This is a genomic window from Sphingobium sp. LMA1-1-1.1 (assembly GCF_040676365.1).
In the GTDB taxonomy this organism is placed as follows: Bacteria; Pseudomonadota; Alphaproteobacteria; order Sphingomonadales; family Sphingomonadaceae; genus Sphingobium.
This window is the reverse complement of record NZ_JBEGHS010000074.1, coordinates 1-54,407: the sequence shown is the minus strand read 5'-3', so window position 1 is coordinate 54,407 and position 54,407 is coordinate 1. Positions and strand designations below refer to the sequence as shown.

Genomic DNA, 54,407 nt, shown 5'->3' with positions numbered 1-54,407 from the left:
CATCCCGGAATCGCGCCTGGTTGAAGGCGTCGTAGCCGATCTTGTCGGCTCCGGGGAAAAAGGGCGTCACCTTGAACGTCGCGCGGGCCAGACGTTGCGCCCGGGCGACCAGCATGTTCCAGGAAAAGGCCTCTGCCCCGTCCCGCGCCAGCAGGGAGCCGGGAAGCAGCAGCGCCGCACCGGAGGCCGCGATCATCGCGCGCCGCCCGATTCCTGTCGAAATATTCTTGTTCATCGCTGTCATCATGGGTGCGACAACCACCAATGCAAGTGTTTCGATCCCGCATCGATTGGAAAATGGTCGAACCGCAAATGCGATGAAGCCTCCGCCCGGGGGGACGGAGGCTTCGTTTGAGCTGGTCGTTTCATCGAAGTTTCTACCCCCGGCACGGTGGGGACTGTTGATGTGCCGGGGGTGGCATGAACGGCCGGGGTGACCAAAACCCCGGCCGTTCAATCTCAGTATCGCAGCTTAGCTGATCAGCTTCAGCACGCCCTGCTGGCTCTGGTTCGCCTGGGCCAGCATCGCGGTCGAGGCCTGGCTCAGGATCTGCTGCTTGGCGAGGGCGGTCGTTTCGGCCGAGAAGTCGGCGTCCTCGATGCGGCTGCGGGCGTCGGTCAGGTTGGTGACGTTGGCCGTCAGCGTGTTGACCGTCGATTCCAGGCGGCTCTGCGTCGCACCCAGCGTGGCGCGGGCGGTCGAGACCGACTGCAGCGCCGTGTCATAGAGCGCCAGGGTCGCGGTGGTCGCTGCCGAGCCGCTGACGGTGGCGGCGCTGGCGCCGACGACGGCTGAGAGGTCGATGCCGCCGACGGAGAGCGAAACCGAGTCGGCTGCGGTCGAACCGGCCTGGACGGTGATCGTTGCCGCCGTGGTCGGGAACAACGAGATGCCGTTGAACTTGCTGTTGGTCATCACGCTGTTGATCTGGGTCGACAGCTGGTCGAGTTCCGAGGTGATGTTCGCCTTCGAATTGGTGTCGTTGGTGCCGTTCAGCGCCTGGACGGTCAATTCACGCATGCGCTGCAGCATGTTGTTGACTTCGCCCAGCGCACCTTCCGCCGTCTGGGCGAGGGAGATGCCGTCATTGGCGTTGCGGATGCCCTGGGTCATGCCGCGGATCTGCGAGGTCATGGTCGAGGCGATGGCGAGGCCGGCGGCGTCGTCCTTTGCCGAGTTGATGCGCTTGCCGGTCGACAGGCGTTCCATCGCGGTGCTGAGCGCCTTGCCGGCCATGGCCGAGGCATTGGATGCACGCAGCGCCGAGGAGTTGGTTCCGATAACAGTCATTTTGATACCCTTTCGTTCGTTCAGGTCGCTGCCATCAGGCTGCTTGCGGCCTCGAAAGGGGATAACGGCGCCGTGAAAAGAGCTTTTAGGCGGATCGCGATTTTTTTGCTATTTGATTGAAAATAAAGGGTAATATGTCGATCTGGCGGCTGGGGCGTCGCCCATGCATATGCAAAAGCCGAAGAAAAGTTCCGGCCGCGCGGAAAAAAATTGCCGTTATGCGGCAAGGGGTTTGCCGCATTAACCATATGATAACCACAGTCGGGCAGTTTCAGGCCATCGAAGAGGTTCGGGGTGTGCGGGGGCACAAGCCAGCCAAAAACATGGGGACAAGTTCATGTCATCATTGGACGTGAGCCGAGGAGTCTGCGCGCTCGTTCCGGGCCTGCAGCACTGGCTGGAGAATGCGTTCTTTACCGTACGGATCGTGGATGCGCAGAGCCCGCGCGAGCGGGAAGACCGGCGCGTGTTGCTGGCGACGGAAATCGGCCATGCGACCCATCGCGACATATTGATCAATCTGGTCGACGGTGCGCCGTCGCTGGTGCCGGCCGCAAACGGCCTGCCCGCGCGTGTCGCCTTCGGCCTGGAGGACATGGGCTTCGCCTTCGCCCTGATCGCGGAGCTGGCGCGGCCCGCCGCCGTTCCCGCCGTGGGCGACGCCGGCAGCGCCCGCCTCATGACGCTGGCCGGGCGGGTCGCCCGCAGCGATGCCACCGTGCTGATCCAGGGCGATACCGGTACCGGCAAGGAAGGCATGGCCCGCTTCCTCCACGCCCAGTCCGGTCGCGTGACCCGCGACTTCATCGCCGTCAACTGTGCGGCGCTGCCCGAAACCATGATGGAAGCCATGCTCTTCGGCCACAAGAAGGGCAGCTTCACCGGCGCGGCCCAGGCTTCGGAAGGCCTGTTCCTCGCGGCCGACGGCGGCACGCTGTTCCTTGACGAGATCGCCGAACTGCCGCTCAGCCTTCAGGCCAAGCTGTTGCGCGCGCTGCAGGAAGGCGAAGTCCTTCCGGTCGGCGCCACGCATTCGGTGCCGGTCAATGTCCGAATCATCGCGGCCTGCAACCGCAACCTTGCCGCTGAGGTTGCCGCCGGCCGCTTCCGCGAGGATCTCTACTGGCGCCTCAATGTCATGCCGCTGGAACTGCGCCCGCTGGCCGAGCGTCCGGGCGACGTCACCGCCATCGCCGCCGCCATGCTGCTGCGCCAGCAGGACAGCGCCAAGGATGCCTTTGTCTGGCCGACCGTCGCGGCGCTGGAAAAGCTGGCCGCCCATGTCTGGCCCGGCAATGCCCGCGAACTGGGCAATGTGCTTCAGCGTGCCCTGGTGCTGCGCGATGGGGACAGGATCGAGCCTGTCGACCTGCACATCAGCGGCGCGCCGCAACTGCGCATAGTGGAGCAGGTCCTGGCGCCCGCCGAGCCGATCCGGCTGCGCGATGTCGCCCACAACAGCAAGCTGGAGGCTGTCCGCGCCGCATTGCGCGAAACCGACGGTCACCGTGCCGCCGCCGCGCGCAAGCTGGGCATTTCCGAACGCACGTTGCGCTACCGGCTCGCCGAAATGCGCGATCTGGCCGCGGCCTGAGGAGGAATAGGGCATGACCGGAATTTCTCCGACCGACAGCGTGATGGCGATCCGCAACGCCATCCTCCAGAAGAACGCCGCGCTGCGCGATGTTGCCCAGACCGGCAATGTCGGCACGGGCGCGGCAGTCGGCACCAATGGCGCCACGGCGCCGGGCGGCTTCACCGACGCGCTGAAATCGGCGCTGAACCAGGTTAACGGCTTGCAGAACCAGGCGGGTGAAGCGGCCGCCTCGTTCGAACGGGGGGAAACCACCGATATCGCCGGGGTCATGCTGGCCAAGCAGCAGGCGTCGGTCAGCTTCGAAGCCACCCTTCAGGTCCGCAACAAATTGCTGTCCGCCTACAAGGACATCATGAGCATGCCGGTGTAATATGAGCGAGAACGCACTCACCCCCTCCGTTGGCGGCGCTGCCGCTCTTCCCGCCGCCAGCCCCGCTTCCTTTGGCGGCGCCAAGGGCGTCGACGCGCTGAAGGCGCGCTTCACCGGCTTCATGAAGCAGCCGGCGGTGGCGAAAAGCCTGCCGCTGCTGGGCCTGCTGGGCGTTGTCGCCACGGCGGGCGCGGCCTGGCTGGCGCTGCGCGAGCCGCCGCAGCGCGATCTGTTCCGCGCTTTGCCCGATGCCGACAAGTCGGCCGTGGCGCAGGTGCTGGACCAGAACGGCATTCGCTATGACTTCGACAATAGCGGCAGCATGACCGTTGGCGAGGACGATTATTTCAAGGCGAAGATGATGCTCGCCGCGCAGGGCCTGCCCAAGAGCGCGCCCGACGGCAACAGCATGATCGACAGCCTGCCGATGGGCGCCAGCCGCGCCGTGGAAGGCGAAAAGCTGCGTTCCGCCAGGGAAATGGACCTGGCTCGCACCATCGAGGCGATCGACAGTGTCGAGAGCGCCAAGGTCCACCTCGCGGTGGAGCCGCCCAGCGTGTTCCTGCGCGAACGGTCCAAGCCGTCCGCCTCGGTCATGCTGCGTCTTGCCTCTGGTCGCCAATTAACCGACGCCCAGGTCAGCGCCATCGTGCATCTGGTCGCCTCATCCATCCCGGAACTCAATCCGGAGGACATCTCGGTCGTCGACCAGAATGGCCGCCTGCTGAGCAACAATGACAGCAATGCCGCCGACGACCGCCAACTGGCCGTCCAGACCAGGATGGAGGATCGCTATCGCCAGTCGGTGATCGCGCTGCTGACCCCGATCCTGGGCGCCGGCAAATTCTCTACCGAGGTTCATACCGAACTCAACTTCGCGGAGCGTCAGGCGACCCGCGAGACCTATCCGCAGGACGAGGCGCGCCTGCGCACGGAGCAGGGCACCTGGGCTTCCGACCCGCGCGGACAAGGTACCGGTAGCGAGGCGAGCGGCATCCCCGGTGCGCTCAGCAATCAGGCGCCGGTCAACCCGACCGTGACCCAGACCAACCCCAACGGTCAGGCTGTGGCCCAAGGTTCGACCAATCAGGGCGCCACCAGCGCACAGACCGCCGCCCAGCCGGGCACGCCGGCCAATCCGCTGATGAAGACCGAAGAGACCTTCAACCGCAGCTTCGAACTGGGCCGCGAAGTCTCCGTGACCAAGGACGCCATCGGCACGGTCAAGCGCCTGTCGGTCGCCGTCGCGCTGGACAATGGACCGGACGGCAAGCCGCGCAGCGCGCAGGAAATCGCCGCGCTGGAGGCTCTGGTGAAGGGCGCGGTCGGCTTCGACCAGGCGCGGGGCGACGTCGTGGCCCTGTCCTCGCGCAGCTTCGCCAAGGAAGAAGTCGTCCAGGCGCCCTGGTATGAGGCCGGATGGGTATCGCCGCTGGTGCGCAATGTCTCCGCCCTGCTGGTCGCCTTGCTGGTGATCTTCGGCATCGGCCGCCCGCTGCTGAAGCGCCGCGCCGCCGTCCAGGCCGCCGCCGCTGAACAGATCGCCGCGGAGGGCCAGAAGATCGGCCGGGAAATCTCGACCGAACTCAGCCGTCAGGCGACGGTCAATCCCGACGGGTCGATGCCGGTCACGCTCGACATGATCTCCTCCACCTATGACTACGCCCAGCGCGCCGACCTGATCCGCAATTTCGTGAAGCAGGATCCGGATCGCGCCGCCCTGGTCGTCCGCGACCTTCTGAAGGAAGGGAAGAAGGAAAATGCCTGAGGTCGCAACCGCTGCTGCACTGAAGGGCAGCGCCGCCGCCGCCGTCCTGCTGATGCTGTTCGACGAGGATGAGGCCGCGCAGATCCTTTCGCGCCTGGAGCCCGAGGAAGTGCGCCAGCTTGGCTACGCCATGTATGACGTGGCTGACGTGCAGGTCGAGGAAGTCAACGAGGCGCTGGATCATTTCGTCACCAAGGCGAAGAAGCGCACCACCATCGGCTATGGCGCGACCCGCCATATCCGTGGCGCGATGACCAAGGCACTGGGTGAGGAGCGGGCCGAGAACATGCTCGCCCGCATCACGCCGCCGACCCGTTCCACCCAGCTTGAAATGCTGAAATGGATGGACGCGAAGGAAATCGCCGTGCTGATCGAGGCGGAGCATCCGCAGATCATGGCGATCGTGCTTGCCCATCTGGAGGCGCCGATCGCGGCCGACGTGCTGCAATTGCTGCCGACCGAGCATCAGGAAGAGATCGTCTATCGCATCGCCACGCTCGGCCCCGTCTCGAACGAGGCGCTGGACGACCTCGAACAGCTTCTGCTGCGCGGCAACATGGCCAAGAAGCAGGGCGGCGCTTCCCAGCGCGGCGGCACGATCGAGGCGGCGGCGATCATGAACAATGTCCGCAAGGACAATGAGCAGCGCATCATCAAGGCGCTGGCCAAGCGGGACAAGATGGTCGCCCAGACGATCGAGGAGGAGATGTTCGTCTTCGACAACCTGATCGACATGGACGACAAGAATATGGGCACGCTGATGCGCACCGTCGACAGTTCGATCCTGGTGGTCGCGCTGAAGGGCGCGAACGAGATGCTGAAGGCCAAGATCTTCGGTTCCATGTCGGCCCGTGCCGCCCAGGCCATCGCCGACGAGATCGAAGAGCGCGGGCCGATCCGCCTTGCCGAGGTCATCGACGCGCAGAAGCTGATCATCGCCACCGCCCGCCGCATGGCGGACGCGGGCACCATCATGCTGGGCGGCAAGGGGAATGATTTTGTCTAAGCTCTGGGGCAGCGCAGAGGTCGCGAGCATTCCGCTTGGCGGCATGGGAAAGGTGACGAGCGGGGGCTTTCGCAGCCTGTTCACCGAGGCCGCAAGGATGCCCGGTCGCGCCGTCAATGACGTGGTGCCGCAGAGCGAGGAGGATGTCCTGGAACAGGCCCGCGCCGAGGCCTTTGCCATGGGCTTCGACGAGGGTTGCCGGATCGCCACCGAAGCGAGCGGTGCCGAGGCGGAGGCGCGCGAGCGGCTGACCCAGGCGCTCGAACTGCTGGCTCCCGCACCGAGCGGCATGCTTTCCACCATGTTGTCCGCGACGGTGGTGCGGCTGGTCGAGCAGATTGTGGGCGAGGTCGAGATCGACATCGAGCGGCTGGTCGAGCGCTGCGACAGCGTCGCCGCCTTCATCGAAGGTCATGACGACAGGGGTGCGTTGCACATGCATCCCGATGACGTCTCGCTGCTCGAGGGCGAGGTGCTGGGCGTCAAGCTGGTCGCCGATCAGGACATGCATCGCGGCTGCGTGCGGCTGGAAACCGCCGACGGTTGGGTCGAGGACGGGCCGGATGTTCGCCTGTCGCGCCTGCGCGCGCTGCTCGACGATATGGAGGGCAAGGCCTGATGATTCGCGCCGCGCTGGCCCAGGCGGAAACGCTGTTCGATCATATGCAGGTGCAGAACCGCGCACCGCGCCACGTCGGCCGGCTGGTCAGTCATGATGCGGGCATGCTGGAAGTCACCGGCTTTCGCCGTCCCATCGGCGCCGGCGCGCGGCTGATCGCGGCGGACGGGACGATCTGCCGTGCCGAAGTGGTCGGCTTTCGTGGCGACAGGACGCTGCTGGTGCCGCTTGATGCCGACGCGCCGCTGGAAAATGGCGCGCGGGTGGAGCCGGACAGCCAGGCGACCATGGTGCAGGTGGGCGAGGGGCTGATCGGCCGCGTCATCGACGCCATGGGCCAGCCGCTGGACCGCAAGGGGCCGATCATCGCGGGTGGCTCCTGGCCGCTCAACGGGGTCAAGGGCAATGTGCTTGACCGGGGCCGCGTGACCGAGCCGTTCGATCTTGGTGTGCGCGCCGTCAATGCGCTGCTGACCGCCGGCCGCGGCCAGCGTATCGCGATCATCGCGGGTTCCGGCGTCGGCAAATCGGTGCTGATGGGCCAGATGATCCAGGGCGCCGAAGCGGACATCGTCGTCGCGGGCCTTATCGGGGAACGCGGCCGCGAGGTCAGCGACTTTCTGGAAACCAAGCTGAAGGGCGCGATGCACAAGAGCGTCGTCGTCGCCGTGCCAGCCGACCATCCGCCGGTGTTGCGCCTGCGCGCCGCCGCCCGCGCCACCGCCATCGCCGAATATTTCCGGGCGCGCGGCAAGAAGGTGCTGCTGCTGATCGACAGCCTGACCCGCTGCGCCCATGCCCAGCGGGAAATCGGGCTGGCGCTGGGCGAGCCGCCCGCGATGAAGGGCTATCCGCCATCGGCGCTGGCGATGATTCCGCGTCTGGTCGAGCGCGCCGGCGTCGACAGCCGCAGCGGCGGCTCCATCACCGCGCTTTACACAGTGCTGGCCGATGGCGACGACACGGACGATCCCATCGTCGATGCCGCCCGCGCCATCGTGGACGGGCATTTCGTGCTGTCGCGCCATCTGTCGGAGCAGGCGATCTTTCCCGCCATCGACATCGGCAAGTCGCTCTCCCGCGTCATGGCGGACGTGGTGCCGGACGAACATCGTCTTGCCGCCGCCAGCTATCGCCGCCTCTGGGCCGCCTATGAGGAAAATCGCGACCTTATCCTGATGGGCGCCTATCGGCCCGGCAATGATCCGGTGATCGACGAAGCGGTGCAGCGGCGGCAGGAAATACTGGATTTCATCCGGCAGGATCAGAAGAGCTTCATCGACCTTGACAGCAGCGCCGCCGCCCTCATCGCCGAGTTCGGCGCGTGAAGGCAGAGGTCGCCCGTCGCCAGCGCGTGCTGCGCGTCCGCCATGTCCAGCATGCCATGGCCGCGACAGAAACCGCCCGCGCCCGCGACGAGGCGGAGGGCATCGCCCGCAATGTCGAGCGGCTGCGCAATGTGCGAAATGATCTTTTTATGGGGCAGGGCGTCGCAACTGGCGCGAATTTTGCAGCGATGCAGGAACTGGCGGGCCGGCTGGAACAGGCGGGGCGCCAGTTGGATGGTGCGCTCTACGATGCGCGTCGCAAGGTGGAGGTCAAGGAAGGCCTTTCCCTCGCGGCCAATCGGGATCGCGAAATCGCCGTGAAGCTCAAGGATCGCGCCCGCGCGGACCTGGAGGAATGGCGGGAAAACAAACTCGCGGCGTTGCCGCGCTATCGCCGGATGCAGAGGACAGGAGATGTCTGACGTGAACATGCCGACCAGCCTCAAGACGCTGCTCTTTTCCTCGGCGGCGGCGCCCATGCCCGCCGATGGCGCGGCCGCATCGGCCACGCCCGTGGAAGGGGCGCCGAATTTTGCCAGCGTGCTGAGCGGCACGATGGACGCTTCGCAGGAAGCGCAGGAAGCGCAGGAAGGTACCGCGACAGGGGGTCTGCCGCAGGTCGATTCGACCGCAACTCCGGCCAAGGCCGGCAAGGCCGACGAGACGCTCTCGTCCTTGTCCTTCGGCCTGGCCAATGCGCTGAGGGCCGTGCAGAGCCATCGCAAGGATTCGCTGCCGCTACCGCCCGGCCTTGCCGCGAAGATCGACGCGCCGGCGCAGCCTGGCGTTGATCAGGCTAGCGTCGATCAAGTCGGCGTCGGGGGGACGGCGCCTGCGCACATTGAGGGCAGCGTGGAAGAGGTCGCGGCGCAAGAGTCCGAGCCGGTTCCGGTCGCGAGCGAAGAGGGCGAAACTGACGCGCTGGAACTGCCCGTCGTGACGCCCGACAAGCATGCCAAGGCCACGCGTTCCGGCAAGGAAGCCAAGCCGGGGAAGGTAGAGGCTCAGCCGGAAACCGTGGCGGTGGAGCATTCCGACGATTTGGCGCCTGCCGAACAGGGCGACACGGACAAGCCGAACGAACAGGCCGATGCGGCGCCGGCTCCGGCAACGGTCGTCGCCCCTGTCCAGACATTCGCCCCTGTCCAGACATTCGGGCCGCAAGGCGTGCCGGCGCAGGTGCTGCCGACGTCCGCACCCGTGGTCACGGAAACGGCGCCCGTCCGACCGGATGGCGGCAAAAATCTGCCGGCAGCGGCGCCATTGCCGCCCTCATTTGCCGGACAGCCGGTTGAAGCGACGCATGTGGCGAATGGCTCCGCGCCGCCCGCCATGGCTGCGCCTGCGGCATCGGACGAACAGGCTGAAGGCCCCGTACCCGCCGCGCACCCTCAGGGCGCCCCGGTGAAGTCGGAGGCACTTGCCTTGCTCCAGATGGTGCGCGATCAGGTTGCTGCCCGCCAGCCGGGCACGCCCGTCCGCGCTGGAGAAGCGTTGGCCGCCCGCGCCAGGACTGGCCGGTCTGCTGCACCGGTCGAGACCAGCCCGGCCAATGCCGTCCAATCAAATCCGGTCGATGCCGCCCCCCAGATGCCGGTCGTCCAGCCCACCGCTGCGCCCTCCGTCCAGCCGCCGGTTGCGGCTGCGCCGGCCGATTTGTCCGCCAGCCTTGGCGCGCAGGTCGTAGACATGGGCGTTTCCGGCCAGTGGATTGATGGCCTCGCCCGCGAGATTGCGGGGCTGTCCGCAAATGGCGCGCAGGGCCGGTTCCAGATCAACGCCGACCAACTTGGGCCCGTGCAGGTCGATATCCGGCAGGGCAGCGATGGCGCGACGGTCAGCCTGACCGTCGCGAGCGAAGCCGCCGAAATGGCACTGCGCCAGGACAGCGACCGGCTGCGCCTCGACGCGGGTCTTTCGGCCGTGCGCATCGCCGAGGTGAAGATCGATCGCATGCCGCATGTGGCGGAAGCCGCCAGGTCGGACGGCGCCAACCAACAGCAATCGCCCCAGCAACAGGGATCCCAGGGCGCCAATGGCTGGGCGAACAACAGCCAGAATATGGCGCAATCGCAGGGTCAGGCGCAGGGTCAGGGCCGCTGGCGCGCCCAGGAAAATAACGCGCTCGCCCCTAAAAATTCCGGCGATCCGGCCGTTCTTAACCATGACGAGCTGCGCCGCGCCGGCAATTCCGCCGCCCGCGCGCGCTATGCCTGACGACAGGGTTTACGGGGATTTTGACCGATGAGTGACGAGGCCAAGCCGAAGAAGAAAAAGGGCGGGCGGATGAAGCTGATCCTGCTCATCGCCATCGCCATGGTGGTTGGTGGCGCGGGGGCGGCAGGCGGTCTTTATGCCGCCGGTTTCTTCAGCCCTAAGGAAGAAGGTCCGAAGGAGGACCTGAACAAGCCCGTGCTCGTGCTGGCGGGCGAAAGCGCCGAGGACGTGGCGAAGGCCCATGGCTATGCCGGCGGCGGCGGCGGTGGTGAAGGCGGCGGGCATGAGGGCGGCGGTGGCGGCGGACATGCCGTGCCGGGCGCCCATATTCCCGCCAAGGGCATCGACCTGCCCAGCCCGGCGAATCCTGCCGCCTATCAGGCGACCTATTTCCAGCTTCAGACGCCCTTCACCTCCAACATGTCGGATACGGACGCCTTCGCCCAGATTTCCATCGCGGTATCGACCTATTACGACATTCGCGTCGTCGATGCGATCAAGGCCCATGAGATGGCGATTCGCAGCCAGGTTCTGATGATGCTGGCCGAGCAGCCGGTGGAGGCGTTGTCGACGCCGGAGGGCAAAAGGGCGCTCCAGGCGAAGATCAAGACCGTCATTAACGACATTCTGAAGCAAAAGACGGGCTATGGCGGCGTCGATAACGTTTATTTTACCAATTTCGTTATTCAATAGGGCTGCCTGAACGTGCGGGAAGTCCCCCGCCCGGGACGGCTGGGGACTGAAATGACCGATGTTCAAGCCTATGCCTTCGGGCAGGCGGAATCTCAGGCGCCGCTGATGCTGTCAGGGCTGGACCGGCTGGGCGAAAAGCTCGGCCGGCGTTTGCGCGCCCTCATCGAGCCGATCGCCGGGGTTCGCCCGCATGTCGCCGCGCATGATGCGCGCGCGCTGGAATTCGGCGCCTGGGCGCATGAAGTGCCTGGTTCCTCCAGCATCGGGGTCTATCGCCTGTCGCCGCTCAAGGGGCAGGTGCTGCTGCGGCTCGATGCGGCGATGATCTCGACGCTGGTCGACTGTTTCTATGGCGGGATCGGCAATCGGGCATTGCCGCCGCGCGGGGAGTTCACGCCGACCGAAGATCGCCTGATCACGCGCATTTCCGATGCGTTCATGGCCCGGTTGGTCGAATGCTGGAGCGACATGCTGACAATAGAGGCGGGTCTGATCGTCCGGGAAACCGGCATCGGCTTTGCCGCCGCCGCCCAGCCGGGCGAGCAGATGGTGCTGCAGCGCTTCCTCATCAGCGTCAGCCGCGACGCCGAATGGCCGATCGACCTGCTGTTCCCGCTGTCCGCGCTGCGCGCCGTTGAACCGTTGATGGGCAACCGCGTCCCGGTCGATGATGAACGCGCCGACCCGGTGTGGCAGGCCCGCATGGCCCAGCGCATGCGCGACATCCGCCTGCCCGCGCGCACGGTGCTGGCGCGCCCTGACCTGTCCCTGGCCGATTTGATGCGGCTCAAGGCCGGCGACATCATTCCCGTCACCATCAACCGCAGCCTGCCGCTGATCGTGGGCGACCGCATCGTCGCCCATGGCTCGATCGGCGAACAGGATGGCCGCGCCGCATTCCAGATCGAAAAGCTTGCACAGGAAACCGGACAATGAGCGATATGAGCGAAGCCCCCCGCCTAGACAATGTGGGCGAGGACAGCATTTCCCGCATGGTGAACAACCGCCAGTTCCGGTTGCTGGCCGATATTCCCGTCCGCATGTCGGTGGAGGTCGGATCGACCTCGCTCCGGCTGGCGGAGGTCATGGACCTCAGCGAAGGCAGCGTCGTGGAACTCGACCGCCAGGCCGACGACCTGCTCGACATCATGGTCAACGGCGCGCTGATCGCCAAGGGGGAGGTGGTGACGGTGAACGGGCGCTACGGCATCCGCATCGTCGAAATCGCGGCCGCCGAAAGCCGGCTTGCGGGCGTGGAACGGCGCGGCTGAAACGCGGGCGGCTGATTTACCGCTTGCCTTGCGCGCCAATCTTTCGGAACGGATGACGAATTAACCATCTTCGCGGAAAGCCCTCATGATCTGGTATTTCGTCAAGCTGCTGATCTTATTGCCTCTGGTCGGGGGCATGGCCTTCGGCGCGCTCTGGCTGTGGCGCAAATATCAGCCCGGCATGATGGTCGGGCAGAATGATCGATCGCTCAAGCTGCTGGAAGCGTTGCCGATGGGCACGTTCGGCAAGCTCGCCGTCGTGGAGTTCGAGGGGAAGAAGATCCTGCTGTCCGTCACGCGCGGGCGGATCGAGAAGATCGCGGAAGGCGACCCCTATCGTGCCGGGCGCTGACAGCCTGTCCACCGTCATTCCCGCGACCCGAAGGACGGCGACGGCCCATGCGGGAACGATGAAATGGGCGTTGGCCGCGCTGCTGCTTGCGGCCCTGTTCATCGCCATTCCCGCTTTCGCGCAGGCCGCGCCTGCCGCCCCGGCCCCGGTGAACAATGGCGGCGCGCTGAGCCGCGCCATGGGGCAGATCAGCGGCGACGGGCGTTCGCTCTCGCTGTCGCTGCAGATCCTGATCCTGATGAGCCTGCTGACGGTGCTGCCGTCGCTGATCCTCATGATGACCAGCTTCACCCGCATCATCATCGTCCTGTCGCTGCTGCGCCAGGCGCTGGGATTGCAGCAGACGCCGCCCAATCAGGTGCTGGTGGGTCTGTCGCTGTTCCTTTCCCTCTTCGTGATGCGGCCCGCTATCGACCAGATCAACGCCCAGGCCTTCGACCCCTATGGCAAGGGGCAGATTTCGATCGAGGAGGCCGTGGGCCGTTCGGGCAAGGTGCTGCATGGCTTCATGACCAAGCAGACGCGCGAGACCGACCTCAAGCTCTTTTCCAACCTGGCGGAGGCGCCCGCCTTCCGCTCGGCCGCCGACATTCCCTTCTCCATCCTGCTGCCCGCCTTTGTGACGTCGGAACTGAAGACCGCGTTCCAGATCGGCTTCATGATCTTCCTGCCCTTCCTGATCATCGACCTTGTGGTCGCGTCGACGCTGATGGCGCTCGGCATGATGATGTTGTCCCCCACGATTATCTCCATGCCCTTCAAGCTGCTGCTGTTCGTGCTGGTCGACGGTTGGGCGCTGACGATGGGGTCGCTGGCCGGCTCCTTCGCGACATAGGGCCAAGGGGATGGAAAACGCCGATTTCTTCATGGGGCTGGCGCAGCAGGCGCTGTGGATCACGGCGCTGGCGGCGGCGCCGATCCTGATCCCGGCCCTCATCGCGGGCGTCGTCATCGGCATGGTGCAGGCGGCGACCTCCATCAACGAACAGACGCTGGCCTTCATCCCGAAGATTATCGTCGTCGGCGCCATGCTGGTGCTGTTCGGCGGTTCCATCATGGTGCTGATCGCCGATTTCACGCGCGAGATTTTCGAGCGCATTCCGGACCTGCTCCAATGATCGCGCCGGGCTTCGCCAATGTCGAAGTCCAGCTGTGGATCTGGCTCATCGCCATGATCCGCCCCGGTGCCGCGTTCATCGCCGCCCCGGTATTCGGCGCGCCCGCCGTGCCGTTGCAACTGCGCCTGATCCTGTCGCTGGCACTGGGCATGGCGGCGCTCAACAGCGTGCATATCCAGCTTCCCGCCGACGGCGTCGCCAGCTTCCAGGGCGTGATGATGGTCGCGGGCGAGGTGCTTGCCGGACTTGCCATCGGCTTTGCGGTGCAGATCGGCTATGCCGCCGCGCTGGTCGCGGGCGAAGCCATCGGCAACACCATGGGCCTCAATTTCGCGGCGATGGTCGATCCGTCCTCCGGCCAGGCGACTCAGGCGGTGGGCCAGTTCCTCTCCATCCTCTCGACCTTCCTGCTGCTTGCCATGGACGGGCATCTGATGCTGGTGAGCTTCGTCGTGCAAAGCTATCAGGCGCTGCCGCCGGGCGGCGCGATGCTCAGCAACGATGCTGTCTGGCACCTGATCGAATTCGGCGGCGCGCTGCTGGGCGCGGGCGTCACCATCGCCCTGCCGGTCGGGTTCGCGCTGGTGCTGGTGCAGATCGTCATGGGCATGCTGGCCCGCACCGCGCCTGCGCTCAACCTGTTCGCGGTCGGCATGCCGGTGGCGTTGATGACGGGACTCATCCTGCTTGCCGTCACCGCGCCGATCATGGGCGAGGGGATCACCGCCGCGCTCAAGGCCGGGCTGGAGCAGGCCCAGATGATCGCGGAAGGGCGCTGACCATGGCCGAGAGCAATGGCGGCGGCGAAAAGACCGAAAGGCCGACAGCCAAGAAGCTGAAGGACGCGGCGAAGAATGGCGACATTCTCCAGTCCCGCGATCTCGCCACCGCATTGGTGGTGATGGCGGGCATCGGCTGGATGGCGGTCACCGGGCCTTCGATAGTCGAATCCCTGTCCGATATGCTGATAGAGGCGCTGCGTTTCCGGCGCGAGGACATCGTCAATTTCGCTCCGGCCGACCGGGGTTTCGCCTTGCTCTCCGGCATTGCCCTGCCGGTCGCGGGGATATTGCTGGCGACCTTGCTCGCGGCCGTTGCGGGGCCGGCCCTGCTCGGCTCGCTCGGGTTTCGCCCCGGCGCCTTCGCGCCCAAGGCGTCGAAACTCAATCCCGCGGCCGGCCTCAAGCGCATGTTCGGGCTCCAGGGGCTGATCGAACTCGTCAAATCCGTTGCCAAGGTCGCGTTGCTGGGCGCCATCGGCGTCTGGATGATCTGGGACCGGCTGACGGAGATCGTGGGGCTGGGCAGGGCGGGGCTGGCGCCCGCCATGGCGGATCTCGGCAACATGTTCATCCTGACCTGCCTGGTCATGGCGGGCGGCCTGTTCCTGATAGCGGGCATCGACGTCCCCGCCCAGTTGATGCAGCGGTCCAGGCGGCTTTCGATGACCAAGCAGGAAATCAAGGACGAGCACAAGGAGAGCGAAGGTTCGCCTGAACTGAAGGGGCATATCCGCCGCAAGCAATATGAGGTGCTGAGCGGTTCGACCCGCAAGGCCGTGGCGGAGGCGAGCGTCATCGTCACGAACCCCACCCATTTCGCCGTTGCCCTGCGCTACAAGCCCGGGCAGGACGCCGCGCCGGTCGTGGTGGCGCGCGGCTGCGACGCGATAGCCGCGGCGATCCGCGAGCTGGCGGACCAGAATGGCGTCACGGTGCTGCAATATCCCGAACTGGCGCGCGCCATCTACTTCACCTCGCGCGCGGGGCAGGTCGTCAATGAGGGACTGTACATGGCGGTCGCGACCGTGCTCGCCTTCGTCTTCCGGGTCGAGAATCGGATGGCTAGCGAGATGGATCGTCCCTTCATCACCGTGCCGGACGATCTGCGTTTTGATGCGGATGGCAAAAAATCTTCTTGATAATCATGTGCTTGATGAAAACCGGTCGTCCTTAACTTAAGTTTAGGACTTAATATCCGTATAATATTCATGGGGACGCATTAAGATGGTGCGTCATGAACGACTATATTTCGCGGACAGAATTGTCGGTAGATCGCGGCGCGGCCCGCGCACCCTCTGCCGTGTCCGCGATCCAGCCGGTTTCGTCCTCCGCTGCCACGCAGCAGGGTGGACAATCCCCCAGGCGGGCCATGCCCGAGGATCAGCCAGCCGCCGAGGAAAGCATCGCCAGCAGCGCCGAATATGCCAAGGTGCATGCCCGCATAGCCGACATATTGGGTGATCTGCGCAGCCAGGGCGGCACCGCGACGGTCCAGGGCGCGGCCGATGAGATACAGTCGATGTTGCCGGCGCCGCAGGTGCTGGTTCCCCTGCCTCCCGCTTCGAAGGAAGCGGTGGAAAGCACCATCCGCATCGCCAAGCGCATCGCGGAGCAGGCCGCCTATGCCCATGCGGCGCAGGCCAATGTCCGCCGAGGCGCGGTAGACCAGATCCTTTCGCCGGGCACCTGAACAGGGCGCCTGCGAGAGCGCGAAAATCATTCCTAAAGGTCTTCGCGCTACGGCCGTTCTCTCTTCTGAAAGGACGGCCCAATGACTTCGGTGAGCAGCAGCATCTTGACGGCGCTAGGCGCGGGATCGGGCATCGACACCGCGTCGCTCGTCTCCAGCCTGGTAAGCGCCACCAAGGAACCGCGCCAGCAGGCCATCACCAGCCGCCAGACGTTGAATACCGCACGGATTTCTGCCCTGGCATCGGCGTCCAGCTCGCTCGATACCTTTGCCGACGCGATGAACAGCCTGCTGTCGGGCACCAGCTATTCGGGGACGCCCGCTTCCAACGACCCCAGCATCGCAGCGGTCAGCGCGCTGCCCGGCGGCACGCCGAGCGGCCTTCCCGCCCAGCTTGAGGTGCGCAACCTGGCGACCAGCCGGACCCTGGTGTCTGCGGTCAACACCAACAGCGACGCGGCGAGCGGCGCTGCGGCGACCGTCGGCACCGGCACGCTGATGCTGCAAGTGGGTTCGGGCGCTGCCGTTCCCATCACCATCACCTCGTCCAACAACAGCTATGCCGGCCTGGCCGCCGCCATCAACGCGTCGGGCACCGGGGTCACCGCCTCCGTCATCACCGATTCGCAGGGAACGCGCCTGATGATGAAGGGGCCGACCGGCGCGGCCAATGAAATCTCGCTGACGGTTTCCTCCTCCACGCCCGACGCCAGTGGTGCGTCGCTGGACCAGTTCGCCTGGACCAAGACCAGCCTGCCCGCCGGCAGCACCATGGCCAGCGCCGCCGATCCGGGCGACGCTGTGATCCTGCTCGACGGCGTGGAGCAGCATTATGCCAGCAACACCATCGACAGCGCGATCCCCTATCTGCGCATCGACCTCAACAAGGCGGCGCCGGGGACCAGCGTCACGCTCGCCACGACCGAGCCGACCACGTCGATGCGCGACCTGATGGTCGAATTCGTCGATGCCTACAACACGTTGATGAAGGCGCTGAACACGGCGACCTCCACCGGTACCGACTCGTCCAATGCGGGCGTGCTGAACGGGGAATCATCGATCCGCGACATGAAGCGGCAGCTGTCGCAGATGGTGTCGACCGCGCTCAGCAGCACGGGCACCTACAGGACGCTGAACGACCTGGGCGTCAGCACCAATCGCGACGGCACGCTCTCGCTGGACACCAAGGCGCTGGACCAGGCGATCGCCGCGGATCCGAAGGCGATCACGCAATTGTTGAACCCGTCGGTCAAGACAGCCACGAATGTCGGCATTGCCGGGCTGATGGACAGCGTGCGCGACAACATCAAGAAGGATGGCGGGCCGCTCGCCACCACGCAGGACAAATATGAGCAGCTGGCGAAGGAACTGACGGATCAGCTCGACAAGCTCGATACCCAGATGACCAACTATCAGGACCAGCTCACCAAGGTCTATTCGGCCATGGAGACGCGCCTGTCGGCACTGAAGGCGACGCAGAGCTATCTCCAGCAGCAGGTCGCTCTCTGGACCAAGAACGACAACTGATTTCCAGGCGGTCGGACCGATCGCTGACTGAGAAATCGCGGAAAATGAATATCAAAGGGGTCGGAATATCATGTTCTACAATCATGGCGGGTTCGGCGGCACGGCAGCGGCGCGGCGCTATGCGGCGGTCCATTCGGGCAGCCGGATCGAGGGAGCGACGCCGCACGCGTTGGTCAAGGTGCTGTTCGACGAGCTGCTGCTGGCGCTGGACGCCGCCGCGCTGGCGGAACGCAATGGCGACCGGCTCAAGGTTTCCGACAAGCAGGCCCGCGCCATGTCGATCCTGTTCGCGCTGGAATCGAGCCTTGATTTCGACAGGGGCGGAGACATCGCCACCGGCCTTGCCCAGATCTACCGCGAGGCCCGGCGCTTGCTGCTCGTCGGCGCCAAGGAACATGATGCCGCGCCGGTCGAGCAGGCCCGCCTGATGGTCGGCGAGATCGCGGAGGCGTGGGACCAGATCGGCTGAAGACAGGGGCATCCTGCGGGGTTGCGCCATCAAAGGTGCGCCTGTATAGGCAGCGCTCGCAAAGGGCGGCCCGGCGGGGGCCGCCTTTTTGCGTTTCGGACTTTGTTTGCATCAGCCCAGAAAGGGAAGGACCATGTCGATTACGCCGCTCATGCCCGTTTACCCCCGGTGCGATGTACGCCCGGTCCGAGGCGAGGGCTGCTATCTGATCGGGGAGCGCGGCGAGCGTTATCTGGATTTCGCCAGCGGCATCGCGGTCAACCTGCTGGGTCATGGCCATCCCAGGCTGGTCAAGGCGATCGCGGATCAGGCTGCGACGCTGATGCACACGTCGAACCTCTACGGCATGCCGCTGGGCGAGAAGTTCGCGCAGCGCCTGGTCGACACGACCTTTGCCGACACGGTGTTCTTCACCAATTCGGGTGCGGAAGCGGTGGAGTGCGCGATCAAGACCGCGCGCCGCTATCATTATGTCAATGGCCAGGCGCACCGGCACAAGATCATCAGCTTCGACAACGCCTTCCACGGGCGGACGCTGGGGACGATTTCCGCCACCAGCCAGCCCAAGATGCGTGACGGCTTCGAACCGCTGCTGCCCGGCTTCACCGTGGTGCCCTTCAACGATCTGGCGGCTGCGACGGCCGCCGTCGACGACGACACCGCCGGTTTCCTGGTGGAAACGGTGCAGGGCGAAGGCGGCGTAACCCCGGCGACGCAGGAATTCCTCTCCGGCCTGCGCAAGCTGTGCGACGAGCAGGGGCTGCTGCTGATCCTGGATGAAGTGCAGTGCGGCTATGCCCGCACCGGCACGTTCTTCGCCCATGAACAATATGGCGTGGTCCCCGACATCATGGCGGTGGCCAAGGGCATTGGCGCGGGCTTCCCGCTGGGCGCCTGCCTCGCGACGGAGGAAGCGGCCAAGGGCATGGTGTTCGGCACCCATGGCTCCACCTATGGCGGCAATCCGCTGGCCATGGCGGTGGGCATGGCCGTGCTGGACGAGGTGCTGGGCGAGGGTTTCCTCGACCATGTGCAGGCCATGGGCGCGCGCCTGCGTTCCGCGCTGGAGCAGCTCATCCCCAATCATGACATGTTCGAGGATGTGCGCGGCCTGGGCCTGATGCTGGGCGTCAAGCTGAAGGATGATTTCGACGCCCGCGCCTTCGTGGCGCATCTGCGCGATGATCACGGCCTGCTGACCGTTTCGGCGGGGCAGAATGTGGTGCGCATCCTGCCGCCGCTGGTGATCGAGGAAAGCCATGTCGCGGAATGCGTCGAACGGCTTTCGGCCGGTGCGCGGAGCTTTGCGGAGGCTGAGGCCTGACATTCCTGCCGTTCGTGCCGCGTGGGTAGTGGGCGACGTCGAAGACCTGTATCGAAACATCCACCCTTCGATACGTGAACGCGACATGCTCGACGGGCTGCCCGGGACGAACGGCGATTTGAAGGAAGACCTTCAATGACCAGACATTTCCTGAATCTGAGTGACGCGGGCGGCGATGCGATCGCCGCGATGATCGCCGACGCCATCGATCGGAAGGCGGCGCGCGCGAGCTGGCCCAAGGGCAGGGCCGATGCGGATGCGCCGCTCGCCGGCCATACGCTGGCGATGATCTTCGAGAAGAATTCCACCCGGACCCGCGTGTCGTTCGACATGGCTATCCGCCAACTTGGCGGCACGTCGCTGATCCTCGACGGCGCGACCAGCCAGCTTGGCCGCGGGGAGACCATCGCCGACACCGCCCGCGTGCTGAGCCGCATGTGCGACGCCATCATGATTCGGACGGACGATCATGCCAAGATCGAGGAAATGGCCCATCATGCCAGCGTTCCGGTGATCAACGGCCTAACCGACCTGTCGCACCCGTGCCAGATCGTCGCCGACCTGCTGACCGTGGTGGAGCATGGCGTGGCGTTGCCCGGCAGCCAGTGGGCATGGCTGGGCGACGGCAACAATGTGCTCCATTCCATCGTCGAGGCGGCGGGCCTCATGAAGTTCGGCGTGCGTATCGCCGTGCCGGAGGGCTATGATCCCGACCCATCCTTCGAAGCCGAGGCGCAGGCCTGTGGCGCTGACATCCTGCGCACCCGCGATCCGCAGGCGGCGGTCGCGGGCGCGGACATCGTCGTCACGGACACCTGGATTTCCATGGGGCAGGCCCATGCCGAGGAGAAGCTGAGGGCGATGATGCCCTATCAGGTGACGCCCGAACTGATGGCGCTGGCCCGGCCGACGGCGAAATTCCTCCACTGCCTGCCCGCCCATCGCGGCGAGGAAGTGGTGGAAGCGGTGATCGACGGCCCGCAGTCGTTGATCTGGGACGAGGCGGAAAACCGCATCCATGCGCAGAAGTCGGTGCTGCTCTGGGCGCTGGGGCGACTTGGATGAGCTGTTGTTTGGCCATTGGCCGCCGCTAAGCGGGCCGTGCTCCTGCCTGCGCAGGAGCATGTTGTGCTTCAAGGAGGGGGCTGCCCCACCCAATCCAAGCCCATTTGCAAGCTCGACGATCGCCCCCTATCTAATCGCCTTTGCATGATCGGCGCGTCCTGGCGCGCTGTACGGAGCCTGACTTGACCTCTTCCGCCACACTCGACCAGGCCCTTGGCTTCACCATCCCTTCGCGCCATGCGCGCGGGCGGATCGTGCGGCTGGGGCCGGTCCTCGACGATGTCCTTGCCGCCCATGCCTATCCGCCGCAGATCGAGCGGCTGCTTGCCTCCGCGCTGGTGCTGGCGGTGCTGCTGGGTTCGACGCTCAAGGATGCGGGTGGGCAGCTCACGCTTCAGGCGCAGACCGAAAATGGCGTCGTCAGCCTGCTGGTGGCCGACTACAAGGCGGGCGAGGTGCGCGGCTATGCCAAGTTCGACGCCGACCGGCTTGCCGAACTTGGCCCCGATCCGACGCTGTTCGGCCTGTTCGGCAAGGGCTATCTGGCCATCACCTTCGACCAGGCTGTGACTGGCGAGCGCTATCAGGGGATCGTCCCCCTGGACGGCGAATCGCTGGCCGACGCGGCGGAACATTATTTCTTCCAGTCCGAACAGATCCCCAGCATCGTCCAGATCGCCACCCGCCATGATGCGGGGGAGGGGTGTCTGGCCGCCGGCCTGCTGCTGCAGCACTTGCCCGAGGGGGAGGTTGGGCGGGAACGGCTGCATGTCCGCCATGACCATCCCGAATGGGAACATGTCCAGGCGCTGGCCCATACCCTCAAGGATGCGGAGCTGACCGACACCGCGTTGCCGCTGTCGGACATCGTCTGGCGGCTGTTCCATGAAGAGGAGGAGGTGCGCGTCACCGATCCCACGGCGCTCAGCAAGGGGTGCCGTTGCGACCTGGAGCATATCCGCAGCGTCATCGGCCGCTTTCCCGCGGCGGAGCGGGCAGACATGGCGGATGACCAGGGCATTATCGGCGTCGACTGCGCCTTTTGCTCGCGCCTCTTCCCGGTCGCGCTTTCGAGCTTCCCGGAGGCCGGCTTTCCAGACCAGCTTCCCGGATGAATGAGTGGCCCTTCCGGATATTGCTATGAAATTGCCGCAATTGACGGGCAAGGCTGATTCAGTTCAGCAACGGTCGACAGGGGGATCGGAATGACGGCGAAGCTGCGCGCCCTTGGCGCGGCGATGGTGATGATGATGACGATCTCCGGCGCCCAGTCGGCGGCACCCGTGTCGCGCCTGCCCAAGGGGCTGGAGACGGGCGAATGGGAATTGCGCGAACGGGGCGAGGATGGCCCGGCGCGCAGGCTCTGCATATCCAGCCTCAACCAGCTTCTGCAAAGCCGTCATGCGGGCCATGCCTGCAAGAGCTTCACCGTCAGCGATGCCGCCAGGCGGATGGTCGTCACTTATGAATGCGGCGCGGCGGGCAATGGGCGAACGGACCTGCGCATCGAAACCTCCCGACTGGTGCAGATCCAGTCGCAGGGCATCGCCGATGGCGCGCCCTTTGCCTTTGCGCTGGAAGGCCGCTGGCTTGGGGCCTGCCATTAGGCCGGATCGGCTTCAGCCCTGACGGCCTGCAAATGGCGGCTTTCCGTGCTTCCGGTGCTCACCTACTGGAAGTACGCAGCGCGCCGGGTCACGAAAAACCACCATTTTCGGCTCGTCATCATCTGAATGTCGATCCGGCCTAGCGAAAAGCGCTCCGGACGTGACCGGCTTGCGCTGATGCGTCGGGAGGCGTAGCGCGGCGCTCATGGTTGCCCATAATGGAAAATTCGCTGTCGTCCTGCTGTCGGGCGGGCTCGACTCCATGGTGGCGGGCGGGCTGGCGCGCGAGGCCGGCTATCGCCTGTTCGCCCTTTCGATCGATTATAACCAGCGTCACCGGCTGGAATTGCAGGCGGCCGCGCGCGTCGCATCGGCGCTGAACGCCATTTCGCATATCGTGCTGCCGCTGGACCTGACCGCCTTTGGCGGGTCCGCGCTGACCGCCGACATCGCTGTGCCGAAGGGCGGCGTCGGCGAGGGAATCCCGGTGACCTATGTGCCGGCGCGCAACACCATATTCCTCTCGCTGACCCTGGGGCTGGCCGAGGTGGTGGGCGCGAACGACGTGTTCATCGGCGTCAATGCGCTCGACTATTCGGGCTATCCCGATTGCCGGCCGGAGTTCATCGACGCCTTTCAGAAGATGGCCGCGCTGGCCACCAAGGCGGGGGTGGAGGGGCATCCGATCCGGATCAATGCCCCGCTTCAGCATATGAGCAAGGCCGACATCGTGCGCGAAGCCGACCGGCTGGGGCTGGATGCAGGGTTGAGCTGGTCCTGCTATGATCCGACGCCGGACGGCAGCCATTGCGGCCTGTGCGACAGCTGCCGCCTGCGGTCCAAGGGTTTCGTGGAGGCTGGCCTGCCCGATCCCACCATCTATGCGAAGAAGCCCTGACGCCATGAGCTACGCCGTCAAGGAGATGTTCCTGACCCTTCAGGGGGAAGGGGTCCATGCCGGGCGCCGGGCCGTCTTCCTGCGTTTTGCCGGCTGCAACCTCTGGACCGGGCGGGAGCAGGACAGGGAAACCGCGATCTGCCGCTTTTGCGACACGGATTTCGTCGGGACAGACGGCGATGGTGGCGGCAAGTTCGCCGATGCGGACGGTCTGGCCGCCGCCGCACTGGCCTTCTGGGGCGAGGGGCGGGAGGGGCGCTATATCGTTCTTACCGGCGGAGAGCCGATGCTCCAGATCGATGACGCGCTGGTCGATGCGCTCCATGCCCGCGGCTTTGCCATCGCGATCGAGAGCAACGGCACCTTGCCCGCGCATCCGGGGCTTGACTGGGTCTGCATCAGCCCCAAGGCAGGCAGCGAAGTGGTGCAGCGCAGCGGCAATGAGCTGAAGCTGGTCTGGCCGCAGCCCGGGCAGGGGCACAGCCTGGCCGATGTCGAGGATATGGAGCGCTGGGCCTTCGATCATTGGCTCGTGCAGCCGCTCGACGATCCGAAGGCAGCGGAAAACGCGCAGGCAGCGGTGGACCTGGTGATGGGACGGCCGCGCTGGCGGCTCAGCCTCCAGTCGCATAAATATCTGGGATTGCGCTGACGGCTGACGGTCGTGGGGCGGGACGGCGGCCCCGCGCCCGGCCCTCTCCCCCGGAAGGGAGAAGATCACGGATCCGTTATCGGGCGCCCATCCTTATGGCTGGACCCCGATCTTCTGGTTCCATGCAAGCTGGCAGGCCGGCAGCATCTTGCCCTTCTTCCAGCATTTGGGGTCGAAGGATGGCAGGGTCAGCGAATAGCCGCGGCCCGGATCGCCGTAAAATTGCTCGCCTGCCAGGATCAGCGACTTCTTGATCGACCCCAATCCGTTGCGCGCCACCTCGTTCAGCGTACCGCGCTGGGCGAAGATCGCCTTTCGTCCGACCAGCCCCGCCGCCTGGCAGAAGCCGCGCTGCGCCTGCACCGTGGAATAGCCCGAATAGATGCGCGTGCCATATTGGTCCGACGCCATCTGGCCGGCCTTGCCCTTGCCGACCGTGCGCTGGAAATAGCCGAGCAGAGTCGCCTGCGCTGCGTCCAACTCGGCGTCATGATGGGCGATCATGGCATTATAGTTGCTGATCGACAGCAGCGTCGGCTCGAACTGGCATTGCAGCGCCGCGACGTTCAGTGCCGCGCGCAGGTTCCATACCAGGCCCGCCTTGACCTCCGCAGGCGTCGCGCCCGGCAGGCCGAGGGCGGTCGTGGCTTCGGCATCGGTCAGGGGCGGGCTCGAGAAATCGGGCGGCGACCAGAAGAATTGCGCGCTCGCCGGCTGCGTCACCAGCACTGCTCCGGTCATGGCCAACAGCAGGGCGGCCGTGCGCCCAAAGGATCGGTACCCCATGGAACGACCCACATCACGCAATGTCATCGAAATCCCTCTTTGAAACGAGCGCTGCAAACTATCCCCCGCTCGTCTGTATCATGCCTGAACGCGTGCGCCAGCCTATTGATCCGACAGCACTTCGGTATCGGCCGCCGGCTTGGCCTCGCTTTCATTCGCCGCCGCCGCCGGAGCGGCCGCATTGTCGCTGCGGTTGGCGGGAAGCGCCGTGGCCGCGCCCTCGCTCTGCACGCCGTCCAGATCCGTCATGGCGTCGGTCGTGGTGCCGTCCACCACTTCCAGATTGTTCATGGGGACGGCGGTGCTGCTTTCCTTCTTGCTGCCGCATCCGGCCAGCATCATGCATCCGGCCGAAATGAATATTGCCATTGTCGTCTTGACGTCAGGACGCATCCGGGTCTCCTAAAGCGTGCGGCATGCCCGGCAGCCCCCCACCTGGCGAAGGCCGCGACCCTAGCGGCCCGTTTCACATTGCTCAACCCCTGCTTCGTCGGCGGCCGGGCACCGGCGCAGGCGGCTGATAAAGGCAGGAAAATGCCGGGCGAGCGCCGAGTCCAGCTCTGCCATCGGGACTTGGATGCCCAGCGCGGCCATGCTGGTCACGGGATATTCGGCCAGGCCGCACGGCACGATGCCTCCGAAATGGGACAGGTCGGGGTCGACATTGATCGAAAAACCATGAAGCGTGACCCAACGCCGCACCCGGATGCCCAGCGCGCCGATCTTCGCCTCCCGCCCCTGGGTGTCGTCGGTCCAGATCCCGATCCGCCCCTCCGCCCGCCGCGCCGCAATGCCGAAATCGCCCAGCGCGTCGATCATCCATCCCTCCAGATGATGGACGAAATTCCGCACGTCCCTGCCTCTTTCCCGCAGGTCGATGTTGAGATAGCCGATCCGCTGGCCCGGCCCATGATAGGTATAGCGGCCGCCGCGTCCCGCATCGTGCACCGGAAAGCGCGGGTCGAGCAGTTCGGCAGGATCGGCGCTGGTCCCGGCCGTATAAAGAGGTGGATGTTCGAGCAGCCAGACCCGCTCGGCGGCCTGCCCTTCGAAGATCGCGGCCGCCCGCGCCTCCATCTCCGCGAGAGCCTGGGGGTAATCGACCGGCGTATGTTCGACGCGCCATTCCACGTTCTGGATGGCGGAAGCCTGTTCGGCCGGGGATTGCGGGGAAGGGGATTGCCGGGACATGGCGTTTCCTTGACTTGGGCAGAGCGAGCGATCAAGTCTCCTGCGCGATTTTCAGAGTATCGGACAGGGAACAGGGCTTAAGAGATATGGCGACAATGTCCATCGGCAAGGCGTGGGAGGAGGCGGTGGCCTTTGTCGCGCGCGAAAGCAGCCTGCTGTTTCCCGTCGCCCTGCTGTTCGTCGCGCTGCCGGGCCTCATCCTGCAGGAGATGACGCCGCCCGAACTCGCCAAATGGAACCTGGCGGAAAGCACCATGCCGCAGGTTCCGGGCAGCTTCTGGCTGGCGATGATGCTGGCGGTGATCATCATCTGGTTCGGATCGCTGACCCTCTTCGCGCTTGCCCTGCGGCCCGGCATCAGCGTGGGAGAGGCGCTGCGGCTGAGCTTTGCGCGCCTCCCGGTGTTGCTGGGCGTGGCGCTGGTGGTCGCCGGCTTCCTCGCGGGCGCGGTGATCGCCGCCACGCTGGTGGTGACGATCCTGTCGCTCATCGCCAAGCCTCTCGGCGCGGCGCTGGGGCTGCTGCTGGGCGCGGGCGTGGTGGCCGTGACCATCTTCGCGAGCGTGCGGCTGCTGTTGCTCAATCCCGTGGTGATCGACGGGACCGAAGGCGTCATGGCTTCGCTGCGCCATGGCTGGGCGCTGACCAAGGGGCATTTCTGGCGGCTGTTCGGCTTCATCGTGGCGCTGACGCTGCTGTCGGCCATCGTCGGCGGCGCGGCGCAGGCGGTGTTCGGCCTGGTCGGGACGCTGATCGGCGGTCCGACCGGCGGCCGTCTGATCGGCAGCGTGGCTGCCGCTGCGGTATCGACCGTGGTGCAGGTCTATATGCTGGTGATGCTGGCGCGGCTTTATCGTCAGGCGGTGGGCAACTGACCCAGCACCGGCACATGCGGTGCGGCGTCGAGGGACAAAAGCCCCGCCAGCCGCGGATCGGCGAAGGTCTCAACTTCACGCCGGTAGGGCACGAAACCGGCCTTGCGATAAAATCCCAGCGCCGCCGGGCTGTCGAGGGTACAGCTGTGCACCCAGAAGCGCGTGACCTCCCTGCGCCAGGCCAGCGCCTTGGCCTGCGCCATCAGCCACCGGCCCAGCCCCTTGCCGGTGAGTTCAGGGATCAGCCCGAAAAAGGCCAGTTCGCAGTCGGGCAGTGAACGAAAGTCCAGTTCCAGCAGCCCCACCTCCACGCCCCGCGGATCAGTGACGGCATAAACCTCGACCGCGGGATCATGGATGATCGTGCTCAGAGCCTCATCGTCCATCACCAGACGGGAGAACCAGAGCCACGGTTCGCCCACCCGCCGGAACAGCGCGCGATAGACTTCGGGCGCGGGCGCCTTCCACGGCACCAGCCGCAATGGGGCGGGCGGGATGGGGGCGGGTTTCGGCCGTTCCCGCATTTCCAGATGGGTGACGATCGTCGCGATCTGGTCGTCGGGAACCGGCGCCAGGCCCATGTTCAGCTCCAGCTTGCCATGGGCGGCAGGCTCATCAGGATCGCGTCGACATTGCCGCCGGTCTTGAGCCCGAACAGCGTGCCGCGGTCGTGCACCAGGTTGAATTCGGCATAGCGGCCGCGCCATTCGAGCATGCGGGCATAATCCTCCTGCGACCAGCTTTCATGCATGCGGCGGCGGACGATGGGGGGAAAGGCCTTCAGAAATGCCTCGCCAATGTCGCGCGTAAAGGCGAAGTTGGCGTCGAAATCGCCCTCCAGATGGTCGTAGAAGATCCCGCCGACGCCGCGATGCACGCCGCGATGGGGGATGAAGAAATAATCGTCGGCCCACGCCTTGAACCGGGGATAATAATCCGCGTCATGCGCGTCGCAGGCGGCCTTAAGCACTTCATGGAAAAATGCCGTGTCCTCCTCCCGCGGCAGGGGAGGGTTGAGGTCCGCGCCGCCGCCGAACCAGCTTTTGGATGTCCTCAGATAGCGCGTGTTCATGTGCACGGCCGGGACATGGGGGTTGGCCATGTGCGCCACCAGGCTGATGCCGGTGGCGAAAAAGTGCGGATCTTCGCTCGCGCCATGGATCGTCTTCGCGAATTCGGGCGAGAAGGCGCCCCCTACGGTCGAGACGTTGACGCCCACCTTCTCGAACACCTTGCCCTTCATGACGCCGCGCACGCCGCCGCCGCCTTCTCCCGGCGCCAGGCCCGGTGCCTCGCGATCCCAGGCGACATAGTCGAAGCGGGCGTCGGATCCCGCCTCCCGCTCGATCGCCTCGAATTCGGCGCAGATGCGGTTCCTCAGTGATTCGAACCAGTCGCGGGCGGATTGCTGTTGCGGGTCGAGCGCCAAGGTCATTTTCGGTAACTCTGTCATTGCGGGAAACTTCCAGTCTGGCGAAGGGCCTCGGCTACCGCGATGCCCGTGGAAACGGCGATGTTCAAGGACCGAAAGCCCGGCGCCATGGGGATGCGCACGCGCACATCGGCCAGATCGCGCACGCTATCGGGTACGCCCGCGCTCTCCGATCCCATCAGCAGAACGTCGCCGGCGCGAAATTCCACCTCCGGCAAGCGTTGCGAGGCGTGGCTGCTCATCAGCATCAGCCGGCGTCCTTCGGCCCTGCGCCGGGCATCGAAGGCATCGAAATTGGCATGCCTGGTGATATCGGCGGCCGCGCCATAGTCCATCGCCGCGCGCTTCAGCTTCGCATCGGAAAAGGCGAAACCCATCGGCATGATGATGTCCACCGGTACGGAAAAGCAGGCGGCAAGGCGCAGAATCGCGCCGACATTACCAGCGATTTCGGGTTGATAAAGGGCGATACGCATGCGCCGCGCCATAGAACAGTGCGGTTAATTCTCCTAGCCTGTCTAAAAGGCTTGGCAAATGGCGCATCCTACGGTTATCAGGCCTGCAAACCGCGCCAGGGGGAAAGGCGTGCCCATCTGCATGGGCGCTGCGGCTCTCCTGATAACATAGCCATAACGGGCAATGCGGCGGGGCCAGGGACGTTCTTGCAAGGGTTGAGGTGCATGGCGATCGTTGAACATTTGGAGAGTGAGGGGGCATCCGTCTCCGATGGAGGCGGCAGCGACGGTGTTCGTCGTCGCGATTTCATCAACATCGCTGCGGTGAGCTTTGCCGGGGTGGGTGCGGTCGCGGTGGTCATACCGCTGGTCGATCAGATGAACCCCAGCGCCGACGTGCTGGCGCTTGCTTCGACGGAGGTGGATCTTTCCGCGATCCAGCCGGGTCAGGCGATCAAGACCACCTTCCGGGCGCAGCCGCTGTTTGTCCGGCATCTGACCGAAAAGGAAATCGCGGAGGCCGACAAGGTTGATCCGTCCACCCTTCGCGATCCGCAGACGCTGGAGCAGCGCACGGTCGACGGCAAGAAGCAGTGGCTGATCACCATGGGTGTCTGCACCCATCTGGGCTGCGTGCCGCTGGGCGCGGGCGAGGGTGAGAATCGCGGCGAATTCGGCGGTTATTTCTGCCCCTGCCACGGCTCGTCCTACGACACGGCGGCCCGCATCCGTAAGGGACCCGCGCCTAAGAACCTGGAAGTACCGAAGTACAGCTTCACTTCCGACACTGCCATTCTCGTGGGCTGAGGGGGACTGTCATGAGCTTTCCATGGGCTGAACATTATACTCCCAAGCATCCCGCGATGCAGTGGATCGACGAGAAGCTGCCTTTGCCGCGCCTCGTCTACAATGCCGTGGGCGCCGGTTATCCGGTGCCGCGCAATCTCAACTATTTCTGGAACTTCGGCGTATTGGCCGGCCTCGCGCTGATGATCCAGATCGTCACCGGCGTGATCATGGCGATGCATTATGGCGCCAACACGCTGGTCGCCTTCAGCACGGTCGAGCAGACGATGCGCGACGTGAATGCCGGCTGGCTGATGCGCTATGCGCACGCCAACGGCGCCAGCTTCTTCTTCATCGTGGTCTATCTGCACATCTTCCGCGGCCTGTTCTTCGGTTCCTACAAGGCGCCGCGTGAAATGGTGTGGCTGCTTGGCCTTGTCATCTTCCTCCTCATGATGGCGACCGCCTTCATGGGCTATGTGCTTCCCTGGGGGCAGATGAGCTATTGGGGCGCGAAGGTGATCACTGGCCTGTTCGGCGCGATCCCTGTGGTGGGCGAACCGATCCAGACCTGGCTGTTGGGTGGCTTTGCCCCCGGCAATGCCTCGCTCAATCGCTTCTTCTCGCTGCACTTCCTGCTGCCCTTCGTGATCGCCGCCGTGGTGATCCTGCACATCTGGGCGCTGCACATTCCGGGTTCTTCGAACCCGACCGGCGTGGAAGTGAAGGGGCCGCAGGACACCGTGCCTTTCCACCCCTATTATACGGCAAAGGACGGTTTCGGAGCGGGCGTGTTCCTGATCCTCTTCGCGATCCTGCTGTTCTATGCGCCCAATTATCTGGGCCACCCCGATAACTATATCGAGGCGAACCCGCTTTCGACGCCCGCGCATATCGTGCCGGAATGGTATTTCTGGCCCTTCTACGCGATCCTGCGCGCCTTCACCGTGGACTTCTTCTTCGTGCCGGCAAAGCTGCTGGGCGTGCTGGCGATGTTCGCGTCGATCCTGCTGCTCTTCTTCCTGCCCTGGCTCGATACCTCGCCGGTGCGCTCGGGCAGCTATCGTCCGACGTTCAAGAAGTTCTTCTGGATCCTGATCATCGACGTGCTGATCCTGGGCTATTGCGGCGGTGCTCCGGCGGAAGAACCCTATGTGATGATCTCCCAGATTGCCGCGGCTTATTATTTCGCGCACTTCCTGATCATCCTGCCTTTGATCTCCCGCTTCGAAAAGCCGCTTCCGCTGCCTAATTCGATCACGGAGGCTGTTCTGGCGAAATATGGCAAGACCGACGGCGAACCCGCCGCGGTTCCGGCCGAATAAGGGGGTAGACGGAAAATGGTACGCATCGGCGCTTTTCTGGTCGGCCTCTTTTTCGCGGGCTGGCTGGTGATTTCCTTCCTGGTGGGCGCGGTCGCCTATGTCACCGAGCCGCCCGCCAAGACGGTGGAGCATGAGTTCCACCTCAATCCCAAGCATGTCGCCTTCTCGTTCGACGGGCCTTTCGGCAAGTTCGACCAGGCGCAGCTCCAGCGCGGGTTCCAGGTGTTCAAGGAGGTCTGCTCGGCCTGCCACAGCCTGAAATTCGTGGCTTTCCGTGATCTGGCGGGTATCGGTTACAACGAAGCGGAGATCAAGGCGATCGCCAAGCAGTGGGCGATCAAGACCCCTGACGTGGATCCCAAGACGGGCGAGATGTCGACCCGCGATCCCATTCCGGCGGATTATTTCCCCAAGCCCTTCGCGAACAATGTCGCGGCGGCGGCAGCGAACAACAATGCGATCCCGCCGGATCTGTCGCTGATGACCAAGGCCCGCCATCATGGCAGCGCCTATGTCTATTCGCTGCTGACGGGTTTCCAGGCGCAGCCGGCCGAGCTGCTGAAGGAGTTCCCTGACGCCAAGACGCCGGAGGGGCTGCACTACAACCCCTATTTCGCCAACCTGAACCTTGCCATGGCGCCGCCGCTGACAGCCGATGGTCAGGTGACCTATGGCGACGGCACCAAGGCGACTGTCGACCAGATGGCGCAGGACGTTGCGGCCTTCCTGACCTGGACGGCCGAGCCCAAGCTGGAAAACCGCCGCCGCGCGGGGCTGGCGACGATCTTCTTCCTGCTGATCGCGACGGGCCTGGCTTACATGGCCTACCAGAATATCTGGGCGGACAAGAAAAAGGCCGCCTGATCGGGGCCTGAAGCAGAACATTGGAGGGGGCGCGGGAAACCGGGCCCCCTTTTTCCATGAGGGTTAAGATGAGCGCTGACGGCCTGGCGGCCCTGGTCCGCACGATCCCCGATTTTCCCAAGCCGGGGATCCAGTTCCGGGACATTACGACATTGCTGGCGGACGCCGCCGGCCTTGCCGAACTGGTCGAGCGCATGGCGGCGCGTGCGCGGCCACTCGATCCGGCCTTTATCGTGGGCATCGAAGCGCGAGGCTTCATCCTGGGGGCGGCGCTGGCCCATGCGCTCGGCGTCGGCTTCGTGCCGGTGCGCAAGAAGGGCAAGCTGCCCGGCAGGACGGTCGGCATCGATTATGTGCTGGAATATGGCACCGACCGGCTGGAACTGCATGAGGGACAGATTCCGGAAGGAGCCCGCGTGGTGCTGGTGGACGATCTGATCGCAACGGGTGGAACGGCGCTGGCGGCTGCGCAATTGATCAGGGAACAGGGTGCGACCGTGCTGATGGCGTTGTTCGCGATCGATCTGCCCGACCTGGGTGGCATGGCTGCGCTGGAGGCCGATGGCGTCGCGTCGGCGGCGATCATCGCCTTTGGAGGACATTGACCGGCTTCGGGCCGGTCATCATTCCAGATGGGGTGCGGGCTTTTTCGCCTTTTCAAGCGCGCTGGCCAGCATGTCCACCGCCTCGGCCAATCGTTCGTCCAGCAGCGCCAGTAATTGCGTCCATCCGAGCATGTCGGCCAGTTCGCCCGGACCATCGGAAATACCGCGAAGCCCCATGACCGGCACGCCAAAACGCTGGCAGGCGCGCACCACAGCAAAGCTTTCCATGTCGACCATGTCGGCGTCGATCGCCGCATAATCATCCCCGCCGACGATATTCCCCCCCGTGGACAGCCGGGCGGCGCGAATGTCGAGCGGCATGTGCAGCGCGATTTCGGCCGGGTGGTCGGAAAAGGGCGTCACGCCTTTGGCGAATCCCAGCCGGGAAGCGTCCATGTCTCGCCAGGAGACGCTGGCGACCTGATAGACCTCGCCCAACGTACAGATGCGCGATCCGGCCGATCCCAATGAAACGACAAGGTCGGGCAGAGCGCCTTCCATGTCCAGCCGCTGGAGCGCAAGGCCGGTGTTGAGCGCGGCTTCCACCGGACCCACTCCCGTCATCAGCGGATCGAAGCGGGCCTTGAGCTGAGGACCATATTCCGCCTCGACCGCCATCACGAACAGGACCCGCTTGTCCGCGATCTTTTCTCCGCCTGGCATGGGCTTCCCCCGATTCGTCGATATAAGTTCAAGGCAGCCGGGCAAGCAGTGCGCTCATCCTGCTATCGATGGTCAAGGCGGCCGTTCCCTGGATCAACCAGCATTCGCCCTGCCGCCATGGCTCGCCGTCAATCATGCCGGTCCCGGTCAGCGGAATGAACCATGCCATTTCCCCCTCTATCCGTTGCACGGTTTTCGCTTCACCCTGCACCAGGTCCAGGATGAATGGCGCTCCATCGCCCGACACCAGCCGTTCTTCAGCCGTGATCGGAACAATCCTGTCCGGCAGGTCATAGAGCGCGGTCGCGCTGACAGCTATGGCTTCCTCCAGATGAAGCGCGCGTGGCCGGCCGTAGTCGTAAAGGCGGTAGGTCACGTCATTGTTCTGCTGCACTTCCACAAGCGTCACGCCGCCGCCAATGGCATGGACGGTGCCGGCTGGAATATAGTAGAAGCTGCCCGCTCGGACTGGCTTCCAGTCCATCAGTGCTTCGATGCTGCCGTCGAGGGCCGCTGCACGCAACGCCTCGGGCGTCAATTCGCGGGTCAGGCCGATACCCAGTCGCGCGTCGGGTTCGGCATCCAATATGTACCAGCATTCGGACTTGCCGCCCTGCAGTCCGCGGTCCCGCGCCTGCACGTCATCGGGATGGACCTGCACCGACAGCTTCTCGCTGGTGAAGATATATTTGACCAGCAGCGGCAAAGCCGCCCCTTCGCTTGGCGTCAGTGCCGAGAACCAGACTTCTCCGACGCGGCGGCCCTGTGTGGGCGCGATAGCTGAAGGAATATCGGTGCGGCCCCAAGGCTTTTCGACATCATGGACGAACAGGCGGGTCGTGGTCATGCGGTTCCTTATGGAGAGTCGCTGCCGACAGGCAAGAGCCTTGAACGAGGAAGGGGAAGACGTCCTCGGAACCAGTTGCAGTAACCGTCCGCACCGCACACGTACGTCCATACGCCTCAGGCGAGAATTTGCTTATCGCCTTGCTCATCATGACTCCCTCTTGTCGCAAATGGGAGCCTTAGGAAAACCCGGGACGCTTCAGTTTGCTATTCAGGAAGCAAGGGTTTGCCCTCGAACCTGGCGACAGCATGACGCACCACCCGGTTCAGCCCTTCCTCGGAGAAGAAACCGCCGGGAATAAGGCAGCGCTCGACCAGCACGCGCTGGAAAGCGGCAAAAGTGGTCGCATCTGGCGCGACCGGATTTCGCCAGAAGGCATCCAGTCCATCCTGGAAGGTGATATCAGGCATGTCGTAGATCGCTTGCCCCAGAGCCACCACCGGCACGCCCATGGCCAGGGCCAGGGTGCCGCTAGTGCTGTTGATCGTGACGACGCCGCGTGATTGTTGTGCAACAGGAACGATATCGCCCCAGGCGAGATAATCGACCCGGTCCGCGACACCGAAAAGCGAGGCCATATCGGCCGTTTCCTGTTGCCAGTCGCGCACGCCATTGTCGAGCGGGTGTTCCTTGACCACCAAACGCACGTCAGCCGGAGCATGATTGGCGAAGGATTCGATCACCAACCTGAGCGCATCGGCCACACCGGCAAAGGGTGAATGCAGGCGAATCTGCGCATCCGAATCAAGTTGAAGCGGGAAAAGGAAATAGGGCTCGGCCGAAACTGCAAGGCGGGCAATCAATTCCGCGCTGCGCTGTTCGCGTTCCTTGCGCCGGCGCAATTTGCGCCACCATCCCATCCCTTCCACCAAAGGATGCCAGGGCCGGTGGTTGGTCCAGTACGGATAGCGCCAACGGGTCAGGACATCGGCGGCATTGTAAATCAACCCCTCCGTCGCTCGGCGGCGGAACGAAGAATTGACCTGACTGTGGGCAGGAACCGGGGGCAATGCCGCGGCCGTCTCGCGATACCACACCGGATCGCGCGGGAGAGAGGAATGGCCGTTGACGCCGCCCAGTTCCAGCGTCACCCAATCGGGTCGAACATAGCCCTCCTCGAACACGTGAACGGGCACTCCAAGCTCGCGGCAAACCCGCGTGGCTGGCATATGATGTTCACGGCAGTCTCCGAACAACGCCACATCCGTAATGCCGCACTCCTTGATGGTTCGTTCGAGCATCGATGGCCAGTCTTCCAGCGAACCGCAATAATCGATGCCGTTCGGCAGGCGCCAGAACAGGCGGTCCCCACCGTTGAAATTGATCTTGTAGACGCTGTGCCCGGATCGGATCAGTTCCTGGCCGAGCCGACGGAACAATGGTCCCATGAGACCTTGCAGCAACAGGACGGTCCGCCTGCCTGACTTCGAAGGAGCGCTTGTAGTCCCGTGTGCACCGTCGGTCGCATTGAAGGATAGTTCTGGCATTCAGGAAGCAGGCTCCATGATGACGTCGGAGGCGGACATGTTGGCTGGGTCCCAGAGCCATTCCGGCATGTCGTGGTTATTGCCCAAGCGGTTAGTCTGCCGTGCGTCAGACGGCAAGCCTCCACGATATCCGTGCCCGGAAAAGAGCGCGGAGGTGGCCTGATGACAGCCGGCATCCTGTTCGCTAAGAGATCATATGCCCGGCATAAAGGGCCTGAAACCCCTGGGGCATGACGATTTGGACGGCACAGCAAAGCAGTGATGCCTGATGGACTGACATTCGCGGCATTGCTGGTCGGTGCAGCCGTTCTCGACCGGTTGGTATACCCCCGACCCGAGGCGGGCCTTTACCTGTCCCGGCGCAGCATGGCCGGCCTTTGGCTGCTGGCATGGATGATGACGGCGCTGTTCGGCCTGTTCCTCACCTGCTGCGGCAACTTCCCGCTCTCCGCAGGATTGGCGCTTGCATTGCTGGCCCTGCTTGTTCTTGTCTCCAATGCCAAGCATGCCATGCTCGGCGAACCCCTGCTCTTTTCCGATCTGGCGCTGATCGGCGCGATCTTCCGTCATCCCCAATTCTATCTTTCAGCCATCAGCGTCGGGCAACGCACGGCGGCAGGGGCCGTGGCCATCCTCCTCCTCGCCATGCTGGCCTGGCTGTTCGTTCCGGCGTGGCAGATGCATCTGGCGGGGATGCTGATCCTTGCCGGCAGCCTCGCGATACTGGCGACGACCGTGCGCGGTGCCCTGCGCCAGGGCCTGGCCGATACGCCAGACGCCTATGCCGATGTCAGGCGTCATGGCCTCCTGCCCACATTGTTGCTTTACTGGCTACGCTGGCGCCACAGCAACGATCCGCCACCTTGCGCCGAAGCCGAGAGACATCCTCCTTCTGCCCCTCATCCACCCCCGGAACTGCTGGTGGTCATCCAGTGTGAATCCTTTGCTGATCCGGTCGAACTGTTTGAAGGCTTCAACATATCGCTGCCGGGCCTTGCCAACGCCCGCGAGAGTGCCTTGCAATGGGGCGAGCTCAATGTCAGCGGCTTCGGCGCCTATACGATGCGCACGGAATATGGCGTGCTTTTCGGGCGCAGCGAGGATGTCCTCGGCTTCCGGCGCTACGATCCCTTTCTCACCGCGCTGGGCGAAGCCTCCTATGCTTTGCCTGCGCGGCTGAAGGAGGCAGGATGGCGCAGCCTCTTCGTCCATCCGCATGACATGCGCTTCTACAGCCGCGACCGGATCATGCCGGCAGGCGGCTTTGCCGAACTGATCGGAGAGGAGCATTTCGCCCCCGTTGCCGCCGGTGCAGGACGCTATGTCACCGATGCAGCGATTGCCGGGCAGATCGTCCGGCTGGCCCGCGAAGCTATCGGGCCTGGCCTGATCTATGCCGTCACGATTGAAAATCATGGGCCCTGGGCGCCGGACATACGCACGGGCGGCGATCTGGTTCAAAGCTATCTTCGCCTGGCGCGCAACAGCGACGCCATGCTGAGCACATTGCGGGAGCAGCTTGCATTGCTGAAGCGCCCGGCTGTCCTGGTTTTCTTTGGCGACCATCGCCCCAGCATTCCGGGCGCGACCTCTCCGGACGGAGGACGACATACGCCTTATGTGATGATCCGCTTCAATGAGGCAGGTGACATTGTCCGCGGCGACAACAGGCGCGTAGACCTCACTCCGGCCGAACTGCACCATGCGATGCTTGATCTTGTCCTTGGCGAACCCCTGGCAAGCGTGAACCCTGGCGCGGCTAATGGCCTGGCGGAGACAGCGCCAGCAACAGGCGTTCGCGCAAGGGTCGCGGCAGCACGCGGTCAAACCAGCGGAGCAGGTTGAAGGGCCAGGGTATGATCGCATGCGCTTGCCCCAGGGCTGCCGCGCGCGCGATCCTGGCCGCGACCACATCCGGCTGCGTCGACAACGGCCTGGCCTCTCCAGTCCGCCGGGCAGCCGCCGTGTCGATAAAGCCGGGCGATACCAGCGTCACCTTGACCCCATGCCGCCGCACGCCGATTCGCAGCGCCTCGGCAAAGCGCGCAAGACCTGCCTTCGTCCCCGAATAGGCAGCGGCAAAGGGCAAGGCATGGAAGGCGGCGGCAGATCCGATCATCACGATGCGCCCGTGGCCCCGCCCCGCCATCCGCTCGGCCAGCGCCGCGGCCATTGCGGCAGGTGCGACGAAATTGATCATTCCCAGCCGGGCGACGACGCCCGCATCCTCCACCACAGCGCCAGCCGCGCGAATATCCCCCAGGCCGGCGGCGAATATGGCCAGGTCGACAGGATCAGCTTCGTCTTCGGCCAGCATGGCGTGCAAGGCATGTTCAACATTGCCAAGGTCGAGCGAACGCATCTCTACCGATGCTCCGGCCGCCTCGCATGCCTTGGCCAGGGATGACAGGCGCACCAGGTCTCGTCCCCAGAGAGACAAGCATATGCCAGGACCAGCATAATGCCGTGCCAATGCGCTGCCCAGTCCACCAGAGGCGCCGGTAATGAAAATCCGCTTCGGGTGGAAACCCATGGTCATACCGATGCACGCATGTAACAGATCCCCCTCTAACCTTGCTTCAACGACATAATTCCTTGACAGACAACGGCGCCTCCTGTTCGAGTTCCGCGTAATGCGCTCTTCCGATCACCAATCCCGACGAATCCGGCTGTTCAAAAATGAGCATCTGGAACAGCTTACGCTGATTTCACCACGAATTTTCGCGCTGGTCTGGGGCATATTGCTCCCGTTGATCGCCTGGATAGGATGGGGGGAAACCGGATTCTGGGCAGGGTTCAGCCTGTTTGCGGCCGGCCTCCTCGTCTGGACGCTTTTCGAATATGCGATGCACCGATACCTCTTTCATCTGAAGGTAGAGTGGCCCGCGGCAAGATGGTTTGTCTTCCTGATTCACGGCAATCATCACGATAACCCCAATGATCCCATGCGCGACATGATGCCGCTCTCGGTGAGCCTGCCGGTTGCCGCCCTGGTCTGGGGTGCTTGCCTGATGCTGCTCGGCGGTCCTGGAACCTGGCTCTTTCTGGGGTTCATCCTGGGCTATGTCGTCTATGACACCATTCATTATGCCAGCCACCAATGGCCGATGCGCGGAAAGCTGGCTTCAGCGCTGAAGCGCCACCACATGCGCCACCATTATGTGAACGAGAACAGCAATTTTGCGATTTCGGCCATTTTCTGGGATCGCGTGTTCGGCAGTACGGCCCGGAATTCCAGACAGTCATAGAGAAGCCATAGACAAGCGCCGTTCAGGAGCGCTCCTGCAAGGCCGCAATGGCATCAGCCACGATCCCGACATGCTCGTTCCACCTGGGCATATGCCAATGTGGCAGGCGAAGCATCTGAGCCGTGTGGAGCGGCCCTCGACCAGCATGGTCGAGGATGAGGGCCTGCCAGCCCGGCCCGTCGAGCGGGCTGAGATAGTCGGGCGCATCTCCACCTGCCTCGCGCAGAGCGGGAAGATCGCTGCATATCACCGGCGTGCCGACGGACAGTGCTTCAGCCACGGGCATCCCATAGCCCTCCGCGAAGGAGGGCATCAGCAACGCCCGCGCTCCCCGCAGCAGACTGGCCATACGAGCATCGGAACAGCCGTTCAGTTCCTCGACATGGCCCTTCAGGGCCGGACAACGCTCCAGCATGTCGACGACCTGCTCATTTTCCCATCCGCGACGTCCGATGACGATAAGGCGCGGCACGCTTTGCGGTTCGAGGGTCTGGGCCAGATGACGCCACAGGTTGAGCAGAAGCAGATGATTCTTGCGGGGTTCGATGGTGCCGAGGCAGACGAAATAGGGCCGTCCGCCACCCAGCTGGAAGGCTTCGGCCGCGGGCAGCGTCTCCGTTCCCAGCAGTGCGACATGCACATCCACCCTTCGGCCGCTGCTTTCCAGCCAAGGCTGTAGTGACCGTCCCGTCGCAGCGGAATTGACGATCACCCCGTCGGCCAGCGCGGCGATAGTCGCGATACGTTGCCGGTGCTGGCGGTCGCCGGATACGCGCGCATATTCGGGAAATTCGATTGGAATGAGGTCATGGACGAGGCACAGAAAGCGCGCCTTCTCGCGGGCCAGAATCCGGCGCACCTGTTCCGTGCGGGTCAGATGATGTGGCGAGGCCTGAACATAGACGGCGCCCACGCTGCTGCACTCAGTCCGCGACGGCAGCAGGGAGACAAGCCATGGCAGGGAAGAAGCCAGGGAACGCCGGTGCGGATTGCCTTCTTGACTGGACCAGCGACTTTCCAGTTCATCAAGATAGGCCAGAACCGCCCGGCGCGAGAGCCGCCCGTAAAGCCCGCAAGGATGAACGGCCGCAAAGGCCAGGCGGTCTCCATAATGGTCCAGGAGACCCCGCGCATAGGCCATTTCCACCCGGTCCACTCCCGAGGGGGTGGAATAGTGCACTCGGGAAATCAGGCGCGAAATATCGAGGATGACTTCACCCGATCGCGACGCAGCAGGGGAAAGAGAAGAAACCATCAGAGCTCACTTACCGGGAACCTCGCCTGTAGCAAGGGGATGGATGGAATCGGCTCACCCCACGAAACACCGGTCATTTCGATATCGCAGCCAATATGGAGCCCTCCGCTGATCATTTCATCCACCGGCCCGAAATCCTCTCCTGTCGTAAATGAAGGCTCGGCCGACGGCAGGGTAGAACCGGATATTGACGAAGGGACGAGCCGACTTCATAGCGGGATTCACTCCCTACCCCGTTGTTCCGAAGGAAATATCGGTTTGAAATGGAACGACAAAGTCAATGCCCGCGGCTGGAAGGTGCCCTTCATCGGCAAATCCCTGTTCCAGATCGGCAAGGAATTGCGCCCCAGGATCGATGCGGTGATCATGCGCAACTCGCTGGTTCCGGATCGGGCGCTGATCGACAAAAGTCATTTCCCATGGGTTTCGGCTCTCGAACGGCAATGGCAGGATATTCGCGACGAGGCAGTCCGTATCCGGACGGTTGATATTCCCTCCCTGGGCGATATTTCCTTCGATCATGGCCGTATCGCCGCGGATCGGCGATGGCGCACCCTGTTCCTCAAGGGCTATGGCTATCAAATGGAGGGCAATTGCGCCCTTGCACCCATTACCGCCGCATTGATCGAGAAGGTGCCAGGACTTGTCACCGCCAATTTCTCCGTGATGGAAGCGGGCGGGCATATACCGCGCCACTGGGGCATGACAAAGGGCATGCTCACCTATCACCTTGCCCTCAAGGTGCCGCGGGAGCGGGAAAAATGCCGCATGCATATAGAGGAGGGCGAGACGGTGCATGTCATGCCCTGGGAAGAGGGGCATTCCTTCATCTTCGACGACATGTTCAACCATGAGGTGTGGAACGAAACGGATGAGGATCGCTATATCCTACTGATCCAGATCAAACGCCCATGCCGCTTTGTCGGCAACCTGATCCAGAACCTCTTCCTCTGGGGCGTGCGTCATTCCCGTTTCGTGCAGGATATCAAGCGCCATATCGATCGGGAAAGCAGGAAGTAAGGCCGCCTCCGCTGCCTGCTTTATCTACCTGTAGGTCTGGCTAGACCGCAAATCAGCGCAGTTCCGTGCGGCGGGCTTCAGTGTAGCGAAACCTGGTCCGGAATCGGACTAAGGCCCAGTAATAGTCGAAGTCGCTGACGTATGCGTTGACGAGTTGCTTGCTGCTGCAATGAAGAAGAAGGAACAGGAATTCTTCCTGTTTGGCAGGCTGGCGGTCGTAACCCAGAATCGGCTAGACGACCGCCAAATTCATATAAGAAATATTCTTGCCCGTTGAACGCCTTGGGAATATGCAGTATTTTCTTTATTTCTTCTGGACGCAAGATGATTTTTACATCACTTAATATATAGTATTTTCCGTATCTATTTGACAAATTTCTTAGTTGCTCGATTGTCATGGCATCAGACTTAGGATGTAGCCTATTATCCCAACGGATGAAGTCCTGCTGACATACTTTACCCAAGCGCGTGAAGCGCATGCTGTTGAGCATGGCAATGCCTTGGGCGCTGTTATCCGGAATTGAAACCCAATGCTTGTCCACAAGGCGCGACTGGCGCAGCCAAAAGGCAGCCTGAGCGCCATTGTCGAATGGATAGATCAGATTTACGGCGCCAAGGAAAACGCCGCAAGCCGCCGCTACAAGGAGCCAAGCCGAAAACAGGCGTGAATGCACGATTCCCATATCTCGCTCGCGCCAGATCAGCGCAATGAGAAGCAGCGCAAGAAGAGACAGGTGACGGATTGGGAGCATATAGACGAACAGGCTGAACAACAGGCAAATGCCGGTAAAGCCCGCAAGGACAATTTGATGATCTGATCTCGCCGGTCTTACCCACCATCCGAAGACCAAGGTAAAAAAGCCGACTACGCATGCAATGACGACCGGAAACGTCGTGTTCCAGACCAGACCCTTTTCGCCAAGAGGGAGGGGAAGAAGCAGTTGTGCAAGGTTTGCCAGAAAGACCAAAGCCGCGACGACAGGATTAGAGGAGGGGGGAAGCGCAGGCACCACATCTGGCGCCGGAATCACAGCCCAGGCTGCAAATAGCGCGCTCGCCAGCCACAGGGCAGCACCGGTCCACGACCAGTTTCTTTCCCGCCAGAAGATCATGAGGCAGACCAAGGACAGAACGCCGAATAGGAAATCGACGGCAGGTAGGAGTACCACTGCCGCCCAAGCCCACCGGTCCTTGCGGAATGCCCAGGCCGTAAGAAAAATCAGCACACCAACAGAAAGGCTGCGCGCGATCGTCCCGTAATCGATGAGAACAAAAGCGCTGAGAGCAAAGAACAGTCTGTATCGACGTTCAGGAAAGCTTCGGAAGAGAATTATGGCCTGGATGGCAAGCGCCACGGGTAGCTGAACGGCCACGAGAACCCAAGGAAGGGGGACGATTTGGGCCGTTCCACGGAGTAGAAGATAGTAGAAGGGAGGATGACCTTCATACCTTAAATTGGCGAGCAACTCACCCATGCCGGGCGACTGCACTGCAAGCTGTAAAGACTGCCATTCGTCGAGCCACGGCTCATGCATCAGTACAAGGGCGGCTTGAAACATCAGAATGAAAGCGATGCCGAAAAGCCAAGCGACAGCGGCACCGGATGCTGACGTACTTCTTCCCATCTGTCCCCCTGCGGCAGGCATGCCCCTCCCTTCGATCCATATCTATTCTTTGATGGGGATCAATATAGTCGATCTGCGCCCACCACGTTCACGGATGGCTTGACGAATGAGCTGCCTTCTTTCGTCCGATCGGGTAGCAGCACGCTGTCGTTGGGTCATACGTCAGGTGATGTCACGCATCGACATAACACTCTGAACGAGCAGGCGGCCCGCCCATCTCCCGCATGAATCGCGCCAATTTTACCGACAAAGGGCTGAAACGCTCATCGTTTGACGGCCACAATCCCATATCCAAGACAATCATCCTTTGACCCGACACCAAGAGCCATGGTGAGGTGCGCCATAAGCAGGAAGACCAGCGAAAGCGGCAGCAAGGGCAATAGAAAAATGCAACGCAGCAGCCGAAAGCCGGACGGCCGGATCAGCCCAAGTGCGACGACTATCAATTTGTTCGCTATCACGGCGATGTCGTTGCCGCGTTCGTCGATCTTCACCTGCTCAAAATCTTTCAACACGCCTTGGAGGGCGTAGCGGGAAAACCGGTAAAAATCATATGGCGCATAATGGACGCGCGCGGAAAAGGGTACAGTAGCGACCAGCGTTCCTCCAGGTTTCAAAACACGCTCAATTTCAGCGATCAAAGCGGAAGGTTGGGGGGAATGTTCCAGTACTTCCGTACAGAGCACCGTGTCGAAAGTTGCATCAGGAAAAGGAATGTAGCGGCCGTCGAACGAAATGACATCTTCATTCCCTTGCATCTGGAAGGCGCTTGCTTCGGGTACGTCGATGCCGACATATTTCAGTTCCTGCGGCAGAAAGCCTCTGTACGGCATCTCGCCGCACCCCACGTCAAGCAGACTGCCGCGCAGATTTTTCAGCTGTGGTCCAAGGAATGTCCAGATCGTGCCCAGTTGAAGATCCGCGACGCAGCGCAGCCTGAAGGCAAGCCTCGACTTCAGCGATGAACCGAAGCGCAAAGGGACGGGCTGGAACTGCTCGATGTTGTTTCCGGCAATGTCAAGCATGCGCAGGTCCGATCCATGGGCATGGGCGAGGCGGACATTCAAGGAATATCAACCCGCTCACAGCGGTCTGAAACCCCAGCTCATGAAATTCCCCACGTCGATTGAAAGTCGCCGCTCGTCCAGCTTGGAACGCCGCAGCATTCTGGTGAGCGCGCTCTTCAACGTGCCGGGCAGCGGAGCCAGCCGCAACCAATAGCTGGGCCGGTAGCTATTGCGAAAGCTGGTTCCATCAACGGGAGCATAGCCATGATGGCGCAGCAAATATTTCGCGCTCTCTGCCGAGAAGAGTTGCATATGCTCTATGTCGACAATCGGAGACCGACGACCAAGCAGCCGGTTGAGCCAGGCACGTCGATCATGCGTCACGCCGACGAAAACGCCGCCAGGTTTCAGCAGGCGAAAAGCCGCCGCCACCAAGGCGCCGGGGTCCTGTACATGCTCCAAGGTCATGAAGCAGCAAATGAGATCGATGCTTTCGGGCTGGAAATCCGCCTCTTGGAAAATGCCTTCGCGTATCCAGGGCTGCCGATGGGGCGGAGCGGCGGCAATCGCCGCGCTAGACGGCTCTATCCCGATCAACTGCTTGAATCCGAAGCCCTCCAGGCGCTCGAGAAACGCGCCGGTTCCTGTCCCGATCTCCAACGCCACGCCCCGGCCGTTCAATCGACCAAGCACGGGCGCAAATGCACGGGCATAGGCATCGGCGGCATCCTCCGCCTCCTCTGCACTGTCATAGTCAGCGGCATGGTAGCTAGCATGCAGGGATTCGACGCTCGGTGGATGACCCACATAGGCAAGGTCACACGACCTGCAACGCACCATTGCGTGGCTCATATATTCCGGCACTTTGCGCGAGGCGAAGCTGGAAGCGCTGATCCGGCTTTCGTCGAGCGTGTCGAATAGAAAGGGCTCAGCCTGATCTGGACCGGCTCCGCAAAGCGGACATGCGCGAGTTGTAATGATGGCTTCCTGTATCATGCTATCCGATTAGCGGATTTTAGTTGAACAAATCTTAACTATATCCGGTGAACTTGCTGTCATGAAGGAAGCGCCTCTTGTTGCGGCCGGGCCGCACGACACTAAAGCACTGGCTCGGCGTATCCGGTGCCAAGCCCTGCATATGGTTACGCAAGCCAAGGCGTCGCATATCGGATCGGCGCTTTCCATTGCCGACATCATTGCGGTTCTCTATGGCCGCGCTCTGAGTGTAAGTCCGGCGGCTCATCGCCACTCGGAACGGGACCGCTTCATTCTATCGAAGGGTCATGCGTGCGTTGCAGTCTATGCCGCATTGGCCGAAACCGGCTTTATCGACCGCGCGCTGCTCGGCACCTACGGCATCGATGGTTCAACGCTGATGGCACATATCAGCCATAAGGTTCCCGGCGCAGAATTTTCCACCGGAGCACTTGGTCATGGCCTTCCTTTCGGAACCGGGAAGGCGCTGGCGGCCAAGCTGCGTGGGCGGTCATGGCGTACGGTTGTCCTCACCAGCGATGGAGAGTGGGGCGAAGGCAGCAATTGGGAAGCGGCACTGTTCGCGGCACATCACGGCCTCGACAACCTCATATGCATCCTTGACTACAACAAGCTTCAGAGCCTGCGGAGTGTGGACGAGACCCTGCGACTGGAACCGCTGCACTCCAAGTTTGAGGCCTTTGGCTGGGCAGTGCGGGAGGTGGACGGCCATGACCATGATGTGCTGATCGATGCGCTCCAAGGCCCCCCTTGGCAGGGGGGTAAACCCATGATGCTGATCGCCCATACGACCAAGGGGAAGGGTGTTAGTTTCATGGAGAACAGGGTGGAGTGGCATTACCGCAATCCCACGCCGGAACTGCTCGCGGAAGCGTTGGCCCAGATCGAAAGGGAAGCTCTGGATGCGTAATGCCTTTATAGAGGAACTTGTGACGCTCGCCGAGGCGAATGACCACGTCGCCCTCATCGTTGGTGATCTCGGCTACAGCGTGATCGAGCCTTTTGCCGATCGCTTCCCCGATCGCTTCATCAATGCTGGCGTAGCGGAGCAGAACATGACTGGCCTTGCCGCGGGAATGGCGAGCGAGGGCTATCATGTCTTCACTTATTCCATCGCCAATTTCCCCACCTTCCGCTGCGCCGAGCAGATCAGGAACGATGTCGACCATCACCGCCTACCTGTAACGGTCGTCGCAGTCGGCGGGGGCGTGGCTTATGGCGCGCTTGGCTACTCGCATCACGCCGTGCAGGATTATGCTTTGATGCGGGCGATGCCCAACATGGTGATCGCGGCTCCGGGCGATCCACTGGAAACGCGGGCGTGCCTCCGCTGGCTGGTGGCCAATCCTTGCCCTTCCTATCTGCGTCTGGGTAAGGCGGGAGAACCGCGTTTTCATGAAAGCGTGCCCGATATTATGCCGGGCAGATGGGTATCGGTCCATCCCGGCGATGGCGATGCGATCATGCTTTCGACAGGTGCGGCGCTCGGCGCTGCAATCGCCCGCGCCGATGGGCGGGCCGTTTGGTCGTTGCCGCTCTGGAGCATGGCGACCAAAGCAGATCAGCCTGCCCAACTGGCGCGGCATGGGCGCGTTACTACGCTGGAGGATCATCTTGCCGATGGCGGTTTCGGTTCCTGGCTGGCCGAATCGGTTGCAGGCACCCCTGCCGCCGCACGCATCGAGCCGATCACCCTTTCGCCTGAAATCTGCGACATGGTTGCCAGCCAAGCAACACTCAACCGGATTGGCGGCCTCACTCTCTAACGCTTTCTTTACCATCCCTGTTCATAGGATATACCCATGAAAGCGATCATCCTTGCAGGAGGCCTCGGCACCCGACTTGCCGAAGAAACCTCGGTCCGCCCCAAGCCCATGGTGGAGATCGGCGGCAAGCCGATACTGTGGCATATCATGAAGATTTATGCCCAGCATGGGGTGGACGAATTCATCGTGTGCCTTGGCTACAAAGGCTATATGATCAAAGAATATTTCTTCAACTACGCGCTGCACATGTCGGATGTGACCATCGACCTCCGCCGGGGCACGACCGATGTACATCGCAATGCATGCGAAGACTGGAAAATATCGCTGATCGACACCGGTGCCGAGACGATGACAGGGAGCCGTCTGCGCCAGGCGATGCTCTATCTCGGTGACGATGAGGATTTCTGTCTCACCTATGGAGATGGCGTCAGCGACCTCAATATCAGTGCGGCAATCGAATTTCATCGGGCGCACGGCCGCAAGGCTACTGTAACAGCCGTGCGCCCCGCGAGCCGATATGGGCAGCTTGATCTCGATGGCGACCGCGTCGCCGCCTTTGCCGAAAAGCCGGTGGAGGAAGGTGGCTGGATCAACGGCGGCTTCTTTGTGCTCAACCGCTCCATCGGCAACTATCTCAGCAATTCAGACGCCTGTGTCTGGGAACGCGAGCCCCTGGAGGGTCTGGCTGCTGATGGCGAATTGCGCTCCTTCTTCCATGATGGCTTCTGGCAGCCAATGGACACGCTGCGGGACCGGCAGATGCTCGAAGGCATGTGGGAACGGCACGAGGCACCATGGAAAACCTGGCATTAAAGCGCAGCGGCGCGCGCGCATTCGCACCTGATCCTGCCTTCTGGGCAGGTCGAAAGATATTGGTGACTGGCCATACCGGCTTTAAAGGAAGTTGGCTACTGGTTCTGCTCAACTTGCTGGGCGCGCGGGTGACGGGTGTCGCGCTCGCGCCCGATACAACGCCGTCCATGTTCAATCTGATCGGCGGTGCCTCGCTTTGCGATCACCATATCTCTGACATAGGCGATGCGGCAGCGATCGAGGCGGTCTTCGCCCAAGCAAGACCGGAGATTGTCCTGCATCTTGCCGCCCAGCCACTGGTTCGCGCCTCTTATGCCGACCCGTTGGGTACTTATCGCACCAATGTCATGGGCACGGCACATGTGCTGGAGGCATGCCGCAAGACCACCTCAGTCCGCACCATTATCTCGGTCACGACGGACAAATGCTATTTCAATGACGGCCGCAGCGAAGGCTATCGGGAAGAAGCCTCGCTCGGCGGCCATGACCCTTATTCCAACAGCAAGGCTTGTGCTGAGTTAGTCAGCGCCTGCTGGCGTAGCAGCTTTTTTGCAGACCGGGGAATCGGCTTGGCCACTGCACGCGCTGGTAATGTCATTGGCGGCGGGGACTGGTCTGTTGACCGTCTCGTGCCCGACGCGATCCGCGCCTTCTCCGCGGGGCGAGCATTGGAGATCCGCAATCCGCAGGCCGTGCGTCCGTGGCAACATGTGCTGGAGCCACTGACCGGCTATTTGCTGCTCACAGAAGCACTGGCCGCTAATCCCGTGAGTTTCGGCCAAGGTTGGAATTTTGGACCCGCCGCCGCCGACATGGCGAGCGTCAGTCAGGTCATCGACCTGTTGGCAGCGCATTGGGGCATCACCCCGGAATGGACGATGCAGCCCGGCCAGCATCCTCACGAGGCAGCAATGCTGACGCTCGATTCCTCGGCTGCCGCTGAGGCGCTAGGTTGGCGTCCGCGTCTTTCGCTGGACAGTGCGCTGGCGCTGACCGCGCGCTGGTATAGCGCAAATGACAAGCGTGCAGCGACCCATGAACAGGCGGAGGACTTTCTCGCCATGGTGCCGGCATGAGCCGTATTCTCGTCACCGGCGCGAGCGGCTTCGTCGGTGCGGCGGTGGCTGATCTTGCCATCCGGCAGGGGCATCAGGTGACCGCGCTGGTGCGCAACTCCTCGTCCCCCCGCGTCCGGGGATTGTCGGGGCGCTGCGCTATCGCTGTCTCCGACCTGGCCGACAGGGCCGCGCTTGGCGCCGCGGTGGCGGAAGCACGTGCCGACATCGTCATTCATTCCGCCTGGGAAGGTGTCGGCGGCTCGGCCCGGGCCGGCGATATTCAACTCGACAACATCCGTACGACCGTGGGCCTGCTCGATGCTGCGATAGCGGCAGGAGCAAGACGCTTTATCGGCATCGGCAGCCAGGCAGAATATGGCCGCCATGATCGCCGCATCGACGAAAACGCGGCGACGGAACCCTTCCTTCTCTATGGCGCGGCCAAGCTTTCCGCCTGCCACCTGACGCGCCAGCGCGCGACGGAAGCTGGGATCGGCTTTGCCTGGCTGCGACTCTTCTCGCCTTATGGTCCGGGAGATAATCCCAACTGGCTGATTCCTTCGGTTGCCGCGCAGATTCTTCGGGGGCAGGCACCGCGCACCAGTCCAGGCACCCAAAAATGGGATTATCTTCATATCACGGACTGTGCGCAGGGCATATTGGCCGCCGCGTTGACCGACACCGCGCAAGGTGTCTTCAACCTGTCGAGCGGCCGCGCCATCACGGTGCGTTCGATCGTCGAACGCATCCGAGACCTTGCTTGTCCCGGCTTGGCGCTCAACTTCGGCGACATTCCCTTCGGGCCGAACCAGATCATGCACCTGGAAGGCGATTGCAGGCGCCTCACAGCCGCGACCCGCTGGATACCACGTGTTGCCATAGAGGATGGCCTCGTCACTGTGGTCGATGCGCTGAGGCAAGCCGCATGATTGCGTTTGGACTCGATCGCCGGTTTATCGGCTTCCTTGCTGCGGGCGGGATCAACACGCTATTTGGTTACGCAACGTATAGCGGTCAGGTATTGCTGGGCGTTGTTCCCCACATTGCGGTGATCGTCAGCACAGCGGCAGGAGTAATGTTCAACTTTCTTACCACCAGCGCCGTCTTTCGATCGCGCGATTTGCGCAAGCTGCCACGCTTCCTAGCTGTTTATGGGGTGATGCTCAGCCTGAACATCCTTTTACTGGATCTGCTCATGCATGTTGGGCTCGGCCCTCTACTCGCACAAGCAGTTATCCTGCCAATCTTCATCCTTACCTTCCTTGCCATGCGCCGCTACGTGTTCGCGGTCTCGCCGGAGCAGACATCATGAAGACCATCTCCATCGTGACGCCGTGCTTCAATGAGGCCGACAATGTCGAGGCATGCCGCAATGCTGTTGCTAAGCTCTTTGCGCCGGGTGCGCCATTGGATGGCTATCGACGTGAGCATATCTTCGCAGATAATGACAGCAGCGATGGCACGCAGGACATTCTACGTTCGCTTGCAGCAGTGGACCCTGCGATGAAGGTTATCCTGAACGCTCGGAACTATGGGCCCTTCAGATCCAATTTCAATGCTCTGCGTGCCGCGACCGGCGATGCCGTGATCGTCTTTCTCCCTGCCGACCTCCAGGATCCGCCGGAAATGATCCCGGAGTTCGTAAAGCTGTGGGAAAGCGGCATCGAGGTAGTGGCTGGCGCGCGGGTCAACCGGCAGGAGAGCCTGACGCTACGCAGCTGCCGTGCGATCTTCTACCGCGCGGTGCGAACATTGAGCGACATCGACATTCCGCTTAACGTCGGCGAATTTCAGCTACTCGACCGCAAGGTGTGGGAAGCGGTGGTCAGCCATGATGACCATTACCCTTATATCCGTGGCATCATCGCCTCTGTCGGTTTCCGCCGCGCCATCGTGCCTTACACTTGGGCCGAGCGGCGCTCCGGCATTTCGAAGAACAACTTGCCGAGGCTCGTTGATCAGGCGCTGAACGGCATTTTCAGTTTCACCAATGCACCCATGCGCCTTTGCACTTTTGCCGGTGTTGCGATGGCCGCGCTGTGCCTGCTCTATGCACTGGTGTCAGTGGGCGTCTATATCGCTCGGCCTGACCTTGCTCCGCGCGGCACGATGACTCTGATCGTTGCCTTATTCTTCCTGTCCGGTATCCAGCTCGTCTTCATGGGCATATTGGGGGAATATGTGACCTCAATTCACGCTCAGGTCCGGAAGCGCCCACTCGTTGTCGAGCGGGAACGGATCAACATGGCTCCAGTACTTAGCAACGAGCCTGCCATCGATAATCCGGTTCATGCCCTCCAGCGCAAACTGGGCGCGGAGGCCGCGTGACGCGGACCCTGGCCGCAACAGAAGCTGCCTATCACCAGCGCAGTATAACGGTGTCCATCCCTCTAAGAGGCCTGACGGCATCGCTTGTCGCTCTGTTCGCGCTGGACAATATTCTGCTGCTGGGTTTGCTGGGTTGCCCACATCTGCTGGTAGCAGGACTTGCAATCCTTCTCCCCGGGGTTCTCGCGTTTCTCACCTACAGGACCATGTCGGGGAAGACCCGGGTTGGCATCGCAACCATTGTTGCCTGCGTCGCTGCGGCGGCCATCGTCCTGATACTGGGCGGGGAGGGACGTCTCTTTTACGCATCCACTGATTGGCAGGTACGCGATGCTGTCCTCGCGGATATGGGCACTTACCGCTGGCCGTTCGACTATTGGCTGAACGGTCGTGCGCAGCTTTTGCGCGCGCCCATCGGGATGTACCTGATTCCAGCGATTCTGGGCGGCGCCAGCCAGCTGGGCCGTGACTGGAGCCTGCTTCTTCAGAATAGCCTGGTCCTTGGGCTGCTTTTCGCCCAAGCCTCCACCCTCTTCGAAGGACGCCGCGCGCGCCTTATTGCCATCTTGGTGTTCGTGACGTTCAGCGGATGGGATGTGCTGGGCAACCTCATCCTTCAATGGTCTGGCGGTGAAGCCAGATGGGACCACATTGAAGGTTGGGCGGACGGCTATGAATATAGCTCGCATATTACGCAGCTTTTCTGGGTTCCACAGCATGCTCTAGCCGGTTGGACAGTCGCGATCACCTATCTCCTGTGGCGTCGAAACCTAGCCCCTGTCGGTTTGTTCGCAGCTAGTCTCCCACTGGTTGCGCTCTGGTCGCCGCTCATTCTGTTCGGTGCGCTGCCGTTCGCCGTGTTCGTGGGCCTGCATGTCCTCCTGACGAGGGCGTGGAATGGTCGAGACGTCCTCTTCACCCTAGTTGCGACCGTGCTGGCGATGCCAGCCCTCATCTATCTGTCAACGGATGCCGGCGCGATGGGTGGCGGCCTGCTCCCCCCCAAAGCCCTTGTCTATACACTGGTCATGCTGTTCGAGGTTGTGCCGTTTCTCCTGCCCATTTTGCACGACAGAGACAGTCTTATCGATCCTGGTACCAAGCTTATTGCAGCCGCTTGTCTCTTCCTCATGCCCAGCTGGTCGATCGGCACGTTCGGCGATTTTCAGATGCGCGCGTCCATCATGCCGCTGGCTCTCGTCGCGATTGCTTTCGCTGACTGGGCGAATCGCCTCATCGATTGGCGAAAAAGAATCAGCTTTCTGATGATCGTTTGCCTGGGATCGGTGACTGGCGCAGTCGAAATTGCACAAGCTTTACGATTTTCGCCTTCGCCGGCACCGCGTTGCTCGTTAGCGGCCGTTTGGAACCGTCAGACAAGCCGTACCGCTCCGGATGCAGCTTATTTTGTACCAATTCATGCCTTCCGGTTTGAGATCAAGCCGGTCGAACGGGTGAGTGCGGCCATTCCAGCGAGATGCTGGGATCACCCCTGGCACATGCCAATCGGCGCCACTACAGGAAAGCAGAAGAACCCGTGAACTTCTCCATGATAATCATCGGAATTTATGCTGCGCTCCTTTGCGTGGCGTTGCTAACACCTTACGCTTCCGCTTGCCTTGCTCCTCGCACGACGAATGGTTCACCTGTGCATTGGCCTGTTTGCGTGTTGCTCCTCTTGGGCGCCATTGCCCTGACGATCGCGCGCCACGGGGCTTTCCCGTTGCTAGGCGTTCTGGTCCTCATTCCTCTTCTCGGGCTTGGTGTGTGGTCCCTGCTAGGCGGCATGACCGCCGCAATGCTGTTCGCGACGGTGATATGGTGGAAATGGCCTGTCCATATGGGGCCAATCTCCGCAGTGCTGTCTGTGTTGCTTGTACTCGGGGCTGGTCTTCTGACGCGCTGGAGCAGGTTGTCAGCCCTTCCTCGGACGGGGTCGGGGTCCAGCCTCATCCCTCCCATGCTCCTGTGCATTATGATCGGGCTTGCTGTCGGACTGCTTACAGCGCCGTTCGAATCCGCAGAGCCAATTTATACCGCATGGCATCACTGGGGTGCATATCTCGCTCCGGTTGAGGCTTGGCGAGCGGGCGGCCTGCCTTATCGTGATTTCCCACTGCAATATGGATTGGGTCCAACGTCGCTGCTCGTCGCAAGCTGCGGTCATGACTGCTGGCGAGGCATGTACATCGTCACCATTTCCGCCAACGCACTCTATTTTGCTACGCTTTCCGGAAGCGTGCTCCTTCTGACGACTCGATCTTCAAAGGGTGTGCGTTGGCTGGCGCTTCTCGCGATGTTCTGCGCCACATTCCTTTGGACGGGATTTCCCGTAAGTTTCGCAAGCCCTATCATGACTCCCTCGGTAGGAGGCTTGCGGTTCCTGACCATTTCTGCCCTTCTGTTCCACATCCTTCTCTCGGAGGAGCGGCAAATCCGGCGAGATTGGATAGGCCACGCCATTTGGCTGATTGATCTTTTTTGGTCGCCTGAAGCGGCATTTTTCGGAACAGTAATTTGGTGGCCCTATCTCGCTTTGCGTGATGTTCAAGCCGAGAATGGAGGCCGTGACGTCCTGATCGCACTCTTTGGTGGCATCCTGCGCGCGCTTGGCGTTCTCGCGATCAGCATAGCCGCACTTTCTCTTGCGCTATGGTTGGTATCGGGGGGAAATATAACATCTGAACAATTTTTCGCCTATATCCTCCATCCTCCCGGCCCATTACCGGTCAATCTTACCGGAACCGTGTGGATCGCTCTGGCATCGATCACGATCGCCCTGTCAATATTGATATGGCGGAGACCGTCTTCGCAATCGCGCCGCCTCTATGCGTGCTTGCTGAGTTTTTTGGCAGCTGGATCCTACTATATCAGTCGCAGTCACGACAATAATATCCTAAATCTCTTTCCATTACTGATTTTACTATTATTGGGATTATTAGAAAATCTGGAATGTATTCAGAAATCCGTACAATCATTCATTCGATCCCTGATCCACACCTTATTTGTGGCTATGATAGCCTTTGTGGTCACATTCGACTTCACCGCTTGGCGCGAGGGCGCAATTCAAATCGGTCCGCTGTATCTTGGGCCAACGCGGTTGATTTCCCGGTTCTCGCCAGAAACCGATGACACGCCGGCCATGTTGCCTCCCGATGCCGTGGTTGGCCTTCAAAAGTTGCGAGAGCGAGGTGCTGGCGCAATCGTTTTGCTCGATCGCTATTATCTGATGCCCCGATCCGATGGTCTGGCATGGACCCCGATCAACAATCTCGCGAACTTCATGCCCCTGCCTGAACAAGCGGCGCTGCATTACGTACGGCGCGGCGCAGAAATTTACCATCGTCCGGGATGGATATTGGCCAGTGCCGAATATCAGCATTGGATCGCTGCCTTCAGAACTGCCTATGATGTGCGAGAGGAAAGGTCGTTCGGATCCTATCGGGCGTTCTATTTGGTGCCCCGCTGACTGAGGTCATTCTGGCGAAAGCCTCCGGTTGATGAGCGTAGCGTGGAGGCGATTGCAGATCAAGCTGATACGCCAGCACCTGTCGATCGCGACGCAGTGATGGTTGAGGCTTTGTTGTATAGCGCCTGACGGGCATAAATCGATGATTACTTGTAATTATTAAACGATGCGGATGGTGTTCGGAGTTCCGATTTCTAATACCAACGAGCATTAATCGGTACCCATGTGCCCATTGGCGCAAATCGATGGACATGATGCGCCAAGGTTGATTGACGAGGCTGTTCCAGGCGAAGCAGCAGTGGTCGACGATGTCATCGTAGGATTTGAAGATGCGGTTGGACAGCCAGTTGTCACGCATGAACTGCCATACATTCTCGACCGGGCTCAGCTCGGGGCAGCGTGGCGGCAACGGCACAAGGGTGATGTTGTCGGGCACGATCAGTTCAGCCGAACCATGCCATCCCGCCTGATCGAGCAACAGGACAGCGTGTGCGCCCGGCGCGACGTTGAAGGCGATTTCTTCCAGATGCATCGTCATGCCTCGCTGTTACAGCGAGGCATGACGATGCCGGCGCCCTTTCCTTCGGCGGGGCAGATCGCGCCGAAGATCCATGCCGAGGACCGGCGCTGATCCTTCGGCGCTGAAGGGCGGGTGCCACGCCTGGCCCAGCGCCGGGTGAGCTTGGTCTGCTGGCCCACGCGGGCCTCATCCTGCCACCACAACTCTATCGGCGTGCCCCTGGGGAGGCGCTTTCCTGATCTTTGCCAGGCGGGAGGCGAAGCTTTTTTAAAATCGGCAATGTCCTCGCCCCGCTGGCCGTGATGGCGCGGCCGGGCCGTGAGCTTGCGGTAGCCCATCGCC

Annotated in this window: 59 protein-coding genes and 1 pseudogene (1 of these 60 running past the window's edge); 42 read left to right on the top strand and 18 right to left on the bottom strand. The window is 62.7% G+C overall.

The features are described 5' to 3' along the window. From MRBLMA1_RS21900 to MRBLMA1_RS21890, 3 genes are all read right to left on the bottom strand, one after another. Window positions 1-247, bottom strand: partial view of a glucan biosynthesis protein gene (locus MRBLMA1_RS21900; protein ID WP_363739918.1) — the 5' end (the start) only. It extends 1,265 nt beyond the left edge of the window; only the first 247 of its 1,512 coding nucleotides appear in the window; its start codon is at window positions 245-247; its stop codon lies off the left edge, out of view. 225 nt (window positions 248-472) lie between these two features. Further along, window positions 473-1,291 carry a flagellin gene (locus MRBLMA1_RS21895; protein WP_363739915.1) on the bottom strand — a complete coding sequence of 273 codons (819 nt, stop codon included), beginning with the start codon at window positions 1,289-1,291 and terminating at the stop codon, window positions 473-475. A gap of 20 nt (window positions 1,292-1,311) precedes the next feature. Then, window positions 1,312-1,599 carry a hypothetical protein gene (locus tag MRBLMA1_RS21890; RefSeq protein WP_363739912.1) on the bottom strand — a complete coding sequence of 96 codons (288 nt, stop codon included), beginning with the start codon at window positions 1,597-1,599 and terminating at the stop codon, window positions 1,312-1,314. Between the two features lie 29 nt (window positions 1,600-1,628). On the opposite strand from MRBLMA1_RS21890, the gene MRBLMA1_RS21885 reads away from it, so the two are divergent. From MRBLMA1_RS21885 to queE, 25 genes are all read left to right on the top strand, one after another. Beyond that, window positions 1,629-2,885 carry a sigma 54-interacting transcriptional regulator gene (locus MRBLMA1_RS21885; RefSeq protein ID WP_363739909.1) on the top strand — a complete coding sequence of 419 codons (1,257 nt, stop codon included), beginning with the start codon at window positions 1,629-1,631 and terminating at the stop codon, window positions 2,883-2,885. A 13-nt stretch (window positions 2,886-2,898) separates the two neighbouring features. Then, window positions 2,899-3,258 (top strand): flagellar hook-basal body complex protein FliE, encoded by a 360-nt coding sequence (fliE, locus tag MRBLMA1_RS21880; protein ID WP_363739907.1) that lies wholly within the window; start codon window positions 2,899-2,901, stop codon window positions 3,256-3,258. Between the two features lies 1 nt (window position 3,259). Continuing rightward, complete coding sequence (gene fliF / locus MRBLMA1_RS21875) at window positions 3,260-5,026, top strand: flagellar basal-body MS-ring/collar protein FliF (RefSeq protein WP_363739905.1); 1,767 nt, start codon at window positions 3,260-3,262, stop codon at window positions 5,024-5,026. Continuing rightward, a complete protein-coding gene (gene fliG / locus MRBLMA1_RS21870; RefSeq protein ID WP_363739902.1) occupies window positions 5,019-6,032 on the top strand; it encodes a flagellar motor switch protein FliG in 1,014 nt (337 codons plus the stop codon). Before fliF ends, fliG begins: the two co-directional genes overlap by 8 nt. Continuing rightward, a complete protein-coding gene (locus MRBLMA1_RS21865; protein ID WP_363739901.1) occupies window positions 6,019-6,651 on the top strand; it encodes a flagellar biosynthesis protein in 633 nt (210 codons plus the stop codon). Before fliG ends, MRBLMA1_RS21865 begins: the two co-directional genes overlap by 14 nt. Continuing rightward, the gene (locus tag MRBLMA1_RS21860) at window positions 6,651-7,979 is read left to right on the top strand and encodes a FliI/YscN family ATPase (protein WP_363739898.1); all 1,329 of its coding nucleotides are present in this window, start codon (window positions 6,651-6,653) and stop codon (window positions 7,977-7,979) included. The genes MRBLMA1_RS21865 and MRBLMA1_RS21860 overlap by 1 nt, the downstream gene beginning before the upstream one ends. Then, window positions 7,976-8,401, top strand: a complete 426-nt coding sequence (locus MRBLMA1_RS21855) for a hypothetical protein (protein ID WP_363739896.1) — start codon at window positions 7,976-7,978, stop codon at window positions 8,399-8,401. Before MRBLMA1_RS21860 ends, MRBLMA1_RS21855 begins: the two co-directional genes overlap by 4 nt. Continuing rightward, complete coding sequence (locus tag MRBLMA1_RS21850; RefSeq protein ID WP_363739893.1) at window positions 8,394-10,196, top strand: flagellar hook-length control protein FliK; 1,803 nt, start codon at window positions 8,394-8,396, stop codon at window positions 10,194-10,196. Before MRBLMA1_RS21855 ends, MRBLMA1_RS21850 begins: the two co-directional genes overlap by 8 nt. 27 nt (window positions 10,197-10,223) lie before the next feature. Beyond that, window positions 10,224-10,889, top strand: coding sequence for a flagellar basal body-associated FliL family protein (locus tag MRBLMA1_RS21845; protein WP_363739891.1), 666 nt, complete (start codon window positions 10,224-10,226; stop codon window positions 10,887-10,889). Between the two features lie 51 nt (window positions 10,890-10,940). Continuing rightward, window positions 10,941-11,825, top strand: coding sequence for a flagellar motor switch protein FliM (locus MRBLMA1_RS21840; protein ID WP_363739888.1), 885 nt, complete (start codon window positions 10,941-10,943; stop codon window positions 11,823-11,825). Then, window positions 11,822-12,160: a flagellar motor switch protein FliN gene (gene fliN / locus MRBLMA1_RS21835; RefSeq protein ID WP_363739886.1), complete on the top strand. Its 339-nt coding sequence runs from the start codon at window positions 11,822-11,824 to the stop codon at window positions 12,158-12,160. Before MRBLMA1_RS21840 ends, fliN begins: the two co-directional genes overlap by 4 nt. Window positions 12,161-12,245: 85 nt before the next feature. Further along, entirely contained in the window at window positions 12,246-12,512 is a 267-nt protein-coding gene (locus MRBLMA1_RS21830; protein WP_133653814.1) for a FliO/MopB family protein, read from the top strand. A 58-nt stretch (window positions 12,513-12,570) separates the two neighbouring features. Further along, a complete protein-coding gene (gene fliP / locus MRBLMA1_RS21825; RefSeq protein WP_133653954.1) occupies window positions 12,571-13,347 on the top strand; it encodes a flagellar type III secretion system pore protein FliP in 777 nt (258 codons plus the stop codon). A 10-nt stretch (window positions 13,348-13,357) separates the two neighbouring features. Beyond that, window positions 13,358-13,630, top strand: coding sequence for a flagellar biosynthesis protein FliQ (fliQ, locus tag MRBLMA1_RS21820; RefSeq protein WP_025548552.1), 273 nt, complete (start codon window positions 13,358-13,360; stop codon window positions 13,628-13,630). Continuing rightward, complete coding sequence (fliR, locus tag MRBLMA1_RS21815) at window positions 13,627-14,409, top strand: flagellar biosynthetic protein FliR (protein WP_133653813.1); 783 nt, start codon at window positions 13,627-13,629, stop codon at window positions 14,407-14,409. The genes fliQ and fliR overlap by 4 nt, the downstream gene beginning before the upstream one ends. A 2-nt stretch (window positions 14,410-14,411) precedes the next feature. Beyond that, window positions 14,412-15,551, top strand: coding sequence for a flagellar type III secretion system protein FlhB (gene flhB / locus MRBLMA1_RS21810; protein WP_363739883.1), 1,140 nt, complete (start codon window positions 14,412-14,414; stop codon window positions 15,549-15,551). Window positions 15,552-15,646: 95 nt separating this feature from the next. Beyond that, window positions 15,647-16,102 (top strand): hypothetical protein, encoded by a 456-nt coding sequence (locus MRBLMA1_RS21805; RefSeq protein WP_363739881.1) that lies wholly within the window; start codon window positions 15,647-15,649, stop codon window positions 16,100-16,102. An 81-nt stretch (window positions 16,103-16,183) separates the two neighbouring features. Beyond that, on the top strand, window positions 16,184-17,629 hold the full coding sequence (gene fliD / locus MRBLMA1_RS21800; RefSeq protein WP_363739880.1) for a flagellar filament capping protein FliD: 1,446 nt from the start codon (window positions 16,184-16,186) through the stop codon (window positions 17,627-17,629). A gap of 70 nt (window positions 17,630-17,699) precedes the next feature. Beyond that, on the top strand, window positions 17,700-18,098 hold the full coding sequence (fliS, locus tag MRBLMA1_RS21795) for a flagellar export chaperone FliS (RefSeq protein ID WP_133653809.1): 399 nt from the start codon (window positions 17,700-17,702) through the stop codon (window positions 18,096-18,098). Between the two features lie 133 nt (window positions 18,099-18,231). Next, entirely contained in the window at window positions 18,232-19,422 is a 1,191-nt protein-coding gene (locus MRBLMA1_RS21790) for an aspartate aminotransferase family protein (RefSeq protein ID WP_363739877.1), read from the top strand. 135 nt (window positions 19,423-19,557) lie between these two features. Continuing rightward, window positions 19,558-20,487, top strand: a complete 930-nt coding sequence (gene argF, locus MRBLMA1_RS21785; protein WP_363739874.1) for an ornithine carbamoyltransferase — start codon at window positions 19,558-19,560, stop codon at window positions 20,485-20,487. A 182-nt stretch (window positions 20,488-20,669) separates the two neighbouring features. Further along, window positions 20,670-21,602, top strand: coding sequence for an Hsp33 family molecular chaperone HslO (locus tag MRBLMA1_RS21780; protein ID WP_363739871.1), 933 nt, complete (start codon window positions 20,670-20,672; stop codon window positions 21,600-21,602). A 90-nt stretch (window positions 21,603-21,692) separates the two neighbouring features. Then, the gene (locus MRBLMA1_RS21775) at window positions 21,693-22,094 is read left to right on the top strand and encodes a DUF3617 domain-containing protein (RefSeq protein ID WP_363739869.1); all 402 of its coding nucleotides are present in this window, start codon (window positions 21,693-21,695) and stop codon (window positions 22,092-22,094) included. 205 nt (window positions 22,095-22,299) lie between these two features. After that, the gene (gene queC / locus MRBLMA1_RS21770) at window positions 22,300-22,992 is read left to right on the top strand and encodes a 7-cyano-7-deazaguanine synthase QueC (RefSeq protein ID WP_363739867.1); all 693 of its coding nucleotides are present in this window, start codon (window positions 22,300-22,302) and stop codon (window positions 22,990-22,992) included. A gap of 4 nt (window positions 22,993-22,996) precedes the next feature. Next, window positions 22,997-23,644 (top strand): 7-carboxy-7-deazaguanine synthase, encoded by a 648-nt coding sequence (gene queE, locus MRBLMA1_RS21765; protein ID WP_363739865.1) that lies wholly within the window; start codon window positions 22,997-22,999, stop codon window positions 23,642-23,644. A gap of 93 nt (window positions 23,645-23,737) precedes the next feature. On the opposite strand, the gene MRBLMA1_RS21760 is transcribed toward queE, so the two are convergent. The 3 genes from MRBLMA1_RS21760 to lipB all read right to left on the bottom strand — a co-directional run bounded on the left by MRBLMA1_RS21760 (window position 23,738) and on the right by lipB (window position 25,621). After that, window positions 23,738-24,430, bottom strand: a complete 693-nt coding sequence (locus tag MRBLMA1_RS21760) for a hypothetical protein (protein ID WP_414714785.1) — start codon at window positions 24,428-24,430, stop codon at window positions 23,738-23,740. 102 nt (window positions 24,431-24,532) lie between these two features. Continuing rightward, window positions 24,533-24,823: a hypothetical protein gene (locus MRBLMA1_RS21755; protein WP_363739861.1), complete on the bottom strand. Its 291-nt coding sequence runs from the start codon at window positions 24,821-24,823 to the stop codon at window positions 24,533-24,535. 60 nt (window positions 24,824-24,883) lie between these two features. Next, a complete protein-coding gene (gene lipB / locus MRBLMA1_RS21750) occupies window positions 24,884-25,621 on the bottom strand; it encodes a lipoyl(octanoyl) transferase LipB (protein WP_363739859.1) in 738 nt (245 codons plus the stop codon). An 86-nt stretch (window positions 25,622-25,707) separates the two neighbouring features. Here lipB and MRBLMA1_RS21745 point away from each other — a divergent pair, with 86 nt between their 5' ends. Then, window positions 25,708-26,496, top strand: coding sequence for a hypothetical protein (locus tag MRBLMA1_RS21745; protein WP_363739857.1), 789 nt, complete (start codon window positions 25,708-25,710; stop codon window positions 26,494-26,496). Here the strand turns inward: MRBLMA1_RS21745 and MRBLMA1_RS21740 are convergent. From MRBLMA1_RS21740 to MRBLMA1_RS21730, 3 genes are read right to left on the bottom strand one after another with little or no spacing between them, the layout of a single operon-like run. Then, window positions 26,478-27,077 carry a GNAT family N-acetyltransferase gene (locus MRBLMA1_RS21740; RefSeq protein WP_363739855.1) on the bottom strand — a complete coding sequence of 200 codons (600 nt, stop codon included), beginning with the start codon at window positions 27,075-27,077 and terminating at the stop codon, window positions 26,478-26,480. The two genes, MRBLMA1_RS21745 and MRBLMA1_RS21740, sit on opposite strands and share 19 nt — an antisense overlap. 2 nt (window positions 27,078-27,079) lie before the next feature. Beyond that, the gene (hemF, locus tag MRBLMA1_RS21735; protein ID WP_363739853.1) at window positions 27,080-27,931 is read right to left on the bottom strand and encodes an oxygen-dependent coproporphyrinogen oxidase; all 852 of its coding nucleotides are present in this window, start codon (window positions 27,929-27,931) and stop codon (window positions 27,080-27,082) included. Between the two features lie 14 nt (window positions 27,932-27,945). Further along, on the bottom strand, window positions 27,946-28,416 hold the full coding sequence (locus MRBLMA1_RS21730) for a tRNA (cytidine(34)-2'-O)-methyltransferase (RefSeq protein WP_363739852.1): 471 nt from the start codon (window positions 28,414-28,416) through the stop codon (window positions 27,946-27,948). Window positions 28,417-28,608: 192 nt separating this feature from the next. Between MRBLMA1_RS21730 and petA the strand changes: the two genes are divergently transcribed. From petA to MRBLMA1_RS21710, 4 genes are all read left to right on the top strand, one after another. Next, a complete protein-coding gene (petA, locus tag MRBLMA1_RS21725; protein WP_133653795.1) occupies window positions 28,609-29,190 on the top strand; it encodes a ubiquinol-cytochrome c reductase iron-sulfur subunit in 582 nt (193 codons plus the stop codon). Window positions 29,191-29,201: 11 nt separating this feature from the next. Continuing rightward, on the top strand, window positions 29,202-30,494 hold the full coding sequence (locus MRBLMA1_RS21720; protein WP_133653794.1) for a cytochrome b: 1,293 nt from the start codon (window positions 29,202-29,204) through the stop codon (window positions 30,492-30,494). Window positions 30,495-30,509: 15 nt separating this feature from the next. Then, a complete protein-coding gene (locus MRBLMA1_RS21715) occupies window positions 30,510-31,358 on the top strand; it encodes a cytochrome c1 (protein ID WP_363739850.1) in 849 nt (282 codons plus the stop codon). A 68-nt stretch (window positions 31,359-31,426) separates the two neighbouring features. Next, window positions 31,427-31,963 (top strand): adenine phosphoribosyltransferase, encoded by a 537-nt coding sequence (locus tag MRBLMA1_RS21710; protein WP_363739847.1) that lies wholly within the window; start codon window positions 31,427-31,429, stop codon window positions 31,961-31,963. A gap of 18 nt (window positions 31,964-31,981) precedes the next feature. Here MRBLMA1_RS21710 and MRBLMA1_RS21705 read toward each other — a convergent pair whose 3' ends face one another. The 3 genes from MRBLMA1_RS21705 to MRBLMA1_RS21695 all read right to left on the bottom strand — a co-directional run bounded on the left by MRBLMA1_RS21705 (window position 31,982) and on the right by MRBLMA1_RS21695 (window position 34,861). Continuing rightward, window positions 31,982-32,626, bottom strand: a complete 645-nt coding sequence (locus MRBLMA1_RS21705; RefSeq protein WP_363739845.1) for a 5'-methylthioadenosine/S-adenosylhomocysteine nucleosidase — start codon at window positions 32,624-32,626, stop codon at window positions 31,982-31,984. 28 nt (window positions 32,627-32,654) lie between these two features. Continuing rightward, complete coding sequence (locus MRBLMA1_RS21700) at window positions 32,655-33,473, bottom strand: class I mannose-6-phosphate isomerase (protein ID WP_363739843.1); 819 nt, start codon at window positions 33,471-33,473, stop codon at window positions 32,655-32,657. Between the two features lie 206 nt (window positions 33,474-33,679). Continuing rightward, a complete protein-coding gene (locus MRBLMA1_RS21695; protein ID WP_363739841.1) occupies window positions 33,680-34,861 on the bottom strand; it encodes a capsule biosynthesis protein in 1,182 nt (393 codons plus the stop codon). Between the two features lie 360 nt (window positions 34,862-35,221). Here MRBLMA1_RS21695 and MRBLMA1_RS21690 point away from each other — a divergent pair, with 360 nt between their 5' ends. Further along, a complete protein-coding gene (locus MRBLMA1_RS21690; RefSeq protein WP_363739839.1) occupies window positions 35,222-36,805 on the top strand; it encodes an LTA synthase family protein in 1,584 nt (527 codons plus the stop codon). Here MRBLMA1_RS21690 and MRBLMA1_RS21685 read toward each other — a convergent pair. After that, on the bottom strand, window positions 36,720-37,493 hold the full coding sequence (locus tag MRBLMA1_RS21685; protein WP_363740036.1) for an SDR family NAD(P)-dependent oxidoreductase: 774 nt from the start codon (window positions 37,491-37,493) through the stop codon (window positions 36,720-36,722). The genes MRBLMA1_RS21690 and MRBLMA1_RS21685 overlap by 86 nt on opposite strands. A gap of 100 nt (window positions 37,494-37,593) precedes the next feature. Between MRBLMA1_RS21685 and MRBLMA1_RS21680 the strand changes: the two genes are divergently transcribed. Then, the gene (locus MRBLMA1_RS21680) at window positions 37,594-38,208 is read left to right on the top strand and encodes a sterol desaturase family protein (protein ID WP_363739837.1); all 615 of its coding nucleotides are present in this window, start codon (window positions 37,594-37,596) and stop codon (window positions 38,206-38,208) included. A 22-nt stretch (window positions 38,209-38,230) separates the two neighbouring features. Here the strand turns inward: MRBLMA1_RS21680 and MRBLMA1_RS21675 are convergent, their stop codons facing one another. Further along, a complete protein-coding gene (locus MRBLMA1_RS21675) occupies window positions 38,231-39,463 on the bottom strand; it encodes a glycosyltransferase family 4 protein (protein WP_363739835.1) in 1,233 nt (410 codons plus the stop codon). 258 nt (window positions 39,464-39,721) lie between these two features. Between MRBLMA1_RS21675 and MRBLMA1_RS21670 the strand changes: the two genes are divergently transcribed. Then, window positions 39,722-40,483, top strand: a complete 762-nt coding sequence (locus MRBLMA1_RS21670; protein WP_363739833.1) for an aspartyl/asparaginyl beta-hydroxylase domain-containing protein — start codon at window positions 39,722-39,724, stop codon at window positions 40,481-40,483. Between the two features lie 77 nt (window positions 40,484-40,560). Here MRBLMA1_RS21670 and MRBLMA1_RS21665 read toward each other — a convergent pair whose 3' ends face one another. The 3 genes from MRBLMA1_RS21665 to MRBLMA1_RS21655 form a co-directional block, all read right to left on the bottom strand. Then, complete coding sequence (locus MRBLMA1_RS21665; RefSeq protein ID WP_363739831.1) at window positions 40,561-42,108, bottom strand: hypothetical protein; 1,548 nt, start codon at window positions 42,106-42,108, stop codon at window positions 40,561-40,563. A gap of 263 nt (window positions 42,109-42,371) precedes the next feature. Continuing rightward, the gene (locus MRBLMA1_RS21660; protein ID WP_363739829.1) at window positions 42,372-43,133 is read right to left on the bottom strand and encodes a class I SAM-dependent methyltransferase; all 762 of its coding nucleotides are present in this window, start codon (window positions 43,131-43,133) and stop codon (window positions 42,372-42,374) included. Window positions 43,134-43,190: 57 nt separating this feature from the next. Next, window positions 43,191-43,967, bottom strand: a complete 777-nt coding sequence (locus MRBLMA1_RS21655; RefSeq protein ID WP_363739827.1) for a class I SAM-dependent methyltransferase — start codon at window positions 43,965-43,967, stop codon at window positions 43,191-43,193. Between the two features lie 205 nt (window positions 43,968-44,172). Between MRBLMA1_RS21655 and MRBLMA1_RS21650 the strand changes: the two genes are divergently transcribed. The 9 genes from MRBLMA1_RS21650 to MRBLMA1_RS21610 are packed head-to-tail and all read left to right on the top strand — an operon-like array spanning window position 44,173 to window position 53,545. Then, the gene (locus MRBLMA1_RS21650; protein WP_363739825.1) at window positions 44,173-45,021 is read left to right on the top strand and encodes a transketolase; all 849 of its coding nucleotides are present in this window, start codon (window positions 44,173-44,175) and stop codon (window positions 45,019-45,021) included. Then, on the top strand, window positions 45,014-45,877 hold the full coding sequence (locus tag MRBLMA1_RS21645) for a transketolase family protein (protein ID WP_363739823.1): 864 nt from the start codon (window positions 45,014-45,016) through the stop codon (window positions 45,875-45,877). The genes MRBLMA1_RS21650 and MRBLMA1_RS21645 overlap by 8 nt, the downstream gene beginning before the upstream one ends. Before the next feature lie 36 nt (window positions 45,878-45,913). Next, window positions 45,914-46,690 (top strand): glucose-1-phosphate cytidylyltransferase, encoded by a 777-nt coding sequence (rfbF, locus tag MRBLMA1_RS21640; RefSeq protein ID WP_363739821.1) that lies wholly within the window; start codon window positions 45,914-45,916, stop codon window positions 46,688-46,690. Next, window positions 46,672-47,766 (top strand): CDP-glucose 4,6-dehydratase, encoded by a 1,095-nt coding sequence (rfbG, locus tag MRBLMA1_RS21635; RefSeq protein WP_363739819.1) that lies wholly within the window; start codon window positions 46,672-46,674, stop codon window positions 47,764-47,766. Before rfbF ends, rfbG begins: the two co-directional genes overlap by 19 nt. Continuing rightward, window positions 47,763-48,677: an NAD-dependent epimerase/dehydratase family protein gene (locus tag MRBLMA1_RS21630; protein ID WP_363739817.1), complete on the top strand. Its 915-nt coding sequence runs from the start codon at window positions 47,763-47,765 to the stop codon at window positions 48,675-48,677. The genes rfbG and MRBLMA1_RS21630 overlap by 4 nt, the downstream gene beginning before the upstream one ends. Beyond that, window positions 48,674-49,060, top strand: a complete 387-nt coding sequence (locus tag MRBLMA1_RS21625) for a GtrA family protein (RefSeq protein ID WP_363739815.1) — start codon at window positions 48,674-48,676, stop codon at window positions 49,058-49,060. The genes MRBLMA1_RS21630 and MRBLMA1_RS21625 overlap by 4 nt, the downstream gene beginning before the upstream one ends. Continuing rightward, the gene (locus MRBLMA1_RS21620; RefSeq protein WP_363739813.1) at window positions 49,057-50,076 is read left to right on the top strand and encodes a glycosyltransferase family 2 protein; all 1,020 of its coding nucleotides are present in this window, start codon (window positions 49,057-49,059) and stop codon (window positions 50,074-50,076) included. Before MRBLMA1_RS21625 ends, MRBLMA1_RS21620 begins: the two co-directional genes overlap by 4 nt. Continuing rightward, a complete protein-coding gene (locus tag MRBLMA1_RS21615; protein WP_363739811.1) occupies window positions 50,073-51,617 on the top strand; it encodes a hypothetical protein in 1,545 nt (514 codons plus the stop codon). The genes MRBLMA1_RS21620 and MRBLMA1_RS21615 overlap by 4 nt, the downstream gene beginning before the upstream one ends. After that, window positions 51,614-53,545: a hypothetical protein gene (locus MRBLMA1_RS21610; protein ID WP_363739809.1), complete on the top strand. Its 1,932-nt coding sequence runs from the start codon at window positions 51,614-51,616 to the stop codon at window positions 53,543-53,545. The genes MRBLMA1_RS21615 and MRBLMA1_RS21610 overlap by 4 nt, the downstream gene beginning before the upstream one ends. Window positions 53,546-53,762: 217 nt before the next feature. Here the strand turns inward: MRBLMA1_RS21610 and MRBLMA1_RS21605 are convergent. Further along, window positions 53,763-54,407 (bottom strand): annotated as a pseudogene (locus MRBLMA1_RS21605) (IS630 family transposase); the annotation flags it as partial.

Excerpts from the sequence above, each read along its gene's own strand:
- MRBLMA1_RS21885 (WP_363739909.1), top strand. The coding sequence starts at position 1,629 with ATGTCATCATTGGACGTGAGCCGAGGAGTCTGCGCGCTCGTTCCGGGC.
- MRBLMA1_RS21650 (WP_363739825.1), top strand. The coding sequence starts at position 44,173 with ATGAAGGAAGCGCCTCTTGTTGCGGCCGGGCCGCACGACACTAAAGCA.
- MRBLMA1_RS21755 (WP_363739861.1), bottom strand. The coding sequence starts at position 24,823 with ATGCGTCCTGACGTCAAGACGACAATGGCAATATTCATTTCGGCCGGA.
- MRBLMA1_RS21865 (WP_363739901.1), top strand. The coding sequence starts at position 6,019 with ATGATTTTGTCTAAGCTCTGGGGCAGCGCAGAGGTCGCGAGCATTCCG.
- MRBLMA1_RS21630 (WP_363739817.1), top strand. The coding sequence starts at position 47,763 with ATGAGCCGTATTCTCGTCACCGGCGCGAGCGGCTTCGTCGGTGCGGCG.
- MRBLMA1_RS21760 (WP_414714785.1), bottom strand. The coding sequence starts at position 24,430 with ATGGGGTACCGATCCTTTGGGCGCACGGCCGCCCTGCTGTTGGCCATG.
- fliR (WP_133653813.1), top strand. The coding sequence starts at position 13,627 with ATGATCGCGCCGGGCTTCGCCAATGTCGAAGTCCAGCTGTGGATCTGG.
- MRBLMA1_RS21775 (WP_363739869.1), top strand. The coding sequence starts at position 21,693 with ATGACGGCGAAGCTGCGCGCCCTTGGCGCGGCGATGGTGATGATGATG.
- lipB (WP_363739859.1), bottom strand. The coding sequence starts at position 25,621 with ATGTCCCGGCAATCCCCTTCCCCGCAATCCCCGGCCGAACAGGCTTCC.
- MRBLMA1_RS21845 (WP_363739891.1), top strand. The coding sequence starts at position 10,224 with ATGAGTGACGAGGCCAAGCCGAAGAAGAAAAAGGGCGGGCGGATGAAG.
- MRBLMA1_RS21655 (WP_363739827.1), bottom strand. The coding sequence starts at position 43,967 with ATGAGCCACGCAATGGTGCGTTGCAGGTCGTGTGACCTTGCCTATGTG.
- fliN (WP_363739886.1), top strand. The coding sequence starts at position 11,822 with ATGAGCGATATGAGCGAAGCCCCCCGCCTAGACAATGTGGGCGAGGAC.
- MRBLMA1_RS21805 (WP_363739881.1), top strand. The coding sequence starts at position 15,647 with ATGAACGACTATATTTCGCGGACAGAATTGTCGGTAGATCGCGGCGCG.
- MRBLMA1_RS21695 (WP_363739841.1), bottom strand. The coding sequence starts at position 34,861 with ATGGGACCATTGTTCCGTCGGCTCGGCCAGGAACTGATCCGATCCGGG.
- rfbF (WP_363739821.1), top strand. The coding sequence starts at position 45,914 with ATGAAAGCGATCATCCTTGCAGGAGGCCTCGGCACCCGACTTGCCGAA.
- MRBLMA1_RS21645 (WP_363739823.1), top strand. The coding sequence starts at position 45,014 with ATGCGTAATGCCTTTATAGAGGAACTTGTGACGCTCGCCGAGGCGAAT.
- MRBLMA1_RS21680 (WP_363739837.1), top strand. The coding sequence starts at position 37,594 with ATGCGCTCTTCCGATCACCAATCCCGACGAATCCGGCTGTTCAAAAAT.
- MRBLMA1_RS21660 (WP_363739829.1), bottom strand. The coding sequence starts at position 43,133 with ATGCTTGACATTGCCGGAAACAACATCGAGCAGTTCCAGCCCGTCCCT.
- fliD (WP_363739880.1), top strand. The coding sequence starts at position 16,184 with ATGACTTCGGTGAGCAGCAGCATCTTGACGGCGCTAGGCGCGGGATCG.
- queC (WP_363739867.1), top strand. The coding sequence starts at position 22,300 with ATGGTTGCCCATAATGGAAAATTCGCTGTCGTCCTGCTGTCGGGCGGG.
- fliE (WP_363739907.1), top strand. The coding sequence starts at position 2,899 with ATGACCGGAATTTCTCCGACCGACAGCGTGATGGCGATCCGCAACGCC.
- MRBLMA1_RS21620 (WP_363739813.1), top strand. The coding sequence starts at position 49,057 with ATGAAGACCATCTCCATCGTGACGCCGTGCTTCAATGAGGCCGACAAT.
- MRBLMA1_RS21675 (WP_363739835.1), bottom strand. The coding sequence starts at position 39,463 with ATGGTTTCTTCTCTTTCCCCTGCTGCGTCGCGATCGGGTGAAGTCATC.
- MRBLMA1_RS21895 (WP_363739915.1), bottom strand. The coding sequence starts at position 1,291 with ATGACTGTTATCGGAACCAACTCCTCGGCGCTGCGTGCATCCAATGCC.
- hemF (WP_363739853.1), bottom strand. The coding sequence starts at position 27,931 with ATGACCTTGGCGCTCGACCCGCAACAGCAATCCGCCCGCGACTGGTTC.
- fliP (WP_133653954.1), top strand. The coding sequence starts at position 12,571 with ATGAAATGGGCGTTGGCCGCGCTGCTGCTTGCGGCCCTGTTCATCGCC.
- MRBLMA1_RS21830 (WP_133653814.1), top strand. The coding sequence starts at position 12,246 with ATGATCTGGTATTTCGTCAAGCTGCTGATCTTATTGCCTCTGGTCGGG.
- MRBLMA1_RS21715 (WP_363739850.1), top strand. The coding sequence starts at position 30,510 with ATGGTACGCATCGGCGCTTTTCTGGTCGGCCTCTTTTTCGCGGGCTGG.
- MRBLMA1_RS21705 (WP_363739845.1), bottom strand. The coding sequence starts at position 32,626 with ATGCCAGGCGGAGAAAAGATCGCGGACAAGCGGGTCCTGTTCGTGATG.
- MRBLMA1_RS21730 (WP_363739852.1), bottom strand. The coding sequence starts at position 28,416 with ATGGCGCGGCGCATGCGTATCGCCCTTTATCAACCCGAAATCGCTGGT.
- petA (WP_133653795.1), top strand. The coding sequence starts at position 28,609 with ATGGCGATCGTTGAACATTTGGAGAGTGAGGGGGCATCCGTCTCCGAT.
- MRBLMA1_RS21710 (WP_363739847.1), top strand. The coding sequence starts at position 31,427 with ATGAGCGCTGACGGCCTGGCGGCCCTGGTCCGCACGATCCCCGATTTT.
- flhB (WP_363739883.1), top strand. The coding sequence starts at position 14,412 with ATGGCCGAGAGCAATGGCGGCGGCGAAAAGACCGAAAGGCCGACAGCC.
- fliG (WP_363739902.1), top strand. The coding sequence starts at position 5,019 with ATGCCTGAGGTCGCAACCGCTGCTGCACTGAAGGGCAGCGCCGCCGCC.
- MRBLMA1_RS21685 (WP_363740036.1), bottom strand. The coding sequence starts at position 37,493 with ATGGGTTTCCACCCGAAGCGGATTTTCATTACCGGCGCCTCTGGTGGA.
- MRBLMA1_RS21840 (WP_363739888.1), top strand. The coding sequence starts at position 10,941 with ATGACCGATGTTCAAGCCTATGCCTTCGGGCAGGCGGAATCTCAGGCG.
- rfbG (WP_363739819.1), top strand. The coding sequence starts at position 46,672 with ATGGAAAACCTGGCATTAAAGCGCAGCGGCGCGCGCGCATTCGCACCT.
- MRBLMA1_RS21625 (WP_363739815.1), top strand. The coding sequence starts at position 48,674 with ATGATTGCGTTTGGACTCGATCGCCGGTTTATCGGCTTCCTTGCTGCG.
- MRBLMA1_RS21690 (WP_363739839.1), top strand. The coding sequence starts at position 35,222 with ATGCCTGATGGACTGACATTCGCGGCATTGCTGGTCGGTGCAGCCGTT.
- MRBLMA1_RS21720 (WP_133653794.1), top strand. The coding sequence starts at position 29,202 with ATGAGCTTTCCATGGGCTGAACATTATACTCCCAAGCATCCCGCGATG.
- argF (WP_363739874.1), top strand. The coding sequence starts at position 19,558 with ATGACCAGACATTTCCTGAATCTGAGTGACGCGGGCGGCGATGCGATC.
- fliQ (WP_025548552.1), top strand. The coding sequence starts at position 13,358 with ATGGAAAACGCCGATTTCTTCATGGGGCTGGCGCAGCAGGCGCTGTGG.
- MRBLMA1_RS21745 (WP_363739857.1), top strand. The coding sequence starts at position 25,708 with ATGGCGACAATGTCCATCGGCAAGGCGTGGGAGGAGGCGGTGGCCTTT.
- fliF (WP_363739905.1), top strand. The coding sequence starts at position 3,260 with ATGAGCGAGAACGCACTCACCCCCTCCGTTGGCGGCGCTGCCGCTCTT.
- MRBLMA1_RS21850 (WP_363739893.1), top strand. The coding sequence starts at position 8,394 with ATGTCTGACGTGAACATGCCGACCAGCCTCAAGACGCTGCTCTTTTCC.
- queE (WP_363739865.1), top strand. The coding sequence starts at position 22,997 with ATGAGCTACGCCGTCAAGGAGATGTTCCTGACCCTTCAGGGGGAAGGG.
- MRBLMA1_RS21740 (WP_363739855.1), bottom strand. The coding sequence starts at position 27,077 with ATGGGCCTGGCGCCGGTTCCCGACGACCAGATCGCGACGATCGTCACC.
- MRBLMA1_RS21665 (WP_363739831.1), bottom strand. The coding sequence starts at position 42,108 with ATGGGAAGAAGTACGTCAGCATCCGGTGCCGCTGTCGCTTGGCTTTTC.
- MRBLMA1_RS21700 (WP_363739843.1), bottom strand. The coding sequence starts at position 33,473 with ATGACCACGACCCGCCTGTTCGTCCATGATGTCGAAAAGCCTTGGGGC.
- MRBLMA1_RS21860 (WP_363739898.1), top strand. The coding sequence starts at position 6,651 with ATGATTCGCGCCGCGCTGGCCCAGGCGGAAACGCTGTTCGATCATATG.
- fliS (WP_133653809.1), top strand. The coding sequence starts at position 17,700 with ATGTTCTACAATCATGGCGGGTTCGGCGGCACGGCAGCGGCGCGGCGC.
- MRBLMA1_RS21790 (WP_363739877.1), top strand. The coding sequence starts at position 18,232 with ATGTCGATTACGCCGCTCATGCCCGTTTACCCCCGGTGCGATGTACGC.